This is a genomic window from Pelagimonas phthalicica (genome assembly GCF_004364805.1).
Classification (GTDB): Bacteria; Pseudomonadota; Alphaproteobacteria; order Rhodobacterales; family Rhodobacteraceae; genus Pelagimonas; species Pelagimonas phthalicica.
The window spans coordinates 1975622-2031707 of record NZ_SOAP01000001.1 but is presented as its reverse complement, the minus strand read 5'-3'; the positions used below and the strand labels follow the sequence as shown (position 1 = coordinate 2031707).

62 protein-coding genes (2 of these 62 cut by a window edge) are annotated in these 56086 nt (G+C 56.9%); 15 read left to right on the top strand and 47 right to left on the bottom strand.

Annotation, left to right across the window (positions count from 1 at the left end; genetic code table 11):
- The 17 genes from CLV87_RS09865 to CLV87_RS09785 all read right to left on the bottom strand — a co-directional run.
- On the bottom strand, positions 1-1564 hold the 5' portion of the coding sequence (locus CLV87_RS09865) for a GMC family oxidoreductase (RefSeq protein ID WP_099241511.1). Its footprint begins 56 nt before the window's first position; 1564 of the gene's 1620 nt are visible here — the first part of the coding sequence; it begins with the start codon at positions 1562-1564; its stop codon lies beyond the left edge, outside the window.
- Positions 1565-1753: 189 nt separating this feature from the next.
- A complete protein-coding gene (locus CLV87_RS09860; protein WP_099241513.1) occupies positions 1754-2614 on the bottom strand; it encodes an acyl-homoserine-lactone synthase in 861 nt (286 codons plus the stop codon).
- Between the two features lie 82 nt (positions 2615-2696).
- Entirely contained in the window at positions 2697-3398 is a 702-nt protein-coding gene (locus CLV87_RS09855; RefSeq protein ID WP_099241515.1) for an autoinducer binding domain-containing protein, read from the bottom strand.
- A 45-nt stretch (positions 3399-3443) separates the two neighbouring features.
- The gene (locus CLV87_RS09850) at positions 3444-3812 is read right to left on the bottom strand and encodes a helix-turn-helix domain-containing protein (protein ID WP_133840744.1); all 369 of its coding nucleotides are present in this window, start codon (positions 3810-3812) and stop codon (positions 3444-3446) included.
- 225 nt (positions 3813-4037) lie between these two features.
- The gene (locus CLV87_RS09845; protein WP_099241519.1) at positions 4038-4439 is read right to left on the bottom strand and encodes a RidA family protein; all 402 of its coding nucleotides are present in this window, start codon (positions 4437-4439) and stop codon (positions 4038-4040) included.
- On the bottom strand, positions 4436-4843 hold the full coding sequence (locus tag CLV87_RS09840; RefSeq protein ID WP_099241520.1) for an acyl-CoA thioesterase: 408 nt from the start codon (positions 4841-4843) through the stop codon (positions 4436-4438). The genes CLV87_RS09845 and CLV87_RS09840 overlap by 4 nt, the downstream gene beginning before the upstream one ends.
- Before the next feature lie 3 nt (positions 4844-4846).
- Positions 4847-5083, bottom strand: a complete 237-nt coding sequence (locus CLV87_RS09835; RefSeq protein ID WP_099241522.1) for an Lrp/AsnC ligand binding domain-containing protein — start codon at positions 5081-5083, stop codon at positions 4847-4849.
- Between the two features lie 11 nt (positions 5084-5094).
- Positions 5095-6279: a kynureninase gene (gene kynU, locus CLV87_RS09830; protein WP_099241524.1), complete on the bottom strand. Its 1185-nt coding sequence runs from the start codon at positions 6277-6279 to the stop codon at positions 5095-5097.
- A gap of 31 nt (positions 6280-6310) precedes the next feature.
- Positions 6311-6691, bottom strand: a complete 381-nt coding sequence (locus CLV87_RS09825; protein ID WP_099241526.1) for a cupin domain-containing protein — start codon at positions 6689-6691, stop codon at positions 6311-6313.
- A 22-nt stretch (positions 6692-6713) separates the two neighbouring features.
- Positions 6714-7553, bottom strand: coding sequence for a tryptophan 2,3-dioxygenase (locus CLV87_RS09820; RefSeq protein WP_099241528.1), 840 nt, complete (start codon positions 7551-7553; stop codon positions 6714-6716).
- A gap of 2 nt (positions 7554-7555) precedes the next feature.
- Entirely contained in the window at positions 7556-9172 is a 1617-nt protein-coding gene (locus CLV87_RS09815) for an AMP-binding protein (protein ID WP_099241530.1), read from the bottom strand.
- Positions 9173-9176: 4 nt separating this feature from the next.
- Positions 9177-10328, bottom strand: a complete 1152-nt coding sequence (locus CLV87_RS09810; protein WP_099241532.1) for an acyl-CoA dehydrogenase family protein — start codon at positions 10326-10328, stop codon at positions 9177-9179.
- Positions 10328-11128, bottom strand: coding sequence for an enoyl-CoA hydratase family protein (locus CLV87_RS09805; protein ID WP_099241534.1), 801 nt, complete (start codon positions 11126-11128; stop codon positions 10328-10330). Before CLV87_RS09805 ends, CLV87_RS09810 begins: the two co-directional genes overlap by 1 nt.
- 6 nt (positions 11129-11134) lie before the next feature.
- Positions 11135-11602 (bottom strand): MarR family winged helix-turn-helix transcriptional regulator, encoded by a 468-nt coding sequence (locus CLV87_RS09800; protein WP_099241536.1) that lies wholly within the window; start codon positions 11600-11602, stop codon positions 11135-11137.
- Positions 11602-12360, bottom strand: a complete 759-nt coding sequence (locus CLV87_RS09795) for an SDR family NAD(P)-dependent oxidoreductase (RefSeq protein WP_099241537.1) — start codon at positions 12358-12360, stop codon at positions 11602-11604. The genes CLV87_RS09800 and CLV87_RS09795 overlap by 1 nt, the downstream gene beginning before the upstream one ends.
- Positions 12357-14651 carry a bifunctional salicylyl-CoA 5-hydroxylase/oxidoreductase gene (locus tag CLV87_RS09790; RefSeq protein ID WP_099241539.1) on the bottom strand — a complete coding sequence of 765 codons (2295 nt, stop codon included), beginning with the start codon at positions 14649-14651 and terminating at the stop codon, positions 12357-12359. Before CLV87_RS09790 ends, CLV87_RS09795 begins: the two co-directional genes overlap by 4 nt.
- Before the next feature lie 213 nt (positions 14652-14864).
- On the bottom strand, positions 14865-15752 hold the full coding sequence (locus tag CLV87_RS09785; protein WP_166652712.1) for a LysR family transcriptional regulator: 888 nt from the start codon (positions 15750-15752) through the stop codon (positions 14865-14867).
- Between the two features lie 119 nt (positions 15753-15871).
- Here CLV87_RS09785 and CLV87_RS09780 point away from each other — a divergent pair, with 119 nt between their 5' ends.
- The 5 genes from CLV87_RS09780 to CLV87_RS09760 all read left to right on the top strand — a co-directional run bounded on the left by CLV87_RS09780 (position 15872) and on the right by CLV87_RS09760 (position 21092).
- Positions 15872-17005 (top strand): ABC transporter ATP-binding protein, encoded by a 1134-nt coding sequence (locus tag CLV87_RS09780; RefSeq protein WP_099241543.1) that lies wholly within the window; start codon positions 15872-15874, stop codon positions 17003-17005.
- The gene (locus CLV87_RS09775; RefSeq protein ID WP_176556000.1) at positions 17005-17925 is read left to right on the top strand and encodes a carbohydrate ABC transporter permease; all 921 of its coding nucleotides are present in this window, start codon (positions 17005-17007) and stop codon (positions 17923-17925) included. The genes CLV87_RS09780 and CLV87_RS09775 overlap by 1 nt, the downstream gene beginning before the upstream one ends.
- Positions 17918-18841, top strand: coding sequence for a carbohydrate ABC transporter permease (locus CLV87_RS09770; RefSeq protein WP_099241546.1), 924 nt, complete (start codon positions 17918-17920; stop codon positions 18839-18841). Before CLV87_RS09775 ends, CLV87_RS09770 begins: the two co-directional genes overlap by 8 nt.
- Before the next feature lie 100 nt (positions 18842-18941).
- Positions 18942-20198 carry an extracellular solute-binding protein gene (locus tag CLV87_RS09765; protein ID WP_099241548.1) on the top strand — a complete coding sequence of 419 codons (1257 nt, stop codon included), beginning with the start codon at positions 18942-18944 and terminating at the stop codon, positions 20196-20198.
- Between the two features lie 69 nt (positions 20199-20267).
- Positions 20268-21092 carry a phosphodiesterase gene (locus CLV87_RS09760; protein ID WP_099241550.1) on the top strand — a complete coding sequence of 275 codons (825 nt, stop codon included), beginning with the start codon at positions 20268-20270 and terminating at the stop codon, positions 21090-21092.
- A gap of 15 nt (positions 21093-21107) precedes the next feature.
- On the opposite strand, the gene CLV87_RS09755 is transcribed toward CLV87_RS09760, so the two are convergent.
- The 4 genes from CLV87_RS09755 to CLV87_RS09740 form a co-directional block, all read right to left on the bottom strand.
- Positions 21108-21347, bottom strand: coding sequence for a hypothetical protein (locus CLV87_RS09755; RefSeq protein ID WP_099241552.1), 240 nt, complete (start codon positions 21345-21347; stop codon positions 21108-21110).
- Between the two features lie 2 nt (positions 21348-21349).
- The gene (locus CLV87_RS09750; RefSeq protein ID WP_099241553.1) at positions 21350-22801 is read right to left on the bottom strand and encodes an aldehyde dehydrogenase family protein; all 1452 of its coding nucleotides are present in this window, start codon (positions 22799-22801) and stop codon (positions 21350-21352) included.
- Entirely contained in the window at positions 22798-23952 is a 1155-nt protein-coding gene (locus CLV87_RS09745) for an aromatic ring-hydroxylating oxygenase subunit alpha (RefSeq protein ID WP_099244522.1), read from the bottom strand. Before CLV87_RS09745 ends, CLV87_RS09750 begins: the two co-directional genes overlap by 4 nt.
- Before the next feature lie 91 nt (positions 23953-24043).
- The gene (locus CLV87_RS09740; RefSeq protein WP_306438007.1) at positions 24044-25075 is read right to left on the bottom strand and encodes a LysR substrate-binding domain-containing protein; all 1032 of its coding nucleotides are present in this window, start codon (positions 25073-25075) and stop codon (positions 24044-24046) included.
- Between CLV87_RS09740 and CLV87_RS09735 the strand changes: the two genes are divergently transcribed.
- On the top strand, positions 25074-26018 hold the full coding sequence (locus tag CLV87_RS09735; protein WP_099244524.1) for a PDR/VanB family oxidoreductase: 945 nt from the start codon (positions 25074-25076) through the stop codon (positions 26016-26018). The genes CLV87_RS09740 and CLV87_RS09735 overlap by 2 nt on opposite strands.
- Before the next feature lie 96 nt (positions 26019-26114).
- On the opposite strand, the gene CLV87_RS09730 is transcribed toward CLV87_RS09735, so the two are convergent.
- Together CLV87_RS09730 and CLV87_RS09725 are read right to left on the bottom strand one after the other, a co-directional pair.
- Positions 26115-26630 carry a hypothetical protein gene (locus tag CLV87_RS09730; protein WP_099241557.1) on the bottom strand — a complete coding sequence of 172 codons (516 nt, stop codon included), beginning with the start codon at positions 26628-26630 and terminating at the stop codon, positions 26115-26117.
- A 22-nt stretch (positions 26631-26652) separates the two neighbouring features.
- Positions 26653-27282 (bottom strand): acyl-homoserine-lactone synthase, encoded by a 630-nt coding sequence (locus tag CLV87_RS09725; protein ID WP_208293331.1) that lies wholly within the window; start codon positions 27280-27282, stop codon positions 26653-26655.
- 270 nt (positions 27283-27552) lie between these two features.
- Between CLV87_RS09725 and CLV87_RS09720 the strand changes: the two genes are divergently transcribed.
- Positions 27553-28257, top strand: coding sequence for a helix-turn-helix transcriptional regulator (locus CLV87_RS09720; protein ID WP_166652711.1), 705 nt, complete (start codon positions 27553-27555; stop codon positions 28255-28257).
- Positions 28258-28286: 29 nt separating this feature from the next.
- On the opposite strand, the gene CLV87_RS09715 is transcribed toward CLV87_RS09720, so the two are convergent.
- From CLV87_RS09715 to CLV87_RS09615, 21 genes are read right to left on the bottom strand one after another with little or no spacing between them, the layout of a single operon-like run.
- The gene (locus CLV87_RS09715) at positions 28287-29009 is read right to left on the bottom strand and encodes a 4'-phosphopantetheinyl transferase family protein (RefSeq protein WP_099241561.1); all 723 of its coding nucleotides are present in this window, start codon (positions 29007-29009) and stop codon (positions 28287-28289) included.
- Positions 29010-29011: 2 nt separating this feature from the next.
- Positions 29012-30262 (bottom strand): hypothetical protein, encoded by a 1251-nt coding sequence (locus CLV87_RS09710; RefSeq protein WP_133840743.1) that lies wholly within the window; start codon positions 30260-30262, stop codon positions 29012-29014.
- 49 nt (positions 30263-30311) lie between these two features.
- A complete protein-coding gene (locus CLV87_RS09705; RefSeq protein WP_099241565.1) occupies positions 30312-31022 on the bottom strand; it encodes an outer membrane lipoprotein-sorting protein in 711 nt (236 codons plus the stop codon).
- Positions 31016-32245: an ABC transporter permease gene (locus CLV87_RS09700; protein ID WP_166652710.1), complete on the bottom strand. Its 1230-nt coding sequence runs from the start codon at positions 32243-32245 to the stop codon at positions 31016-31018. Before CLV87_RS09700 ends, CLV87_RS09705 begins: the two co-directional genes overlap by 7 nt.
- The gene (locus CLV87_RS09695) at positions 32238-32948 is read right to left on the bottom strand and encodes an ABC transporter ATP-binding protein (RefSeq protein ID WP_099241569.1); all 711 of its coding nucleotides are present in this window, start codon (positions 32946-32948) and stop codon (positions 32238-32240) included. Before CLV87_RS09695 ends, CLV87_RS09700 begins: the two co-directional genes overlap by 8 nt.
- A gap of 2 nt (positions 32949-32950) precedes the next feature.
- Positions 32951-33544 (bottom strand): hypothetical protein, encoded by a 594-nt coding sequence (locus CLV87_RS09690; RefSeq protein WP_099241571.1) that lies wholly within the window; start codon positions 33542-33544, stop codon positions 32951-32953.
- Between the two features lies 1 nt (position 33545).
- Positions 33546-34013 carry a 3-hydroxyacyl-ACP dehydratase FabZ gene (gene fabZ, locus CLV87_RS09685; RefSeq protein WP_099241573.1) on the bottom strand — a complete coding sequence of 156 codons (468 nt, stop codon included), beginning with the start codon at positions 34011-34013 and terminating at the stop codon, positions 33546-33548.
- A gap of 17 nt (positions 34014-34030) precedes the next feature.
- Positions 34031-35248: a beta-ketoacyl-[acyl-carrier-protein] synthase family protein gene (locus CLV87_RS09680; protein ID WP_099241574.1), complete on the bottom strand. Its 1218-nt coding sequence runs from the start codon at positions 35246-35248 to the stop codon at positions 34031-34033.
- Complete coding sequence (locus tag CLV87_RS09675; protein WP_166652709.1) at positions 35245-36189, bottom strand: ACP S-malonyltransferase; 945 nt, start codon at positions 36187-36189, stop codon at positions 35245-35247. The genes CLV87_RS09680 and CLV87_RS09675 overlap by 4 nt, the downstream gene beginning before the upstream one ends.
- Positions 36186-37343, bottom strand: coding sequence for a beta-ketoacyl synthase N-terminal-like domain-containing protein (locus CLV87_RS09670; RefSeq protein WP_099241578.1), 1158 nt, complete (start codon positions 37341-37343; stop codon positions 36186-36188). Before CLV87_RS09670 ends, CLV87_RS09675 begins: the two co-directional genes overlap by 4 nt.
- Positions 37343-38074 carry a tetratricopeptide repeat protein gene (locus CLV87_RS09665; RefSeq protein ID WP_133840742.1) on the bottom strand — a complete coding sequence of 244 codons (732 nt, stop codon included), beginning with the start codon at positions 38072-38074 and terminating at the stop codon, positions 37343-37345. The genes CLV87_RS09670 and CLV87_RS09665 overlap by 1 nt, the downstream gene beginning before the upstream one ends.
- Positions 38075-38117: 43 nt before the next feature.
- Positions 38118-39440 (bottom strand): hypothetical protein, encoded by a 1323-nt coding sequence (locus CLV87_RS09660; protein WP_099241582.1) that lies wholly within the window; start codon positions 39438-39440, stop codon positions 38118-38120.
- A 2-nt stretch (positions 39441-39442) separates the two neighbouring features.
- The gene (locus tag CLV87_RS09655; protein WP_099241584.1) at positions 39443-40423 is read right to left on the bottom strand and encodes a glycine cleavage T C-terminal barrel domain-containing protein; all 981 of its coding nucleotides are present in this window, start codon (positions 40421-40423) and stop codon (positions 39443-39445) included.
- Positions 40424-40732, bottom strand: coding sequence for an acyl carrier protein (locus CLV87_RS09650; RefSeq protein ID WP_099241586.1), 309 nt, complete (start codon positions 40730-40732; stop codon positions 40424-40426).
- Positions 40729-41475 (bottom strand): 3-oxoacyl-ACP reductase family protein, encoded by a 747-nt coding sequence (locus CLV87_RS09645; protein WP_099241588.1) that lies wholly within the window; start codon positions 41473-41475, stop codon positions 40729-40731. Before CLV87_RS09645 ends, CLV87_RS09650 begins: the two co-directional genes overlap by 4 nt.
- The gene (locus tag CLV87_RS09640; protein WP_099241589.1) at positions 41472-41930 is read right to left on the bottom strand and encodes a YbgC/FadM family acyl-CoA thioesterase; all 459 of its coding nucleotides are present in this window, start codon (positions 41928-41930) and stop codon (positions 41472-41474) included. Before CLV87_RS09640 ends, CLV87_RS09645 begins: the two co-directional genes overlap by 4 nt.
- Positions 41927-44239 carry a beta-ketoacyl-[acyl-carrier-protein] synthase family protein gene (locus CLV87_RS09635; protein ID WP_099241591.1) on the bottom strand — a complete coding sequence of 771 codons (2313 nt, stop codon included), beginning with the start codon at positions 44237-44239 and terminating at the stop codon, positions 41927-41929. The genes CLV87_RS09640 and CLV87_RS09635 overlap by 4 nt, the downstream gene beginning before the upstream one ends.
- Positions 44240-44248: 9 nt before the next feature.
- The gene (locus tag CLV87_RS09630) at positions 44249-45001 is read right to left on the bottom strand and encodes an SDR family NAD(P)-dependent oxidoreductase (protein ID WP_099241593.1); all 753 of its coding nucleotides are present in this window, start codon (positions 44999-45001) and stop codon (positions 44249-44251) included.
- Positions 44998-45651 (bottom strand): hypothetical protein, encoded by a 654-nt coding sequence (locus CLV87_RS09625; protein WP_099241595.1) that lies wholly within the window; start codon positions 45649-45651, stop codon positions 44998-45000. The genes CLV87_RS09630 and CLV87_RS09625 overlap by 4 nt, the downstream gene beginning before the upstream one ends.
- A gap of 35 nt (positions 45652-45686) precedes the next feature.
- Positions 45687-45992 (bottom strand): acyl carrier protein, encoded by a 306-nt coding sequence (locus tag CLV87_RS09620; RefSeq protein WP_099241596.1) that lies wholly within the window; start codon positions 45990-45992, stop codon positions 45687-45689.
- A 12-nt stretch (positions 45993-46004) separates the two neighbouring features.
- Entirely contained in the window at positions 46005-46829 is an 825-nt protein-coding gene (locus tag CLV87_RS09615; protein WP_099241598.1) for a hypothetical protein, read from the bottom strand.
- 839 nt (positions 46830-47668) lie between these two features.
- Between CLV87_RS09615 and CLV87_RS09610 the strand changes: the two genes are divergently transcribed.
- The 8 genes from CLV87_RS09610 (at position 47669) to CLV87_RS09575 (ending at position 54248) form a co-directional block, all read left to right on the top strand.
- Positions 47669-48667 (top strand): PilN domain-containing protein, encoded by a 999-nt coding sequence (locus CLV87_RS09610; protein WP_133840740.1) that lies wholly within the window; start codon positions 47669-47671, stop codon positions 48665-48667.
- The gene (gspM, locus tag CLV87_RS09605) at positions 48664-49233 is read left to right on the top strand and encodes a type II secretion system protein GspM (protein WP_099241602.1); all 570 of its coding nucleotides are present in this window, start codon (positions 48664-48666) and stop codon (positions 49231-49233) included. The genes CLV87_RS09610 and gspM overlap by 4 nt, the downstream gene beginning before the upstream one ends.
- A complete protein-coding gene (locus CLV87_RS09600; protein WP_133840739.1) occupies positions 49230-49739 on the top strand; it encodes a hypothetical protein in 510 nt (169 codons plus the stop codon). The genes gspM and CLV87_RS09600 overlap by 4 nt, the downstream gene beginning before the upstream one ends.
- A 173-nt stretch (positions 49740-49912) precedes the next feature.
- Positions 49913-51745, top strand: a complete 1833-nt coding sequence (gene gspD, locus CLV87_RS09595; RefSeq protein WP_166652708.1) for a type II secretion system secretin GspD — start codon at positions 49913-49915, stop codon at positions 51743-51745.
- 173 nt (positions 51746-51918) lie between these two features.
- A complete protein-coding gene (locus CLV87_RS09590; protein WP_176556001.1) occupies positions 51919-53004 on the top strand; it encodes a type II secretion system F family protein in 1086 nt (361 codons plus the stop codon).
- Positions 52991-53356, top strand: a complete 366-nt coding sequence (locus tag CLV87_RS09585; protein ID WP_099241608.1) for a pilus assembly FimT family protein — start codon at positions 52991-52993, stop codon at positions 53354-53356. The genes CLV87_RS09590 and CLV87_RS09585 overlap by 14 nt, the downstream gene beginning before the upstream one ends.
- On the top strand, positions 53353-53709 hold the full coding sequence (locus tag CLV87_RS09580; protein ID WP_099241609.1) for a type IV pilus modification PilV family protein: 357 nt from the start codon (positions 53353-53355) through the stop codon (positions 53707-53709). The genes CLV87_RS09585 and CLV87_RS09580 overlap by 4 nt, the downstream gene beginning before the upstream one ends.
- Positions 53706-54248, top strand: coding sequence for a prepilin-type N-terminal cleavage/methylation domain-containing protein (locus CLV87_RS09575; protein WP_099241611.1), 543 nt, complete (start codon positions 53706-53708; stop codon positions 54246-54248). Before CLV87_RS09580 ends, CLV87_RS09575 begins: the two co-directional genes overlap by 4 nt.
- A 76-nt stretch (positions 54249-54324) precedes the next feature.
- On the opposite strand, the gene CLV87_RS09570 is transcribed toward CLV87_RS09575, so the two are convergent.
- The 3 genes from CLV87_RS09570 to CLV87_RS09560 all read right to left on the bottom strand — a co-directional run.
- Entirely contained in the window at positions 54325-54555 is a 231-nt protein-coding gene (locus CLV87_RS09570) for a hypothetical protein (protein WP_133840738.1), read from the bottom strand.
- A gap of 217 nt (positions 54556-54772) precedes the next feature.
- The gene (locus CLV87_RS09565) at positions 54773-55201 is read right to left on the bottom strand and encodes a hypothetical protein (protein ID WP_133840737.1); all 429 of its coding nucleotides are present in this window, start codon (positions 55199-55201) and stop codon (positions 54773-54775) included.
- 623 nt (positions 55202-55824) lie between these two features.
- Positions 55825-56086, bottom strand: the 3' portion of a protein-coding gene (locus CLV87_RS09560) for an RHS repeat domain-containing protein (protein ID WP_176556002.1). The gene runs 1274 nt beyond the window's last position; only the last 262 of its 1536 coding nucleotides appear in the window; its start codon lies beyond the right edge, outside the window; it ends in the stop codon at positions 55825-55827.

The following is a 56086-nucleotide window of genomic DNA, read 5'->3' as shown; positions in this document are numbered from 1 at the left end:
CAGGCGAGGCGGTGTTGCCCGACGTGATGCGCGGCATGATAGACGCATCGACAATGCGCAGCCCCGCCATCCCGCGTACACGCAGTTCGGGGTCCACAACTGCCCCGTCATCCACCCCCATGCGGCACGTGCTGACCGGGTGGAAAATCGTCGTACCGATATCACCAATTGCCTCTAGCAGGTCAGCATCTGAGGCAACCTCAGGTCCTGGCAAAATCTCTTTGGGTTCATATTGCGCCAGCGCCTTGGCTGTCATGATCTCGCGCGCTTGTTTGACCGAGGCAAGAGCGACCGTTTTATCCGCTTCTGCTGAAAGGTAATTCAACCGTATATGGGGTTGCTGCTCCAAATCCCGGCTTTGGATATGGCAATCCCCCCGGCTTTCAGGGCGCAAATTGCAAACTGACATTGTGATCGCCGGGAAAGGGTGCAGAGGGTCGCCCAACCTGTCCGTCGACAGGGGTTGGACGTGATATTCCAGATCCGGCGTGTCTTTGGACGGGTCGGATTTGGTGAACATGCCAAATTGGCTTGGGGCCATGGACATGGGGCCGGATTGGCTCAGCGCGTATTGCAACCCGATCCTGGCCTTGCCCAACAGGCTGTTGGCCATGGTATTGAGGGTTTTGGCGTTCTTGACCTTAAAGACTGTGCGGATTTGCAGGTGATCTTGCAGGTTCTCGCCAACTTCGCGCAGCTCATGCCGGGTTTCGATGCCGAAATGCGACAGCACATCGGGATTGCCGATGCCCGACAGTTCCAACAGTTTCGGTGTGTTGATCGCACCAGCTGCCAACAACACTTCACCCTTTGCACGTGCCTCAATCCGCTGGCCTTTGTGGTGATAGACCACACCACTCACGCGTTTGCCCTCGATCATCAGGGTTTCGGTATGCGCCTCGGTCACCACCCGCAGGTTTGACCGTTTCATCGCCGGGCGCAAAAAGGCTTTGGAGGTGTTCCAGCGCACCCCGGCCTTTTGATTGACCTCAAAAAAGCCGGAACCTTCGTTATTGCCGTCATTGAAATCAGCGCGGGGCTGAATGCCAAACTCCTTGGCCCCTTCCTGAACCGCGCGCAAAATGTCCCATTCCAGCCGTTGCGTGCTGACTTTCCATTCGCCGCCACCGCGATGCATATCACTGTCGCCGCCGTGGTGATCTTCGGATTTGAGGAAATAGGGTAGCACATCATCCCAGCCCCAGCCGGTATTGCCCAGCTGCCGCCACTGGTCATAATCCGCCGCTTGGCCGCGCATATAGATCATACCATTGACCGAGGTGCAGCCACCCAGAACCTTGCCACGTGGATAGACCAGCGCCCGCCCGTTTAGCCCCGGTTCCGGTGCAGTTTTCATCATCCAATCCGTACGGGGGTTGCCAATGCAGTAGAGGTAACCGACCGGGATATGCACCCAATGGTAATTGTCGGATTTCCCCGCCTCGAGCAGCAGGACACGGGTTTTGGGATCTTGCGTCAACCGATTGGCCAGAACGCAGCCTGCTGTCCCGGCACCAACGATGATGTAATCGTATTCCCCGTCCAAGCGGTTGTTTTCACTCATAGCCTCTGGCCCTCCCGCCGAAGATAGAAGGCGCATTTGCCGTCAAGGTCAACCGAGACAAATCACCTCGGAGCGAAAGTTGAGCCAGGTTTACCAACCAAGGTAAAAGGGGCTCTGGTCACCCAGAGCCCCTTTGATCCGCTTACTCTAAAGCGAAAGATTTTCGAGAAAATCGGGTGTCAAACCCCATTAACAAACAAAGAACTTGGGTTTGCGGCGATTGATCATCCCTGCCTCGAACAGCACCCCGGCCAAGCGATTGGCCGCGTGTAGTTCATCCCGCGATTGCGCTGCCGAAGCTTGGTCATGGCAATATTGTTCGAGCATATTGCGCGTTTCCGCATCCGGCTGCGGGCCAGCGGACATAATGGCGTCAAACAGGCTATGATCGATTTCGGGCGCGACCGGATCTGCCAAGGCAGCCGCCGCGTCCTCATCCATAAAAACATTGCCCTCGATGCCTGCGAAATTGCGGATTTTCTCGATCCGTTCATCGCTGCAATCCAAGAGGGCCGCCATGGCTGGCACTTTGCCCATCGGAGTTGTCTTGCCAACATAGCCATAAGGGGCGCAGTCAGAGCGTTTCAGCACGCGATCCATGATCGGATCGATCACGGTGACAATGTCAGAAATCCCAGACTCTTGTGCATATTCCAATGAGGCCGCCATTAGCTCGCAGGTGGCATAGCTGACCGAATTGCGGGTCTTGCCGCGATCCAAAGCCTCTGTATCCACACAAAACCGTGTCGATTCCCAGATTGTCGGGCTGCGCAGCGGCTGATCCCCGTCCAAAATCGCAGAAAACACATCTGACAACATATGCGGTCCGGTGGTTTGCAAGGCACGCACACAAGACACGACCTTGCCATTGTCATTCACCCCGATGACATAAGCCGGATCAAGCGCATCGAACTGGTCGATTTCCTTGCCATCCTTGATGTCGACTTCCCAGCCCAAACGTTTACCAAACACGCGTGCACGCAAAGCAAACATCTCATCGAGAAGCCGGCCGTACCGGTCCCGGTTTAACCCATCAACTACTATGATCATGGTTCTTCTCCACTACCCTATCCGTGGAAAAGTTGACCATGATTTGAGATATACCTTCTATTAGGGAAATCCCGTAGAAAGGTTAATTTGGGTGAATAAGGCCTAGTCCGATGGCACGCCCGACAGCCTGCGATGTGGTCAGCGCCCCCAGTTTTGAGCGGCTGGATCGCAGATGCACCTCAACCGTGCGGTTGGAGATGTTCAGAATGTCAGCGACATCCTGCTGAGTTTTGCCCGCAGCCACCCATTGCAGAATTTCGGTTTCTCTGGCGGAAAGAGACGGGCTTGTCAATGCGCGTGTAAGCGCATGGCTGCGCACAACGTTATCGTGCAAGTGAACGGCCAGATGCTGCATCTCGCCCAAGATCTTCTTTTTGAGCAAACCCCATTCCTTGTCAGAACAGTTGCGGGTGACACTGAACAAACCGATATCGCCATATGGCCCGCGCACAGGAATTGTCAGCCCCTGTTCCGCAATGCCAAAATCATGGGCCGCGCGAAAGAGCGTGCGGAAACTATCCTCTTGGCGCAGCCGCACCCAATCGACGGGGGCAATGCTGCGTGCCGCCGTCAACAGAGTTGGATCACGGTGCTGAAACCCTTGTTCGACATAGAGTTTTTGCCATTCATCCGGGTAATTCACAAACCCATGAACTGTCTGAGCAATCGGATTGACCCCGGCATAAGCTGCAAAATCCAGCTCATGCGTTTCACAGACCGTGTCCAGGAATAATCTGAGATCACTGTCTGCATTGGGCTGTTTGCTCAGGTCAATAACCGTCACTGCGAACCTTTCTGCCAACAAGATTGGCACAAATGGGTAGGGCTCTTAGCAAGGGCGTTCCTTGTTCTGTGTCTGAGAAGCCACCAGGAATGCATAGACAGCCGAGCGATGCCCAAATGAAAGCGCTTCATACTGGTGGAGAAGTGTATCCGCCTCTTGCCCAAAAGGCGAGGCCAGCTTTGGCATTTCAAACGGCTCATCTGATACACCGGTGAACAAAACCGGAATATCTATTCCCAAAATGTCGGCGATTTGAAACAGTTGTTTGGCATCTGCCCGGCGCTGGCCCTCTTCCAGGGCCGAGACGGTTTGTTCCGAAACATGAAGCTTGCGGGCCAGTTCAGCCCGAGACAGCCCCAATAGACGCCTCTGATCTGCGATCCCTCTCCCCAGAAGAACATCAATATTGGTCATATCTGACTTCTCTGCCCGGCCCACACTGTGCTGTCGCGCATCTAAAGCCCAACAATGCGACTCGGAGTCGGAGGCGTTTTGCGCTTGGTTTACTTAACTTCATGTCACGTCACGGCGCAACTAAAAGTAGTTAACCCCGCCCAATCTTGTCGCCAGAGTCGACCCGGTTGGGCAGGATTTCGACCAGGTGGTCCTGATTTTCTAGGCAGATTAATGGGTCCCGCCCTATGACTTCGCGATATAGGCGGTGGCTTCGATCTCGATCAGGGCCTGATCTTCGACGAGATCCTTAACGATCAACATCGACATGGCCGGAAAATGTTTACCGAACACGCGCCGATAAGCCTGCCCAACTTCGCGCTGATGGGCGGCGTATTCGTCTTTGTCTTTGACGAACCAGGTCAGGCGACCAATATCGGCCACATCCCCACCCGCTGCGCGCACGATGTCCGCGATATTGTTCAGGGCCTGTTCCATTTGTGGGATAAAGCCACCCGGGACAAAGACTTTGTCCTTGTCCCAACCAATCTGACCGCCGATATGCAGGGTGCCGTCGGGCATCAGCATACCATTTGCATAGCCCAGCGCCGGGGCCCATCCTTCGGGGTGAATTGTCACTGGTTTCATGTGCGGCCCTCCATCAAGCCGGTTATCTTGTGCCGCATATCATCAGGCCAGGCAGTGGGTCGCCCATCCGCCCCAACACAGACCAAGGTGTGATCTGCCTCGAACCGAAGCTGATCTTGCGCGGTTGCGCGTGTTCTCAGAGTCAAGCTGGACGTGCCAATCGCTTTGATCTCGACCGCCAGGACCAGCTGATCGCCGTGGCGACAAGGGGCTTTGAACTGGACCGAGATAGACGCCGTTGGCACGCCTTGATCCGGGTGGATCTCTTCAAAAGGCCAGCGCAGGGCATCACTGAACATCGCCTCGACCGCATCATTGATCATTTCGAAAAAGCGCGGATAGAAAACGATCCCCGCCGGGTCGCAATGTTTGAACAGCACTTTTTGAGGGAAGTGAAAATGCATGGGTCAAAAGGCTTTGTAGGTCTGGGTGGTATAGGTGCGTTCGATCCCGTCGATATCCAACAGGTTTTCATTGATGTAACGACCAATATCCTGACCCTCTGGCACATAGAGTTTGAGCAGCAGGTCATATTCGCCGCTGGTGGAATAAAGCTCGGAATGGATTTCACGCAGCCCGATCTGGTCGGCCACCGCATAGGCGGTGCCGGGGCGACAGCGGATTTGGACAAAGAGACAGGTCATGGTCGTCGCCCTCAGGTCACGCGGGATTTGGTCTGATATTTGGGATCGTCCCAAAGGTCATTCCCGATCACATCGGCAATCACCTCGGCGGCGGCGATAATGTCATCCTTATCCAGGTACAGTGGAGTGAAGCCAAAGCGCATGATGTCAGGGGCCCGGAAATCGCCGATCACGCCGCGATCAATCAAGGCCTGCATCGCCGCATAGCCATGGTCAAAGGCAAAGGAGACCTGCGAGCCGCGCGTTTCTGGGTCGCAAGGTGAGGCGAGTTTCAACTGCGGGCAGCGGCTCTCGACCTCTTTTATGAACAGCTCGGACAGCTCAATCGAAGCTGCGCGCAGCTCCGCCATGTCAACGCCCTCCCAGGCGTCCAGTGCCGCGTCCAAAAGGGACAATTGCACGATTGGCGGCGTGCCAACGCGCAGGCGCTCGGTGGACATGGCCGGGCGATAGCCCAACTCCATGGCAAAGGGCGCGTCATGGCCCAGCCACCCGGCCAAAGCCGGTTCGATCTGGTTCACGATGTCGGGGCGCGCATAGATGAACGCAGGTGAACCCGGCCCGCCGTTGAGGTATTTATAGGTGCAGCCCACCGCGAACTCTGCGTTTGATCCGGTCATATCGACCGGAACCGCACCCGCGCTATGGGCAAGATCCCAGATCATCACGGCACCGGCGGCCTGCGCGGCCTTGGTGATCGCCTGCATGTCATGCATCCGACCTGTGCGGTAATCGACCTGGGTCAGCATGACGACAGCCACGTCATCACTGATTGCCGCCAGAACGTCCTCGGGCGCAGGTGTGCGCAGCTCATAGCCTTTGTCGATGGTGTCGATCAGCCCCTGCGCCATGTAGAGGTCAGTGGGAAAATTGCCATTATCAGACAGGATAACTCGACGATCCGGCCGCATACGCAGCGCGGCTGCGACCGCCTGATAGACCTTAATCGACAGGGTATCGCCGGTGGCCACAGAACCCGCCGGGGCCCCGATCAAACCGGCGATCCGATCACCAACCTTTTGCGGCAAGGCCATCCAATCTGCCGTGTTCCAGGCCTTGATCAGCTCTTTGCCCCATTCCTGTGTGATCACCTGACTGGCGCGGGCCTGCGCCGCCTTGGGCATGGCCCCTAAGGAATTGCCATCAAGATAGATCACCCCCTCGGGGATATCGAACAGGTCTTTGCGCGGTAGCATTTTGAAGGGATCTCCTTGCTCGCAAGCTGGCCTAGTTGGCCATTTGTGTCAGAGGTTCGCCAATGCGAACGACATGGGTGGTGATGGCGACCATGGGCACGTCGCCGATATTTGTGAGCCCGCCATGGACCTGCCCTTCGGGGAAATACAGGGTCGCGCCAACCGGGAATTCAATCACCTGACCATTTGGGGCCTGCGCTTTGGCGGCGGTGATCACGACCGCATGTTCATCACCCGGATGAGTGTGCATGGGGATGGTCGCGCCGGGTGCAACGGAGAGCTTGCTGACGACAACCTCCATACTGTCCGATCCTGGAACCGGAGCGCGGCGGATCTCTTCGCGCGACAAATCCTGTGCAAAAGCGGTTGTTGCTGTGAGAGCAAGCATGCCGAGTATTGTGAGAAATTTCATAATGTCCTCCCTGAATTTGGACTCAAAGTTCACCCCTAAGGTGCCAGAGTTCGGGGAAGAGTTCGACTTCCAACATGCGGCGCAGATATTGCACGCCCGATGTGCCGCCGGTGCCGCGTTTGAAACCGATGACCCGCTCTACCGTTGTCACATGGTTAAAGCGCCAGCGGCGGAAATAATCCTCAAGGTCGACCAGTTTTTCTGCCAGTTCATACAGGGTCCAATATTCGTCGATATTCTCGTAAACGGTTTTCCAACGCGCCTGCACCTCTGGAATGGCCTCATGCGGTGCATTTAGTTGCGGAGTCGGAACATTTTCTTCGTGCCCATCAACCGTGCGGAACAACAGCGTGATCACCTCATCATAAAAACTGGGCCGCGCCAGTTCATCGCTCAGCGCTTTATGCACCTCGGGCAGGTGTTCATGCGGTTTCAACATGTTGGGATTTCGGTTGCCCAGCACATATTCGATCATGCGGTACTGATAAGACTGAAACCCAGAAGACGGCCCCAGTGCCTCGCGAAAAGCGGTGTAATCGGCGGGGGTCATGGTGCGCAGCACGTCCCAGGCATTGTTGAGCTGTTCGAAGATCCGGCTCACCCGGGCCAACATTTTGAACATCTGCGCCGTGTCACCCGCCAAGAGAGCCTCGCGCGCCGCTGCCATTTCGTGAATGACAAGCTTCATCCAAAGTTCGCTGGTCTGGTGCTGGATCACGAACAGCATCTCATCATGCGCCGTGCTTTGCGGATGCTGATGGGCCAGAATATCCTCAAGATGCAGGTAGTCTCCGTAAGACATCGCATCCTTGAAGGTCATTTTTGCGCCGTCAGAGCCGGGATCATAGGCTTGCGTGCTCATCGTCATTCCTCGCGCAATTTGAAACGTTGGATTTTGCCGCTTTCGGTTTTTGGCAAGGCCGCAGTGAAGACAACCGAACGCGGGTATTTAAAGGGGGCAATGGTGGCTTTGACGTGGTCTTGTAGCAGCTTGATCATGGCCTCGGAGGCCTCGGCACCGCTGCCCAGAACCACATGCGCCTGAACGATGCTGCCGCGATCCACGTCCGGTATGCCGATCACGGCGCATTCAGCGACGGCTTCATGGGCCAGCAGAGCGGCTTCGACCTCGGGGCCGGCGATGTTGTAGCCGGAGCTGACAATGATGTCGTCATTGCGCGCCGCAAAGTGGAAGTAGCCGTCTTTGTCGCGGGAAAAGGCATCGCCGGAGATGTTCCAACCGTTCTGGACATACTCGCCCTGGCGTTCGCCACGCAAATACCGGCACCCGGTTGGGCCGCGCACGGCAAGGCGACCGATTTCACCCGGCGCGACTTCGTTGCCGTCTGGATCGACAACCTTGGCCTCGTAACCGGTCACAGGCTTGCCGGTGCAGGCCGGGCGGTGATCCTGAAAACGGTTGGTGACAAAAATATGCAAAAGCTCGGTCGCGCCGATTCCGTCCAGCATTGGCTTGCCCGTCTTTTCCATCCATTCGTCATAGACCGGGCCAGGCAATGTTTCCCCCGCCGAGACCGCCGCGCGGAGTGAGGAAAGATCAGCGCCGTCATCCATCGCCCGCATCATGGCGCGATAGGCGGTGGGCGCGGTGAAACAAACGGTGGCTTTGTACTTTTCGATGATCTCGATCATGTTGGGTGGCGTGGCCGTTTCCAGCAAAGTCGCCGCCGCGCCAAACCGCAAGGGAAAGATCGCCAGTCCACCCAGCCCAAAGGTAAAAGCCAAGGGGGGCGAGCCGACAAAGACATCCTCGGGCTGCACGTTCAGCACTTCGCGCGCATAGCCATCGGCGATGATCAACAGATCGCGGTGAAAATGCATCGTACCCTTGGGTTCACCAGTTGAGCCCGAGGTAAACCCGATCAGAGCAACATCATCCTGACTGGTTTGAACGGTGTCAAAGCTCACAGGTTTTTCCAGGGCCAAACGGTCCAGCTCGGCGTCATGGTTGGCCGTGCCGTCAAAGCCAACAACGGTCTTCAATGTCTCGCTGCCCTTGGCGCAGGCGATCATTTCGTCCATCAGGCGCGTGTCGCATAGGGCGTGGGTGATCTCGGCCTTGTCGACATATTTCTTCAGCTCAGCGGCGCGCAGCATCGGCATGGTGTTCACCACCACCGCGCCCACTTTGGTCGCGGCCAGCCAGCAGGCCACCATGGCCGGGTTGTTGGCAGAGCGGATCAGAACGCGATTGCCCGGTTTCACCTTGAGATCATCCACCAGCACATGGGCCAGCCGGTTGGTCCAATCGGTCAGTTCTTTGTAGGTGCGTCGCCGCCCATTGCCGATCAACGCCGTGTGGTCTCCGAAACCCTTGGTGACCATCGCATCGGTCAGCTCATAGGCGGCGTTCAACCGGTCGGGGTAGTGGAACCCCTCCAGCAGCAGGTCGGGCCATTGCTCCTGCGGCGGCAGATTATCGCGGGAAAACGTATCGGTATGCGCAGTTGGTCCTAGCATGAGATTATCCCTGATGGTTGCTCAAAGCTTGCCGTGCAATCACCACGCGCTGGACGTCTGACGCGCCCTCATAGATGCGCAAGGCTCGGATTTCACGGTAGAGTTTTTCGACAGTCTCGCCGGATTTCACCCCGTCGCCGCCATGCAATTGCACGGCCTTGTCGATGATCTTTTGGGCTTGGTCGGTGGCGAACAGCTTGGCCATGGCGGCCTCGCGGGTCACGCGGGGGGCACCGCTATCCTTGGTCCAGGCAGCGCGGTAGACCAGCAAAGCGGCGGCATCCACATCCAGCGCCATATCGGCGATATGGCCTTGTACCATTTGAAGGTCGAACAAAGGCGCGCCTTGTACCTTGCGCGCCGTGACGCGGGTCAGCGCTTCGTCCAAAGCGCGGCGGGCAAAGCCCAGCGCAGCGGCAGCCACGGTGGACCGAAACACATCCAGCACCGACATAGCGATCTTGAACCCCTGCCCCGGCTCGCCGATCAAAGTGCTGGCGGGAATGCGGCAGTCAGAGAAGCGTAGGGTCGCAAGCGGGTGCGGCGCGATGGTTTCCAGGCGTTCGACCACGTCAAACCCTGTGGCATTGGCAGGCACGATAAAGGCTGACATGCCCTTGGCCCCCAGTGCTTCGCCGGTGCGGGCAAAGACCGTGTAAACATCTGCGAGGCCACCGTTCGAAATCCAGGTCTTTTCACCGTTGAGGATGTAATCATTGCCATCCCGAATGGCGGTCATGGTGTTGCTGGCCACATCCGAACCTGACCCCGGTTCGGTTAGGGCAAAGGCTGAAATCGCCTTGCCTGTGCGGGTCAGGGGCAGCCATTCCGCCTTTTGCTCTGGCGAGCCCAAGAGCGAAATCGCCCCAGTTCCCAGCCCCTGCATGGCAAAGGCAAAATCCGCCAACCCATCGTAACGGGCCAGAGTTTCGCGGATCAGGCAGAGGCTGCGCACATCCAGTTTGCCATCCTCGGCCCCGGAATAGGCGGCAAATCCCGACGCGCCCAACATGCGGACCAGGTCACGGCAGGCCGCATCGGTGTCTGAATGGTCAATCCCGCCAAGATTGGCAGCGGCCCACTGCTCTAACGCGGCGGCAAGGTCGCGATGGTGGTCTTCGAAAAATGGCCAGGTGAGAAAGCTTTGATCCGCCATCAGTCGCCCTCAAACACTGGTTTTTCTTTGGCGACAAAGGCGTGATAGGCACGATGGAAATCCTGGCCTTGCATACAGATGGCTTGCGCCTGCGCCTCGGCTTCGATGGCTTGCTCGATGGACATGCACCATTCCTGCGCCAGCATGGTTTTGGTCATCATATTCGCAAAATTCGGCCCGTCCGCGATACGTCGCGCAAGGGCGCGCGCGCTTTCCATCAACTCATCCGCCGCGACCACCTTGTTGAAATAACCCCAGGCTTGCCCTTCCTCAGCGCTCATCGAGCGGCCTAGATAGAGCAGCTCAGCCGCGCGGCCCTGACCGATTATACGCGGCAGGATTGCGCAGGCCCCCATATCGCAGCCCGCAAGCCCTACGCGGTTGAACAAAAAGGCGGTTTTTGCCTCGGGCGTGGCGATACGCAGATCCGAGGCCATCGCAATGATCGCCCCCGCACCGGCGCAAATACCATCCACGGCGGCAATGATCGGCTTGCCGCAATTCACCATCGCCTTGACCAGATCGCCAGTCATGCGGGTAAAGGTCAGCAGCTCTTTCATGTTCATCTTGGTCAGCGGGCCGATGATGTCATGCACATCCCCGCCCGAACTGAAATTGCCGCCATTGGGGGCAAACACCACCGCCTTGACGTCATCCGCGTAATGCAGATCGCGAAACCAGTCGCGCAGCTCGGCATAGCTGTCAAAGGTCAGCGGGTTCTTGCGGTCAGGCCGGTCCAGCGACACCGTGGCGATGCCGTTCTCGATCTCGCAATTGAAATGGGTCACATCACTGCGCATGTTTGCTCATCCCTCCAATGACTTTGTCAGATGATCCAGACGCAGGATCATTCCGTCGATATCGTCCGCATTCAGACCGCCGAGCATCTCATCGACCCAGGCTTCGTGCACGCCGGCATGTTCCGCAAAGATCGTCTGACCTTGCGGGGTCAACTGGACCAGCTGCGCGCGGCGGTCATCTGGCACGGCAACGCGCAGCGCCAAACCTTCTTTGACAAGCTTGTCGACGATCACCGTAACATTGCCGTTTGAGACGCGCAGTTGTTTGGAAATCTCGCTCATCCGCAGGCCATCGGGTGTGCGGGCCAGGGCGGACATCACGTCAAACCGCGGCAGCGTCCAATCAAAATCCGCGCGCAGGCGGCGGCGCAGCTCGTCTTCGATCAGGCTGCTGGCCTTTAGCAGTTTCAACCACAGGCGCAGGCGTTCTTTGGACAGCGGTTCGGCGGGTGCATCTGATTTGCGCTGTTCCATCAGACCTCGCCTCCGGACAGGGCCAAGGCATGGCCATTCACGCCGCGCGCCGCGTCAGTACAAAGCCAAAGCGCGGTTCCCGCGACCTCATCGGTCTGAATGAACCGCTTTTGCGGATTGCCAGAGGAGAGAGAAGCGCGGGCCTGTTCCTCGCTCATCCCGGTTTTCTCAACGATATTGGCGATTGAGCGGTCCAGCATGGGGGTTTCGATGAAACCCGGACAAATCGCATTGGCCGTGACGCCAGTACTGGCCAGTTCGAGCGCCAGGGCTTTGGTCAGGCCGACGACGCCATGTTTCGCAGCGCAATAAGCCGAGACGTAAGGATAGCCCTTAAGCCCGGCAGTGGAGGCCACGGCAATCATGCGCCCCCAACCTTGGGATTTCATATCGCCCAAAGCTGCCTGCCAGACATTGGCGACACCGACCAGGTTGACCGACAACATGGCCTGCAATTGCGCCGCCGACATCTTGGCGAAAGGCACGCTTTCCGCCGCGCCCGCATTGGCGACCACAACGTCAATGGGTCCATTCAAGCCGCGCGCCTGTTGGAACGCCTCTTTGACCGCATCCGGATCGGTCACGTCACAGGTCACCCAGCCGATGAATTTGTGCTGTTTGGCAACCTCGCGCAGCGGAGCCTCTGAGCGGCCCATGATCGTCACCTTGGCCCCGGCATGGGCCATGGATTCGGCGATGTCTGCGCCGACACCGGTTCCGCCACCGGTTACGATGACATGTTTGTCCTGAACGCTCATACCCGGATCATCTCTGCTTCGCGGTCTGCCAGACGCCAGGCCTGATCACGCCCGGCCTCATAGGGTTGCGGCCAGAATTCATGGCGGTCGCCGATGCGGGCAGCTTCGTGCAATGTCCAATAAGGATCGGCCAAATGCGGACGCCCGACAACGACCAGATCGGCGCGCCGTGCCATCAGGATCGAATTGGCGTGATCGGCCTCATAGATGTTGCCCACGGCCATGGTCGCAATGCCGGTTTCGTTGCGGATGCGGTCAGAGAACGGGGTTTGGAACATGCGACCATAAACCGGTTTCGCGTCGACCGAAGTTTGCCCGGCAGAGACATCGATAATATCGGCACCCGCCGCTTCGAACATGGCCGCGATCTTGACCGCCTCTTCGGGGGTAACACCCTCTTCACCCACCCAGTCATTGGCCGAAATACGCACCGACATAGGTTTGTCAGCCGGCCAAACCGCGCGCATTGCCTCGAACACTTCGAGCGGATAGCGCATGCGGTTTTCCAGGCTTCCTCCATATTCATCTTGGCGGATATTGGATTTGGGCGAGATAAAGGACGAGATGAGATAGCCATGGGCGGCGTGCAGCTCGATCATGTCAAACCCGGCGCGATGGGCCATTTGCGCAGAGGCAACAAATTGATCGCGCACCTCGTCCATGTCCTGACGCGAGATTTCGCGCGGGGTGGCGTTGTTATCAGACCAAGGAATGGCCGAGGCTGAAACGAGATCCCAATTGCCGTCTTTCAGCGGGGCATCCATGACCTCCCACCCCAATTGCGTCGACCCTTTGCGGCCCGAATGGCCGATCTGGCAGCAAATCTTGGCTTGGGTTTCGGCATGTACGAAATCGGTCAACCGCTTCCAGGCGGCCTCATGTTCGGGCGCATAGAGACCGGGGCAGCCCGGCGTGATCCGCCCCTCAGCCGAGACACAGGTCATTTCTGTGTAAACCAGCCCGGCACCGCCCTTGGCGCGCTCACCGTAATGGATGAGATGCCAATCGGTTGGACAGCCCTCAACCGCCTTGTATTGCGCCATAGGCGAGACAACGATGCGGTTTTTGAGGTCCATTTCGCGCAGTTTATAGGGGGCAAACATCGGCGCACGGGTTGGGGCATCAGCCTTGGCACCCGCCTGATCCTGAAACCACTTTTCTGCCGATTCCAGCCAGTTTGCATCCCGCAATCTCAGGTTCTCATGGCTGATGCGCTGACTGCGGGTCAGCAGCGAGTAATTGAACTGAACCGGGTCCAGATCAAGATAACGCTCGACCTCTTCGAACCACTCCAAGGAATTGCGCGCCGCCGATTGTAGGCGCAAGACATCCAGCCGCCGCTCCTCCTGATACCGCTCAAAGGCGGCCTCCATTGACGGTTCGGAATGCAGGAACTCTGCTAGGGCAATGGCACTGTCAAAGGCCAATCGCGACCCCGAGCCAATCGAAAAATGCGCCGTGGCCGAGGCATCGCCCAGCAACACGACATTCTCGTGATGCCATTTTTCGCACAACACGCGAGGGAAGTTCATAAAGACCGCCGAACCGCGCAGATGTGCGGCGTTGCTCATCAGATCATGACCGCCGAGGTGGTCGGCAAAGACGGCGCGGCAGGTCTCGACAATCTCTTCTTTGGACATGTTTTCGAACCCGAAATTGTCCCAGGTCTCTTGCCCGCATTCCACGATAAACGTCGCGGTGTCCGCATCGAATTGATAGACATGCGCCCAGATCCAACCATGCTCGGTCTTTTCAAAGATGAAGGTAAAGGCGTCATCAAATTTCTGATGCGTGCCGAGCCAGACAAATTTGCAAGCGCGTAGGTCGATTTCGGGTTTGAAGTGGTCAGCGTATGCTTCGCGCACACGGCTGTTCAGCCCGTCGCAACCCACAACCAGATCATATTCTGCACGGATCGCCTCGATATCGTCAAACTCGGTCTCGAAACGCAGTTCGACACCCAATTCGCGCGCGCGTTCCTGCAACAGGATCAGCATTTGCTTGCGTCCAATCCCGGCAAAGCCGTGGCCTCCAGACACCGTGCGCACACCGTCATGCACCACGGCAATATCATCCCAATAGGCAAAATGATCGCGAATGGAGGCTGCGCTTTTGGGGTCGTTTTTCTGCAGGTTTTCCAGCGCATCATCCGAAAGCACCACACCCCAGCCAAAAGTATCATTGGCGCGGTTGCGTTCAAATACGACGACCTCATGCGCTGGATCTCGCAACTTCATGGAGATCGCAAAGTAGAGACCGGCGGGTCCGCCACCCAAACAAGCTACGCGCATTTGTTCCTCCTGACTCTGTGCTGAGGATCAGGTTGGCCTGACCCTTTGCGCCAAACCGTATGGCAGCGCTTTATTTATTTCAAGCTTAAACATTTTGAATTTGAAGGTTGATGGTATGCGCTCACTGGAGAGGATTGACAGCCATTGCCTTCTCAAGGATCAAGCCATTGTGAAATCGAAATATTCTAGCGATTACACATAGAGCTGGTGCACCTATCGCACTCCAATTTTCCCAACGAAATCATCCACAACATGCAGAAAGCTGTTTGTGATGCGCAGGCCCATCTTGTGTTTGGGGACAGTCAGGCAGGTGGCGTATTCTTGCGAAAGTTCCTGCACAGGGATCTCGACCAAACGATCCTCGGGCACGGAACTGGAATCCAAAAAAAACCCAATTCCAATACCTTGCAGGATGGCTTCTTTCATCACCGGAAAGGTTGTCATGGTGATCAGGCGGCGAGGTTGAACCCCGTGGTCCTGAAAGGCTTGAGACAAAACACGTTGGGTCAGTGACCCCCTTTCCGGGAGAATGACCGTTTGCGAAGCCACTTCCTTTAGACTCGCGGTCGTGAGCTTGGCCAGCGGGGAATCGTGGCGGGCATAAAGGACGTAACGCGCGTTCTTGAGCGGTTTGATGAACAGCGATTCGCTGGGGGTGGGGGCCGTCACGATGGCGATATCGACCTTACTATCGTTAAGCCGCTGCATCGCCGACGCCCAATCGTAAAGCGTAAAATCCACAGATATCTTTGGGTATCGCTCACTGAAACTGGCAATCAACGACAAGGCAGGCTGCGGCGCATTGGCGATTACCGTCAGATGCCCGCGCTCAAGAGCCGCGTGGCCACGAAGCCGTTCTTCGATCTGCTGGTCAAGCGCTGCATATTGATCTGCCAGCTGAAACAACTCTTGTCCGACAGGCGTCAGCACAATCCCATCCCGGTGGCGGATCAGCACCTGGGCCCCGACATGAGTCTCAAGCTTGGCGATGTGTTGACTGACGGCAGATTGCGACACCCCAAGGCGACGCGCCGCGCCCGAAATTGACCCTTCGCGCACCACATGCGCCAGTGATTTCACCTGATGTGCCCCAGCCGACATGGCGGTCTCCTTTTCAGCCCCCGCGGCTTTAGCACCCATAAGTCTCGCTAATATGACGTCACAGAATCGAGACGACAGTAAGCCAAGGTGCCGACACGAACGCGGTAAGGACCCTGGCGATGTCGAAAATCAGCTTACAAAGTATCGAAAAGAGCTTTGGAGAAACGCCCGTTCTCAAACAGGTTTCACTGGACATCGAAGAGGGTGAGTTTGTCACGCTGGTCGGTCCATCAGGATGCGGCAAATCCACATTGCTAAGGATCCTGTCTGGTCTGGAACAGGCCGATGCGGGTCGCGTTTCAATTGGCGGCATGAATGTCACGGATGTGCGCCCGGCAGAGCGTAATCTGGCAATGGTGTTTCAAAGCTATGCGTTGTACCCGCATCTGAGTGTCGCTGATAATATGATGACGCCGCTGCGTATGCGCGATTTGCCCATGTGGGGGCGGCTGCCCATGATTGGCCCATTGCTCGCGCGCGACACCTATCGGGTGATGCAGGGGCAGGTGCGCGAGGTTGCGGAGACCCTGAAAATCACCCCGCTGCTGGATCGCAAACCCGGCCAGCTTTCGGGCGGACAACGCCAACGTGTCGCCCTGGGGCGCGCCATGGTCCGCCAGCCTGTCGCCTTTTTGATGGACGAACCGCTGTCAAATCTGGATGCCGCGTTGCGTGTTCATATGCGCGCCGAACTGTCCGAATTGCATCGCCGTCTGAAAACCACCTTTGTCTATGTCACCCATGATCAGGCCGAAGCGCTGACAATGTCGGACCGCATGGCCGTCATGATGCATGGCAATATCCTGCAGGTCGGGCCGCCCGATGAAATCTACGCGAACCCAAATTGCCTTGAGGTGGCGCGGTTTATCGGCTCGCCAGCGATCAATACATTTGCGGCAGAGATCCAGTCGGATGGCCATCTCGCGCTTATCGGCACGACCCTATCCCTGGTGCAACCACTGACCCGCGCCCCGGTCACAGTGGGCATTCGGCCGGAGCACCTGTTCCTTTCACCCACTGGTCGGTTCCAAGGGCATGTTCGGTACCGAGAAAACCTCGGCTCTGATGTTTTTCTGCATTTGGATGTGGAAGGGGCGCAGCAACCGGTCGTTTTGCGGGCCAACCCGGCGCAGGCTGCGCAGGTCACGCTGCGGAACCGGGTCTGCTTTGACCTAGAACCAGACAAAGTCTTGCTCTTTCAATCCACGGGCGAGCGTCTGCCATGCGCCCTTGCAACGCGCGAGGTGGCGTAATGCAGCAAAGCCGCGCGCATCTTTGGTTCATTGGGCCTGCCCTGGCTCTAATGGTGGTCATCCTGTTGATCCCAATCGCCATCGCCGCCGGGCTAAGCCTGACCGATTATTCCCTTGGCAATTCCGGGGCAGAGTTTGTCGGGCTGGAGAATTACGAAAAGATCTTTACCCGGTCGACCTATGAGAAAATGTTCGGCGCGACGTTTCGCTATGTCTTTGTCGTGGTTCCGCTGACCGTCGGGCTCGGCCTTGGCGCGGCGATGATGATCCATTCCCTTGGTCGGATCGGGGACATCTACAAGACGATCTACTTTCTGCCGGTCATGGCCGCTTTGATCGCTATGGCGATCGTCTGGGAATTTGCCTTTCACCCGACCATTGGTGTGGTCAACGCAACGCTGGAGCGCGGCTGTGGCACAATCTTGGAAAACTGGGCCTGGTACGCAAAAGGCTGCGAACGCACTTTCCCGCTCTGGCTGAATGATCGTGACTACGCGATCTGGACCGTCAGTTTCATCGGCATATGGCAGGGGTTCGGTTTTAACATGGTGCTTTACCTGGCCGGCCTGACCTCCATCCCTCCGTCCCTTTATGACGCAGCAGAAATGGACGGTGCGCAAAGCGGCTGGGATCGGTTTCGTCTGGTCACTTGGCCCATGCTCGGCCCCACCACCGTCTTTGTCATCACCATCAGCTTTATTCGAACCTTTCAGGTCTTTGACATGGTTGAGGCCTTTTACCCGCAGGGCGGCGGACCATCGAAAAGCGTCTACGTCATGATGTTTGCGATCTACGAAAAAGGCATCCAGCAGAACCTGATGGGGATAGGGGCCGCGATCACCGTCGTATTCCTGGCATTCGTAATGATCCTGACCCTGATCCAGCGTTGGTTTGTCGAGCGGAGAACACATTATGTCTGAAGCAATCCAAGACATCCGCGCCACGGCGTTCCGGTTCAGCACCCGCGCGGCGCTCACCCATATTGTGCTGACACTTGGCGCGCTGATTGTGCTGCTGCCCTTTTACACGATGATCAGCCTGTCGCTAAAAGCACCGCATGAAATCATGCAGCAAACCGGCGGCTTTATGGGGGCACAAGAGCTGTTCCGCGACGATTTCTGCGTCAAACTGGGCAATGCCGTTCAGGACTGCATGGTCAACCCAATCATCTACAACTACACGACCGCCTTCGAAAAAGCGCCGCTGCTGCGGTATTTGTTGAATGGCATCGTCGTCACTGTCTCGATCTTTGTGATCCAAGTGATTGTCGCCTTGCCTTGCGCTTATGCGCTGGCCAAATTGCGGTTTTGGGGGCGTGAGGCCGTGTTCGCCCTGGTCCTGTTCTGCCTGTTGATCCCGGTGCATGCCATCGCACTGCCCTTGTACATCATGCTGGCCAAACTGGGCTTGACCAACACCTATGCGGCGCTGGTCATCCCGTGGACGATCTCCGTCTTTGGCATCTTCTTGATGCGCCAGTTCTTTATGACCGTTCCAGATGATCTGATCGACGCGGCCCGCATGGACGGGATGAGCGAATATGGCATCATCTGGCAAGTCATGCTGCCCACGGCGATCCCGGCCTTGATGGCCTTTGGCATCTTTAGCATCGTTGCCCATTGGAATGACTATTTCTGGCCTCGGATCGTGATCACCGGCAACCGCGACCTCTTTACCCCGCCATTGGGCCTGCGCGAGTTCAAGGGCGATGCCGATGGCGACAATTTCGGCCCGATGATGGCAACAGCCTGCATCATCGTTACCCCGCTCATCGTGTGTTTCTTGCTGGCGCAACGCCGGTTCATCGAAGGGATCACACTGTCTGGAATGAAGTAAGGCGGGATCGCTCCCGCCCTACCCATACTATCCCGTCCGGGATCATCACTAGGGCCTGCCAATCGCCAAACCACCAGGCCCTGCAACAGGAGATAGAGTAATGCAACGCACTCTGACTGCAATGGCCCTCGTTCTGGCCGCCACCGCGACCACTGCCACAGCAGAAGACAAGATCGTCGTCGAATTTGGCTATCCTTATAGCCACCTGTTTGACGTGACCTATGAGGCGATCCTGCCCAAATTCTACGAGGCGCATCCAAATATCGAAATCAAGATGCGCGCCACCTACGAATCCTACGAGGATGGCACCAACACAATCCTGCGCGAAGCGGTCGCTGGCACATTGCCAGATGTCACCATGCAGGGCCTGAACCGTCAGGCGATCCTGGTCGAGAAAGGCATCGCCAAATCCCTGGAGCCTTTCATTGCGGCTGAGACTGATTTTGCCAAAGAAGGCTATCACAAAGCCATGCTGGATCTGGGGACCTTTAATGACCAAGTATACGGCCTGCCTTTCTCGATCTCTCTTCCGGTTGGCTATTACAACATGGAAGTGATGGCCAAGGCTGGCTACACCGAAACCAACCTGCCCAAAACCTGGGAGGACGTGGTGCAGGCCTGTGTCAAGCTGCGCGAGGCCGGTGTCGACAACCCAATGTTCTGGGGCTGGAACATCACCGGCAACTGGTTCTTGCAGGCGCTGATGTGGTCGCAGGACAAGCCCACCGTCATGGGCGCGGATTTCCAGCTGGACACGCCTGAGGGGCTCAAGACACTGGAAACCATGCAATCTATCTTTACCGGATGCGAAATGCAGAACCTGGAATGGAAGGCCGCGCTGGCGTCATTCTCGGCCGGTGATCTGGGTATGATGTATTGGTCAACTTCTGCTGTGGGTGCCGTGGAACGCGCCATGGGTGATTTCACGCTGGTTACTGCGGAATACCCTGGCATCGAAGCATCAGGGCCTCTTGGCCTGCCTGCCGGTGGCAACTCTGCCCTGCTGACATCGCAGTCTGACGATCCCGAACAGCTTGCTGCGGCTTGGGCATGGCTCAAGTTCATCACGTCTGGCGAAGGTGCCGCAGATGTGGCCCGCACCACGGGCTACATGCCTCCCAACCAGGCCGCGAACGAGATCATTCTGGCCGATTTCTACGCCGAGAACCCTGCCAAGGCGACAGCTGTACGCCAACTGCCTCTGCTGCGTGAATGGCAGGCCTATCCGGGCGATAACGGCCTGGCTGCGACGCAGGTGATCTATGACGGGCTCGAAGGCATCGTGACCGGCGAATTTGCCGACATGTCGAAACTGCAAGAAGAGCTGACCGAAGAAGTTCAGGATCTGCTGGACTGATCCCCGCCACTTTTTAGTTGTAACAGCTTCGGGCATTGGTTTGCCCGAGGCCTTTTAAGGCACGCAACCATGAAAATCCTGCAATTCACCGACATCCATTTGACCCGCCAAGGTGACACCATTGGCGGTCGTGATCCAAATGCCAATTTTGCCAAAGCTCTGGCCCATGCCTTAGACCTGCATGGCGATGCCGAGGCATTGTTCATCACGGGTGACCTGTCGGATTGGGGCGATGAAGACGATTATGCACGCCTTAAATCCATCATCGCGGATATCCCAATGCCCGTGCATCTGATGATCGGCAATCATGATGATCGCCAGCTCTTTACCTCGGTTTTTCCTGAGCTGGGCAACGAGGATGGATTTGTTCAATATGCCGTCCAAATGTCTCTGGGCACGGCCTTATGTCTGGACACATGGGGCCCTGACACCCATGCCGGGCATTTCTGTGAAGATCGGGCGCGATGGTTGACGACCCAGCTAGAGCAGATCGATGGACCGGTCTGGCTGTTCATGCACCACAATCCGGTGCCCATCCACGTGGCCCCCATGGACAAGATCATGCTGCTGGATGCAGAGCGTTTTGGCGCAACAATTGCGCCCTTTGCCCAGAAAATTCGCCATATTTTCCACGGTCATTGCCATATGCCCCTGTCCGGGTCCCTGCATGGTATTCCCTTCTCTGCGCCACGGGGCACGAACCACGCCGGCTGGCCTGACTTCAGCGCCACACGATTGCTGGCATCGGCTGAGCTGCCGGAATCCTATGCGGTCATTTTCGCAACGCCAAACAGCGTGATGACCCATATGGTCGAATTCGGCTATGCTGGCGAAATCAAAGGCGAAGGAACACCAGATTATGCCGACTGGGATCGCATGACCATGGTGCGCTAACGTGTGGCGTGATTGTCAGAAAATCAGGCGTTTGGCGCGGCCGTAATCAGCCAAACGCCGATTTAGGTCATCCGCCTCAACAGCCCCGCTTTCCAATGCGAAAACAAAGGCATGGGTGAGGTAGAAACAGGCCGCGTCAATGTCACCGCGCGTTTCAGCCCTGTCGCCCGCCAGCGTATACAGCCGCACCAGCGCATCGGTATCCTGACGATCGTGAGCAATGAGAAGCTCTTGGTTCAACCGGGTCTGATCCATGACTATTCTTTCAATGAGATCGCGATGTTTTTGGTGCGCACATAGTTGAACAGCGCCTCGAGCCCTTTTTCGCGCCCAAAGCCGGATTTCCCGACGCCACCAAACGGTGTCGATATCCCGCCCGCGAACCATTCATTCACAAAGACCTGCCCAGCCCGTAATTTGCGCGCAACGCGATGCGACCGCGCCAGATCTCGGGTAAAAATACCGGCGACCAGGCCGAATTCTGTCCCATTTGCGATGGCGATGGCCTCGGCCTCAGTGTCGAACGGTGTGAAACAGGTCACCGGGCCAAAGATCTCTTCCTGCGCCACCCGGCTGATAGGGGCCACATCCGCCAGAATCGTCGGCGCCATAAAATGACCCGTCCGCTCCAACCGCGCGCCACCTGCGGCTATGCGCGCGCCATCCTGATGCGCAGAAGATGTCAGCTCTTCCACGCGATCCAATTGCAGGGCCGAGGCAACGGGCGTGTGATCCGGGTTGTCCAACCCGTGCCCAATGCTAAGACCGTTGGCCATCTCCGCCGCCCGCGCGACCGCCTCGTCATAGATCGAGCGATGCACAAGCACCCGCGCCATGGCTGAACACACCTGCCCCGCATTGTAGAAAATCCCGCTTTGCAGGCTGGAAATGACCGTATCAAGATTGGCATCTTCAAAGACAACAGCAGCGGATTTACCGCCCAACTCCATCAGTGACGGAGTCACGGTATCAGCCGCCGCGCGCAGGATCGCCTGCCCGGTCGGAACCGACCCTGTAAAGACGATCTGATCAATCTCGGAACTGGCCACCAGACGCGCGCCCAGATCGCCGCCGATACCGTTCAGGATCGAAACCGCACCTTTGGGAACCTCTGCCCGTTCCAGCGCAACCCCCAACATGGCCAGCGCCATGGGATCAAGTTCGGGGGATTTGATAATGGTGGAATTACCTGCCGCCATAGAAGGCGCCAAGGAACGGGCTGCAATCGAGACGGGGAAGTTCCACGGAACGATCTGGGCAGAAACGCCAAAAGGTTCATAGACGGTGTAATCGGCGTAATCCGGCCCCAGCGGGATGGATTTGCCTTCGATCTTATCGGCGACGCCGCCGTAATATTCGAAATACTGCGCCGCCTCTTCAAACTCTTCCCCGGCGGCTGAAAGCGTCTTGCCGCTCTCACGGCAAAGCAGCTCTGCGCCTTCGTCAGCAATGGCTCTAATCTCATTCGCGACGCGCTGCATCAGACGGCTAAGCGCAGCCGGGGCCATGTCCGCCAGATCGCCGCGCTCGAACGATTTTCGTGCGCCTTCCAACGCTTTGGCCAGGCTCGCCTCACCCGCTAGGGCACAATCGCCGACAGGGGTCTCTAGCCCCGGATCTTCGACTGAAATTCGGGCACCTTCATCCCCGTCGACCCAATCGCCTGCCACATAGTTCCGTGCCAGACCGTCCTTAAAGAATTCACTCACGCCGAGCGCCCCTTTTCGATCTGGCTGGCCACCCAATGATGGAAATTATGCGTTGGCCCATCCATCGCCGGAGAGAAACGCCCACCATCAAACAGCTCACCATGGCGGCCTTTTTGCATGCCTTCAACGACAAAGATGTCTTCTTCGAAAACTGTTTTCCAAAGCTTGGCATTGGCTTCGCGCAGATCCGCCAAATCCGGTGTCTCTTCCACGGACTGAGCGTAATAGAGCTCGATATGCTCGGTCGTCCGCCCGCACTCCTTGGGCTCTAACACGATGGCAAAGGCGTGGTCACGCTGAACACCCAAAAGAACATTTGGATAAAGCGCGATATATTCCGCTCCCTCATCCCACTGGCTGCCCAAACCTTCGAAATCCGGGAACGACAAGCCGTTGTCGTCTTTGAGCTGGCGATAGACCAGGGTGCCCTGCCCGGAGTAATGGCCGCGTTTTTCGATATTGTAGTGATCCTCAAGACGCGAATAGCTGTTCAGGCCGGGATGGACCCAAGGCAAATGATAGCTTTCGCAATAATTCTCGACGGCGAGCTTCCAATTGGTGGCCACCTCGAGTTTGAACGAAGACACGGCACCGCCATGATGGACGGGTTGTTCAAACTCGGACCAGCGTTCCAGCAGTTCCCCATGGACCTCTTCGAAATCCGCTGCCTGGCCATCGACATTTACAAAAATCACGTCGCGCCACACATAAGAGCGGATGCGCAGCAGGCCGAGGTCGTCCATATTGACGTCTTCATGCGTGTTGTGACCCGGTCCGCCAACATGCGGCGTGGTGCGCAGCGCGCCATCAAGACCATAACACCAGCTGTGATAGGGGCAGCGAATGGCCCCGCGGATCTTTTGCGGTTTGTCGACCAGGATCATGCCGCGATGCCGGCAGGTGTTTTGAAAGACACCGATATCGCCATTCCGGTCACGCACCAGCAGGATTGGCATGCCGAGAAAATCGACCGGTTTGGCATCACCCGCCTCGGGAATGTCTTTGCCAAAGCCGATGCCCGACCAATTCGCAAACAGGACCGAGCGTTTTTCCTCGTCAAAGATCGCGGGATCAATGTAATGCGCGTTCGGCAGGCCATTGGCGGTGTTGACGTCGGTGAGGACGGAGGACAGGGGGGCATGCGTGTTCATCGAACTCTCCTTGGTGCAAGTCTTGGCACTCATTGGAGGCGATCACGGGATTCTCTCAATATCGGAAATTCTAAATCTGGGTTGAGCCTGCCTAAATCGATACCTTGTCGAACCCAGACATCAGCCACTGTTTGAGCGCTTTGGCATTCTCCGAAAGAGCCTCATCAGGTGGACCAACAAGATAGAATTGGTGCGGGGCCGTTACTGAAAACGGCTCTATGATTGCCAGCTTGCCACTGTCCAACATAGGCTGCACAAGGCGACGCCAGCCAAGGGCGACACCTGCCCCTTTACGGGCAATCTGCAGCGCGACCGAATAGCTGGTGACGCTCGCCCCCTGACCAAGTGTACCTTTGAAATCAAGGCGCTGAAACCATTCCTCCCACTGTGTCCAAGAAGGGTTGTGCGCCTTGAGATGGATCAACCGCTGGTTTGCAAGGTCATCTAAGCTGCAAGAGGCAAGTTGGTGAGCAAGTTCGGGCGCAGCGACTGGAACAAGGTCATCACGGTAGATCGGGGTATGCGTGTCGGGCCGATTTGATAAACGCCCGTAACTTATTATAAAATCAAACCCTTGCACGGACATAAAAGGCGTGTCTTGGGTCACTTGATTGACGTTGATTTCGGGATATTCTCTCCAAAAATCAATGATCGTCGGAGACAACCATAGCGCGGCGACCGCAGTGGTGGACCCGACGGTTACAGTCTCACTGCCGCCAACCTGACGGATGCGCGCCAATTGTCGCGAGATTTGCCCGAAACTCGCTGCCAAGGTTTCATACAGCGCCTCGCCTTCTTGTGTCAGCTCAACACCACGGTGCTGGCGGCGAAACAGAGGCGTGCCCAGCTCTCCCTCCAGCGCTTTGATTTGATGGCTCACCGCACCGGGCGTCACCGATAGATCCTGTGCCGCATTCTTAAAGCTCAGATGCCGCGCGGCGGCTTCGAATGCCGCTAAGGTCGTGAATGGCGGAAGATCGTAGTGACGTCGCGACATGGGCTGCCTTTTGGTTGCACGGGTGAGTTCATCTAAACTCTGTTTGAGTATTTTCCGAATTGCGCGCAAAGGGCAACTGGTGTTTGCCTCTCTGAAATTCCTGCACCAGAAATTGGGGGCTCCCATGCAAACCATGCCCGCTCGTTTGATCTCAAAAACCGCGCTGAGCCCGGACACGTCGGATTTTGCTTTCGCGCTTTTGAACGGGCGATGCGACGGGTTGGAACCCGGAGCGCATGTCGATGTGCATCTGGGCGAGGGTTTGACCCGCCAATATTCCCTGTGGGATTGGTCAGATGATCAAAGCGTGCTGCATGTCGCGGTCAAACGCGAGGATGAGGGCCGTGGCGGATCGCGCGCCATGCACGGGCTTGAGGTTGGGGCCGAGGTTCAACTGGGCGGGCCACGCAATCACTTTGCCCTGAAACCCGGCAAAACCTTTGTCACCCTGATCGCAGGCGGTATCGGTGCCACGCCCCTGGTGGCAATGGCCCGCGCCTTGCGGGATGAGGGGCGCGCATTTCAGGTCTATTATTTGGCGCGAAGCATGGATTTGGCCGCTATGGACCAAGAATTTCACCAACTCGATCTGGGCGACAAATATCACCCGCATTGCGATGACCGGGATGGCATGTTTGACCTGCAATCGGTCCTGAGCGACCTGCCCGAAGGCAGCGACGTCTATACCTGCGGCCCCGAACCAATGCTAAACGCCGTTCTTGACGGCTCTTCGTTGCTCAAAGGCGGTCAGGTGCATTTCGAACGTTTTGCCGCGGTTGAAAACGCATCGGAAGACGAGAATGAGAGTTTCGAAGTCGAGCTTCGTTCAACCGGCGCAGTCTATGACGTCGGTCCGGAAGACAGCATTCTCAGTGTGCTACAAGCCAATGATATTTCGGTCGATTTCGGATGCTCTGAGGGGCTGTGTGGGTCATGCATAGTGGATGTCATCAATGGAGAGGTCGACCACCGAGACGGAATTTTGTCCTCCGAAGAACAAGCGACAAACAGTTTCATGTGCACCTGTGTGTCGCGTGCAAAATCGGCGCGGCTTGTCCTTGATCTTTGAAGAGATGTGCGCCAAGGCCCCGTAGGCCAGCGCTCATTATTAGCGCCCGTCCATGAGTTCGGCCAACTTTGGCTAGGTCGCCCGTTGAACACAGGCTCAAACCGGCCTGAGCCGACTCAAGGCTTGTTCCAATAGCGCAGGATCGGTTTCCTTTGCTTTGGTCAGGAACGCGGTGCTCTGGTTTGAGGGATCTTCAGCTTCAATCATCTTCGCAGCAACGCAGAGCAGACCAACCTTTTCAAAAGGCGACAAGTCGTTGAAGCCGGGATTGTCAATTGCGGCCTGGATCCTTTGTTTCAACAAGGCCTGTGTTGAGTCCGCTAGCTCCAAAGTCAGGACCGACATTGAGGCGACAAAAACAAGCTCTGAAAACCACGGTTTGCTGGCATCCGCATTTTCAAGAGCTTCGGTCACCAAACTCTGCCCGCTGTTGCGGTAGATTCGTTGCTTGGGGGGGTGCAACCCTTGTGCCATCAGTACCAGTAGGCTGCCCTTATAGGCTTTGGCGCGGGGGTCATCGGGCGACTTGGCCAATAACCGCTCCGCTTTGCCAAGTGCGGCGGGGATCAAATCCCCGCCCTGCTCGATTGCGTTTCTGTAGCTTTGCTTCATTTTTCTTCTTACTTAACTTGAATCAGGCCGCATTGCGCATTGGGGCACCCGAATTGTCAGGCGAGACCAAACGGATTGCGGTGGCTGGCGCTCGGTACAGGGGAAGATCCACACCAAGCTTGGTGCGCATTTCTTCGAGCACGGTTTCGTTCACAGCGAAGGAGGCGCAGCAAACAGGACGCTTGCCATAGCCATCTGCCTTGCCGTGCATGTCGTATTTCAGACCAGCGCGGCGGTAGACACGGCTCATGCAAGGTTCAAAGTTGGACACCAAACGATTGATCCCGTGGAACAGCCCCACCTCGCACAGACCCAACAAGAGCAGCGAGAAGGCGCGCCCTGGATCCATATCCGGGAAGTCGCGGGAAATGGCGTCTTCGTCCACGCACATCCGTGTGCCTTCCCATACGTCATGCTGTTTCAGGTCGTCGCTGAACTCATGGGTGCGCCCAAAGACATCATGCAACAGGGTCGGACCGGCAGTCGTCATGAGGCGAACACAACCATAAAGTGTCTTGCCGTCATCGCTGCACCAAACGAAGTAGCTGGCGTTCTCAGCGTCATAGGCATCGATTTCCAGATCGCCGTTGACTGGAACCTCCCAGTTGAGTTGATCTGCGAACACTTTCTTGCGCAACTTAAACACTTCCATAACAAGTTCGATTTTGTTAGCAACTTCATGTGGTTGGATGGTAGTGAACATTTTCTCAAGTCCCTTGCAGCTTGAGAAAAACCTACCGTCGCGCTGCTTTTACCAATATCCGCCCGCCTGATGGTACCACCTTCGCCACACACAATTGGGGGGGTTGCCTGCAACAAAAAATTTGAAAAAATAGTCGCCTGTAGATTGCATCTTTTGTCATGATCCTGTCGGATGTACTTGGTAACTGTACCGAGAGATTCGTTAAGGAGTGGCTGTGCCATGCCATTTGACTATGAGAGCGTACTGAACGACCTGTTGCTGTCTAACAGCGTGGCGGATGCGATAGCGGTGTTACAGGGCTGTTGCGAAATCGACTTTGTCACATTCCACCTGATGAACAGCGTGTCCGCGCAGATGGACAACCCCTTTGTCAGAACCACTTATCCGCCGGAATGGGTCACCTTCTATTTACTGAACAACCTTGTGGCGAGTGACCCCGTCTTGAAGGCGGCCACCGTCGCCAAAAAGGCGTTCCTCTGGTCCGATCTGGATCTGGCAGGCCCGGAACTTGATTTTCTGTCCAAATCCAAAGACTTCAAGATCGGACAGAGCGGGTATTCAATCCCCTACGAGGATGAGATTGGTCGGCGAAGCGTCCTGTCCCTCAACTCTCACCTCGATGACGAAGCCTTTCGTGACTTTATCGCGGTGAAAGGTGGCCAATTGCAGTTATTGGCGCATGATCTCCATATGAAAGGGGTCTCTGAGGCCTTTGCCGAGGCAGGGGATGTGCCACATCTGTCACCGCGCGAATATGAATGTCTGAAGTGGACGTCCCTTGGGAAATCCTATTCCGAGATCGCTATCATCCTTTCCTTGTCCGAACACACGGTGCGCTCTTATCTCAAGATGGCGCGGGTCAAACTGGACAGCGTGACCCTTGCTCAGGCTGTCACCAAGGCGACTCAGATGGGTTTGATCTGAGCCTATCCCATCTGTGGTCGCCATCCGGCCTAGACATGACGCAAGCTTAGTGGCCCGGCCTCTGGACCGCTCAGGCAAACGGATGCCGAGACGCCAACGCCCATGCGAAAGTCTAGAAAGTGGCACGGAATGGGGGCTGCGCTTGGGTCCATGGCGATCTTGAACAGTTTCTGCATACCGTATCCCAACCCCTCGCCCTGCATTTTGCCATAGGCCTCCATACGCGTCCAAAGCTCTTGCGGAATGAAATGCGTTTGCGCGCGGCGGGCCTGACGGCTGCCAAAGAGCTTGTCAAAACTGTCGGCCTGTTTGGGGCTGAAGCGTTCGATATCCAACCCAACGCGGCGCCCTGCGGTAATGCAGACCGCAAAGCCAAATGCCCCGTAACTGATGGAAAAATCCAACGCGTCGCGCGGTACGCCATAGCGTGGATGCAGACCGGGCCGCCCTTCGCTGTCATTGACCAGCTCGATCTCAGGCCCAGGCATATCCAGAACCGCCCCCAGCATCCGGCGCAACTCGACCCGCGCGGCCAGGGCCCGGTGGGTTTTGTCTGGCCGCGGAGACCGCTCGAGCCTTTGCCTGTCACGTTTGGTCAATTGATCCAGCATATGAGACGGCAGCCGGTAATTCGACAGCAAGCGCTGCATATGCAGCTGGGCTGGGCCGCCTGGCCAGTTCAGCCTTTTGCGCTGCTGCTCGCGGATGGAAAGGACTTTGGTTCCGGCGGTCGGTGTCGCAATCAGGGTCATGATCAGAACTTCATTGTTGTATAGATGGCAAGGGCATCACCCTCGGGGCGCAGGGTGAACTCGCTGTTCTCCCCGCCATATTTATGTGTGGCCGACAGGCCGAGCGTCGCTTGTTCACCCAATGGCATTTCCAAGCGCAGCCCCAAACTGCCAGAGCCGTCATCCAATCCGTGCAGAACCGTCAATTCGCCGCTAACAGGTTTGCCAAAAAGGGAGTCATGGCTGACCCGCAGAAATCCGTAATTCTGCCGCAGCGTGTAATGGTTCAACAAACCGTTGAGCTGGTTCAAAGATTGGCCATGCACGGCGGATTGGGTTGGGGTGATCGTGTCAAGCGCGCTGACGATCCGGTCCCATTCGCTGTCCGAATAGCCGCCGGCGTCACGGGTATATTCCGCATTCAAAGATACGCCATTTTCAAAGGTGTAGCCAAACCCCAAGGTAACAAATGGATGGACCTTGTCGGTATCCCGCGTGTCCAACAACAAATGCCCCAGGGGCGACGTGCCCGAAATAGCCTGTTTATCGCGCCCCTTACGGAACGTGGCATCCATATAGATGACCGATGCATCGCCAATTCCCCAGCTGAACGACAGTGCCGCACCGGGCCGATTTCCGTCTATCAATGCCACAGAATAATCGCCCGCCCCGCCCGCCATCAGGCCGGAAAAGCGCAACATGGCAAAGTCTTCTTCGATGCCCAGCCGCGGGTCTTCGCTATCCGGGGCGTAAATCAGGGACAGGCTGGATCCGTTGTCAAACAACAGATCCGCACCGATCATCTCGGTTCCTTCCACGTCGCTTCGGGCCTGACCAGAGGGGAAAATCCTGTTTTCCGACAGGGGATCGTGCAGAACGTCTGCCGGGTTCAGCCCATAGGCCTGCCCGTATGACAAAATGCGACGCCCCCCGAAAACGAACAGTGATTCACCCAAAAGCAACTCGGCAAAAGCTTCATCCGTGAAAGTCTCGACTTGTCCGTCACGTGCCTCGGCGCGAAACTGCGCGGCCAGGCTTAAACGCCCATAGCTCAGCTTTGCGCCCATCACACCTGACATCCCGGCCAGCGCATCCTGATAGCCCGAGGCATCGGGATCTGGCACAAGGTCTGTTGCGGCCAAACTTGCGCGTTTGCCATACAGGCTGACCCGCCCCGTCAGATCAAATTCGAGATCCGTAGCCCAGGCTGGGCCCGTGGCAAGCAAGGCCAGACTTACCGTCAAAGCTGTTGCTGACTGTCGAAACATCGTCATGTCTACTCTCCGAAATTGGGTCTTTGGGGCGGGGTTGTTTGGCGTTGGGTTACAGGCGGTTCAGGTTGTTGGGCTGATACCAGGCGGCCGGGGTCTTGGCCTTTTTGAAGCTGCTATAGGTCATGGTGGTCACCTTGCCGCCTTCGAGGTGATCAACCACCTTGAGCTGGGTGGGGCGGCTGGCCCCCAAAACCGACTTGTAGCCACCAAAATGCATCGTCTTCAGTTTGCGACCACCGCCCGCATAAAATACCGCCTGTTTGGGCGCGCCGGAGCTGGCCACTGTCAGATCAATCCGGGCATAGGCTGCGGATTTGGTCTTGGGGGCCAGTTGCAACACGATGGCATTGCCGCTGCCGGATGTGCTGACAACCTTGTAATCGCTGGAATAAACCGTGCGCGCGACGTCGGCAGAGGACACACCGCCCAGCACGCGCTGTTGCGGTGAAATGCGCAGGGCGCGGCGGGTTCCGGGAACAAAGACCCACATGTTCTTGTCGACAAACAGAATAGAGCGACCAGCCATTTTGGTCGGCTTGGTGTAGCGCACAAGCCCCTTTGTGGAGTTTTGAACCGACACTTCCAGCTGTTCAGTCTTGCCACCGGAATTCAGTGTCAGGTCAAAGGTGAAGTTCGCTCCGGGTGCGCGGATATCGTCCACTTTGCGCAGCAGGGCGGCCCCATCTGCAGCCCAGGCACCAGCGGCGGCAACAGACATGGAAAGAGCGATGAGGGCGGGTTTGATGATGGATTTCAGCATGGTTTTTGCAAAGCCTCTACAATATTGACACGGGACGCAGCCCAGGCAGGGTAAATGGAAGACACCAGCGCAGCGGCGACCGAGACGACAAAGCCTTTTGCCAGCACGGCGGGTGTCATGAGGAAGAAGGCCTGATAGCCTTGCGACATGGAGGGTGGAGGCGGCATTGGAATGCCTCCGATCATCTCGATCCCCCAGGAAATGAGCAGTGACAGGATCACCCCAACCGTGCCGCCCAGCAGCCCGATGAAAAGACCCTCGTTGAGGAACATCTGCATGGTGGTGCCTTGGGTGGCCCCGATGGCGCGCAGCGCGCCGCTTTCGCCCATGCGTTCAAAGACCGCCATAGTCATGGTGTTCGCGACCGAGAACATCACAACCACCGCAACGATGCCGGAAAAGATGCGAAACAGCCCGTTATAGAGCGACACCACCGCCTCGTAGAACCCAGCCAACTCGTCCCATTGGCGGGTTTCATAGGCTTCGGGCAGCGCAGCAATCGTGGCCTCGATCTCTGGGCGCAGAGCCGGCAGATCAGCGGTGTTGTCAAGCATCACCACGACCCGTTCCACGGCTGTGGTATCCATGACGGTTTGCACCAGATCGCTGGGTACCTTGGCAAAGACACTGTCATATTCGGTCGATCCGGTGCGCACGATGCCCACGATCTCAAAATCAACCGCGTTCAACATGCCGTCCAGTGAGGTCGTCATCACAGTGACCCAATCGCCGATCTCGGCCCCCAGCCCTTTGGCCAATTCATCGCCAATCACACCGACCTGCGTATCACCGGGCAGCAGATTGCGCCCTTTGACGACGATCTCGAAATCAGCAAAATCCATTTCACGCAGCGGGTCGACACCCGTGACCGACATGTTGACCGAGGCCTGCCCAGTTGTGCCAATCCCTGAGAAACTGACACGATGGGTGACGGTTGAAACACCCTCTATGCCTTCCAAAGCCTGTTCCAAGGCATCGACTTCGTGGATCATGACCGAGGCCGGATCGGAAACGTGTTTCTCCCAATAACCCTCGGCATAGATCTGCATATGACCCAGCTGAGTCCGGATGGTGGTTTCGCGCAGACCCTCAAAGGTAAAGTTGATAAAGGCACCAAAGCAGGTCAGCGCACAGCAACCCACTGCGATGGAGAGAATGGTGATGGTTGAGCGGCGGGCATTACGAAAGATGTTCAACGCCGCGATGTAGAACAGATCAAGCATGTCGGGCCACCTCATTCAGGGTTGGAACCACCTGCATGTGCAACTTGCCTTCGCTCAGGGAGATGATTTGGCGCGCATGTTCGACCACCAGATTGTCATGCGTGGCGCAGAGAAAGCTGACCCCGTGATGAGCGTTCAGATCGCTCATCAGGTCCAGCACCCCTTGGGCTGTTTTGCGGTCCAGATTGGCGGTAGGTTCGTCGGCAAGAATAATGCGCGGGTTGCAGACCAGCGCACGGGCAATGGCGACGCGCTGACGCTGACCGCCAGACAATTTGCCCGGCAGTTTGTTGGCATGGTCAGAAAGGCCGACCAAAGCCAACTTTTCGCGCGCAATCTCCATACGCTCGCGCCGTTTCACCCCTTGGAAATAGAGCGGCCAGGCGACGTTTTCCGCCGCTGTCAGAACCGGCAACAGGTGAAAGCTTTGGAAAACAAAGCCAATGGTTTCATTGCGGAACTTTGCCAGCTGCTTTTCATTCAGCGTGGCAATATCTGTGCCCGCTATGGTGATCGTGCCGCCATCGGGGCGATCCAGCGCACCGATCATGTTCAACAGCGTGGATTTGCCCGACCCGGACGGGCCGCAAATCACAGCAAAGGCGCTGTCAGGGATTTCCAGATCGGCCTGATCCAGCACCGTCAGCGAAAAGGCTTCGCTGGCATAGGTGCGGCAGACCGATCTGAGCGAGATCTGACCCATGATCAAGACCCCGCCAATTTGCGCGCAGCGGCAGCTTTGCCAACCCAATCGCCCTGATCCGCGGCCTGATCAGCCAGCATGTCATAAATGCCGACCATATGCGAGGCCATGCTCGGGGCTTGCGCAGCGCTAAAGATCTTGTCCAGCGCCAGCCCATCCTCAATCGCAGTCTCGCTGCGACCAAACATGGCAGGCAGATTTCCGGCAACGCTGGCGCGGATCAGCCGCACGGTAAAGTCATCCGGGGCCATGTTGACGGCCTGATCCAAAAAGCGCAGCCCACGATTGGTAAAGCGCACCTTGTCAGTTACAGACCGGCTGTCGCGCGCCGTAATAGCATAGCTCGAGCCCAGATAGGCGACCGCCATGGCATTGCCTGGCTCGGCCTTCATCAGATCAAGGAACGCTTCAACCGCCTGTTCAGTGGCCGCCTTATCCCCGGCGCGGCCCGCATCATGCAGGGCAATCGCGCTTTCCAATGCGGTCTGCGCCGCAATGACCGGAGTGGCCGGGAGCACTGCCATAGCCACCACCGGCCCGTAGGCGGCAAAGGAGGCGAGGCAAAGCGCGCGGGAAAATGTGCTAATCTTGCTCATATCAGTCTTCCTTGGGGGCTGTGGCCAGGTTCATGTCGCCAGAGGCGACTTGGCCATTCTCAGTGGAAATGCGGGCTTTGACCTTGGTCATCTGGCCCATACGTTTGACCAGGCGCACCTCGATGCGCAGCTGATCACCCGGTTGCACGGTGCCGGAAAACTTCATGTTGAAGCCGACACAAAAGAACCGGGTGGTCGACGCATCCGGTGCATCGCCGGTTTCGTCACCGGTTGGTCCCATAAAGGCCGAGGCCTGGAGCGCCGCTTCGGTGATCAGTGCGCCGGGCATGATCGGGTAATCGGGGAAATGGCCCTGAAAGTAGGGCTCATTGATCGAGACATTCTTGATCGCCACTGCATAGCCCGGCCCGTTCTCATCGATCTTGTCGATCATCAGGAACGGGTAGCGGTGCGGCAGACGGGCCATGATGGCCTGAATGTCATAGGAGGTGGTTGCCATGTCTTTCATGTCATCAAGTCCTTGTGTCAGGCCAGTTCCATCAGAACCGAGCAGTTAGAGCCGCCAAATCCGAGCGTGTTGGACAAAACCAATGAGGGCTGACCAGTGCGGGCCTCTGGCGCGCAGGACAGCGGGTTATTGGCTTCGGCTTCGCGGAAATTCACGGTGGGCGGGATGATGTTCTTGGCCCGGGCCGCCATGGCCGCGACCGCGTTCATGGTGCCTGCCGCGCCCAACGTGTGCCCGACCATGGATTTGATCGAGGCCGCGGGCACTTCAGCGGCGCGTTCACCCAAGACGCCATGCAGGGCCTTGGCCTCGATCGCGTCATTATGCAGGGTGCCGGTGCCATGGGCGCAGATGAAATCCACCTGCGCTGCATCGGCCCCACCCATTTCCAGCGCCTTGCGCATGGCGGCCATTGGCCCCTGCGCGGTAACATCCGGCGCGGTCATGTGATGGGCATCTGATGACAGCCCGTAACCGCGCAGCTTGGCCATGACCGGAGCCCCTCGTTTGGCGGCGAAATCCTCGGCCTCGACAATCATCAGCGCGCTGCCTTCGCCCAGAACCAGCCCCTGACGATCCTTGTCAAAGGGGCGGCACAGCTCGGGCGACACATTGCGCATCACCGAGAACCCAGCGGCAGAGACTTCGGACATCGGGTCAAACCCGGCGACCAGCACAACATCAGCCTTGCCCGCGCGGATCAGATCCTGTGCCGTAGCCAGAGCCAGATTGGACGAGGTACAAGCGGTCGAATACACCAGATTGGGGCCCATGAACCCGGTTTCGATGCACAAACGATAACCCGGTGAGTGCAGTGAATAGTCCCGCAGCGTGCTAGGGCGGCGTTTGCCAGCCCGCTGACCGCGATAGTAGCCCATCCCGGTGCGCGCGCCGCCAAGGGTGGAGCCGGACAGAACCGCGCCGCGCCGTGGATTGACGGTGGCGGGGTCGAGCTGCGCCATCTCCATCGCCTGATCAAAAGCGGCCAGCGTCAGGGCCGAGCTACGATCCATACGCTTGTCGCCCCGCTTGATGCGGATGGCCTCGGCGTCAAAACCGCTGGCTTCACAGGCGCGCGGATTACGCAATCCATCAGCGGGAAAGCTGTTGATATCGCCCAACCCGCTTTGGGCCTGGGCCATAGCGCTGCCAAACCCGTCGAAATCTGTGGCAATGGCGTTGATGACACCGCATCCGGTGACAACGGCGCCGCGATTGGACATATGCGGGATCATGCTGCGACCTCTTGCATTTGGGGAGTGTGGGCGGTGATGGCGCGATCCATCAGCGCAGGAACGCCGGTGCTGGCAGGTTTCAGGGCGGGGTTGAACCTCAGCATCAAGCCAGTCAGCACCTTGCCCGGGCCGACCTCGATCAGGCTGTCGGGGGCTTGGTCGGCAATCCGCGACATCACCGCAGTCCAGTTCACCTGACCCGTCATATGGGTCAGCAGATCATCCTGGATGTCGCGCCCCGAGCGCATAGGTGATCCGTCTTTGTTGGACAGAACCGGACAAATCGGGGTGGAAAATGCGGTTTCCTTGATGCGATCCGCAAAGGCGCGCGCTTCATTCGCCAAAAGCGGGGAATGAAAGGCACCGGACACGTTAAGAGGCACCCATTTGCCACCTTTGGCCGTCAACACGGCGCGCGCCGGGTCGAGATCTTCGACCGCTCCGGAAACCACAATTTGCTCGGGCAGGTTCAGGTTAGCGGGCCAGATCTTTAGCTTGGCCTCTTTCAGGGTTTCCGACACGGCATCTGCGCTCAGCCCCTGGACGACCCCCATACCGCCGGCGACACGTTCGCCGGAAAACAGCATCAGCTGCCCGCGCTCGACCACCAGCTGCGTGGCATCTTCGAGTGACAGCGCACCCGACGCGGCCAGCGCGGAAAAATGCCCCAGCGAATGGCCTGCAACAAATGCTGGGCTTAGCCCCTCTTCGCGCAAACAGGCTGCGATGGCGCTGGACATGGCAAAGATCGCCAATTGCGCCCGGTCGGTACGTTTGAGATCCGGATCAGCCATTTTGGTGGTGAAGTCGCGAACGGGTTTGCCCGAGATGTCTTCGATCGTGTCCAACACGGTTTCAAAGGTTCCGCGACCGATGAACTTGGCGGCCATTCGCGCCGATTGAGCCCCTTGGCCCGGGAAAATCCAACCTGTCTGGGTCATGCGGCTGCTCCTTTGATCAGAGTTGCGCCAAACTGACCGTTGAGGCCGATGGCATTGCATAAAACGGCGTCGATCTTGGGGGTGTCCCCGGCGACCGAAGCCGGGGTGGCATTGCGGTTGATCGCGGCCACAGCCAGCGCGATTTCCACCAAAGCGGCGGTGCCCATGGCAAAGCCGGTGGAGCGTTTGGAGCTGCCCTGTGCCGGGCTTTGCGCGCCAAAAACCGTTGTGATGGCAGCGCTTTCCAACTGGTCTTCGATCTTGGTCGCGGCAGAGCCGGTTAGGATCATGTCGACCGTGTCGGCCTGTGCCTGCGCATCTTCCAGCGCGGTTTCCATCGCAGCGACAAGACCACGACCATCCTTGGCCGGGCGGCCCAGCGCGGCGGCATCATTGGCCAGGCCAACACCGGCCAACTCTGCCAAAACCTCTGCTCCGCGCGCCTCGGCATGGCTGGCGCGCTCAAGGATCATCGCCACGGCGCCCTCACCCGCAACGGCGCCGTCGGTAAGGCTACCCTGCCCGTCATAATCCGCGTGCCATTTCAGATCGCGCAGACCTTTCTGGATCGCGTCGCACATTTCGTCGGAACACAAAGCAATCACCGCTTCGATCCCCGGCTGTGCCAGCATCATCTGCGCCTGATACAGGACAGCCGTGCCAGAACAGCCAGCGGCGGGCACCACCTGAATAGGACCGGCAAAGCCGAAATGGATGCTGACCAGCGATGCCGGCGCGTTGAACACGCTTTCCTGAAAGACCCGTGGTTTGACGCCAGTGGGGCCGGTGTCGATCAAGTCGTCATAGATTTGCTGGGTCGCCGCACCGGGCCCGTTCGAGGTGCCGAACACAATCCCGACACCGCCATTCTTCGAACCACGTTCGGGCAGCATATTGGCCTGCGTCACTGCGAGATGCGTGGCCGCAACAGCATATTGCGACACCAGCGGCGCGCGGGACAGTTGCCCCGATTTCAACATGCGACGCAGATCAAGCTTTTGCGCCTCAGCAGCCGGAAGGCCGTTATCGTAGCGCGAACAGGGGGTGAAATCGGCATCCCCATCTGTCTGCGCGTCCCATAGACCGTCCAAACCGGTCCCCCAAGGGCCAACAAGGCCAAGCCCGGTAATGGCAATTCTGTTATCCGTCGTCATTATCCGAACTCCTTCCGGAAAGCGGTCAGTTTTTGTTGATAGGTGGCGGCCTGCTCGGTCTTGCCTTGCTCGGTCAGCACGTCGGCATAGGCGCTATAGAAATCTCCGCGCCATTTGGCCGAGCGCAGAACATCCGCGTGTTTCGGGTTCAGGTCGGGATTGGCTTCCCACTTGGCCAATTGATAGAAATCGGCCAGAGCCAGATCATGATCCGCCAGCACAGCGGGCATATTGATCACCGTCGCGGCCCGGATCAGCCGGGCAACCGGATCGGTCGGATCAATGGCGACGGCCTCGGACAGCAGAGCTTCGGCCCGCTCCACATGATAGATACGCACAAACCCGGGTCCGGGCAGCGCCTGCCATGCGCCTTGCATTGGAAAATCGCGTGCCATCAGTGAATGCGCCGAACCAAGATAGGCTGTGGCCGATGGAAAGTTTGGCATGTCGCTGCGCGCCACTTCCAACTGGCTGATCGCTTCGCGGGCCCATTTGGGGTCGTGGGTCAGTTGCGCGATGTCATAGGCGGCCTTTCCGGCTGTATATGGGTCGCCGAACTCGCCATGTTCTTCGGACCACAGCGCGCGGGCCTCAGTTAGGCGGGGTTGATCCACCATGGTGGTCTTGATGATCGGGGTGCCATCGGCATCCGCAACCGGGCTGCATCCGGTGACGGTCAGCCCATAGACCACCGCCAAAACGCCCATGCTGATCCAGGTACGAGAAGTCATCTTTAATACGCGTCCTATGGTCCAGGGTTTGGTTGGATTTGAGTTATTCGGCTGCATGAACCACCTCATGCGCATAGGGTTTTGGCTGCGGCTCGGCCGGGCGTAGATGTAAAATCTCCTGCACGGCCAACAGCTTGAAAAAGCGCTCGATCACATAGTCGTTCAGCATGTCGCGCACTTCGCTGCCTGTGGTGTTTTGCTGATCGAGCCGAACCATACGGGCAAGATCCAGGGCGAGAGGCTGTGCCGACAGGCCATACCCGGTTGAGCTGTCTTCGCAGGCGTAAGGGGCATCGGTGATCGGCGCGAAACCGATTTTGGAATAGAGCTTGATCTGCCAGGTAAAGCTGTCGTTGAGGATCGTGTGCACACGCTGTTCTGCGGCGGCCTCGATCACGCATTTGAACAGACCGGTCAGCAACCCACGCTCCAGACGGTAGCGCTGCATCACACCCAAACGCCCCATCTCGACCACGCCACCGCGTTTGCGGTAATCATCAGCGCTGAACTGGGCCTCGTGTTCCACCGGCAGGCCTAGGGATTTGTGATCCAGGAACATACAGATCCCGCCCACCGCATTGTCGCCGTCAAAGACCAGGAACGGAATAGAATGTCCGTCGCGCTTGGCATCCGAAGCACGGTGCTCTGCCTCAATCTGGGCTTTGTCGATCTTGCGGCGCGGCCCGGCGGCGCGTTGCAGATCGGCGCGATAAGCTTCAGCGATGGTGGCGTAGAACAGATCGTGATCTGCGGGTGTCTGCACCTGACGAAAGGTGAATTTGCCCATTTGGTGGGTTTTCTGACGACCATGCGCCGGACCCATGGTGACAAAGTTCAACAGCAGCGTGCCAACCGCCCCAGCAATCATCAGCACCATCGGTACAATCAGAAAGGCCAGATTGGGCATCAGGAAGAACGCTGCGCAACCGGCCAGCACATGCAGGCTGCCCCACATGATCGACATATAGTTGTGCAGCGGCGCATAGCCGACGCCCCGGCTGTAAACCATGGTAAAGGGGCGTTTCGCCAACAGCAGGCCCCAGACCAAGGCCGCCAGCAGGAAATACACCGCCGGGGCCGCGTAGGCAGACCAGGCGATATCGGGCGCATAAAGGCGCGCGCCCGACAGGATGGCGTAAAAGCCGGTCATCAGAGCCGTGACGGGGGACAGAACCCCGTGGCGACGCTCCAACAGAAAAAGCATGGCATACAGGCCCAACGATACGAAGGGTGCCAGCTCCATCGGAGCGAAATACAGGCTCATCAGAGCCAGCACCATAACGGCGAGGCCAATCAGCATCAGCCTTGTGGCGGCCCGCAGAAACGGGCCGTCGTTGAATGTGGTATCGTCGGAAACCTGCGTCATGATCAGGCCGCCTGACCCAATGCGTTGGTGACCGATTTCGACAAGAAGGCCGGGGCCGACACAGTTTCCGCCACGCCGAACGAGCTGCCCAGAACCAGACCAGGCACCGCAAGGTCCGCGTCGATATAGGCCAGTGCGACGGTCTTGCCTAGCGTCTCAGAGGCATAGGCAGACCGGATCTCGCCGACAGTTTCTCCGTCAACGTCCAAGGCACCCGTGGCGGCATCGCCGTCAACAACCATCAGCACGCAACTGCGGCTGGCTTCGTCACGACGCGCATTCAAAGCATCCGCCCCGCGCAGATTGTCCTTTTGGAAATCGATCATCCATTGCAGGCCAGCGTCAAAGACCGAAGCTTCGTCGGCGATGTCGCGTGCGCGATTCAGGATTCGCATTTCGGCCATCATGACCGGAAAGGCGCTTTGATCGGTGATGATTTCCTCGCCACCTTCAGCGGTCAGGGCCGCCATCGTCTCGGCCTTGGCCTCGCTTGCGCCAAACAGGTGCAATTCATATTCGCCAAAGAACCCGATCCGCGCCGCTGTCACACCAGAAGGCAAATCAAAAGCGTTCAGGAAAGCGATGGACGGGATGTCATCACCCAGCGCCGCTTCGGCCATGGCCTCGGCTTCGGGGCCGGTCAAAACCATGTGGAACTGAGTGTCAGCCTGATTGGTGACGGCGATGTCAAAGCTCTCTGCCAGTTCGCCCAGCACCTCAGCCACTGGCGCGGCCTCTTCTGGTTCTGCGACCACCAGGAAACCGGTTTCAGTCGCAATCAGCCAAAGGATCGCCTGCACGCCGCCATCCAGCGACGGGATCAGAGTGTTCATGGCCTTGCCTTCGAACAGGTCCAGCACATTGCCGCCGACAACACTGTCCAGCGCATCCACAGCGTCAGAGCCGGTCACTTCGAAACGCACCCAGTTTTCCAGGTCGACCAGACCAGCACGGTTACGGATTTTATCATAAGCTACGGACATTTACGCCACCTCTGCTTGCAGTTCACCGCCCGAGATCACCAGATCGACGATGGAGTTGATGGAACGGATTTCCTTCATGTGTTCGTCTTCGACCCGCAGGCCGAATTCGCTTTCGATAGCCACAACGATTTCCAGTGCATCGACGCTGTCCAAACCCAGACCGACGCCAAACAGCAGGCAATCATCGGGGATATCCGCCGGTTCTTTTTCCAGCGCGAGACAGTCAATCAGCGCCTCTTTGAGTTTCAGGGTGGTTTCCTGACGCGCGGATGCTTGCGCGCGCGCCTGTTCAAGGGTCAAGGGGGTCATACATAGCCTCCGCCAGAGATGTTGATGGTTGTGCCGTTCACGAATGTGGACAGGTCCGAGCCGAGGAAGACGCAGGGACCTGCGACTTCTTCCGGTGTGCCAACACGGCCCAAGGGAATATTGGCCGTGATGGTTTTCTTTGCCGCTGCGGGCATTTTCTTGGTCAAATCGGTGTCGATCACGCCGACATAAAGCGCGTTGACCAGAACGTTGAATTTGCCCAATTCACGCGCCAGGGATTTGGTAAAGCCGACCAGCGCGGATTTGGAAGCTGCATAGTTGCACTGCCCCGGACGCCCGGACAGGGCCGAGATCGAGCTGACCTGAATGATGCGGCCCGAGCGTTGCTTCATCATCTGCCGCGCCGCTTCGCGGGAACATTGATACGTGCCGCGCAGGTTGACCGAGATGACGTCGTCGAAATCCTCTTCCTTCATCATCATCAAGGGTTTGTCGCGGGTGATGCCAGCGTTGTTGACCAGAATGTCGAGACTGCCAAAAGTCTCGACCGCGGCCCCCACCATGGCGCGGGCACTCTCTTCTTGATCGACGGACCCGATTGAGGTGATGACCTGCGCACCAGCGTCTTTGATCAGCTCAACCGTTTCATCCATTTCCGCCGACGCGCGCGAGGCGTTCACGACCAGATTTGCCCCTTGTTTGGCAAACTCGACCGCGACCGCGCGACCAATTCCGCGCGACGCCCCGGTCACCAGGGCGGTTTTTCCTTCCAGCAATTTCATGATGTCACCTCTGCGACGGGGTTGGTTTTGATGGTGTCAGCCGCCTGAAAGGCAGCCATGACATGGGCAGGGAACAAAGCGGGCTGATGCCTGATCCGATCCATGCAGATGATTTCGGCGGTGACGGTGCAGATCTCGACCGGGCCTCGTTTGATCTTGGTGATCCAGGTCGAGCTGGCGGCCTTCAGCTTGCCCAGGCTCGATTGGATGGTCAGCAGATCGTCAAACAGCGCCGGCGTGTGGAACTTCATCTCACAACTGCGCAGGGCGAGACCGTAGTTTTCCTTGGCAAAGAGATGCCCGACATCCAGCCCCAAATGGCGCATGATCTCGTTCCGGCCCCGTTCGGCCAGCTCCAGGTAGCGGGGATGATAAACAATCCCCCCCGCATCCGTATCGCCGAAAATCACGCGATATTGGGTGACCGGAAAGGCGTTGCGTGCAACGATCGTCATGCGGCACCGCCTTCCAGAACAAAGGCAAAGGCCTCGCCGATCACATCATAGCCCGTGGCCAGAGTGACGCCCTTTTCAGGCAAGAGACCGGCGATGACGGTCATCAGTGGCCCGGATGACGGCGCATAGCCAAAGACATCCGCCGGGCGGATCGCCGGGGGCACGTCAGCGCCAAAGGTCGCTTTCAAGGCATTCGCCGTTGCACGGGCCGTCGGAGCCAACCCCTTGTCCAGCAGCACGATGCGGGTGATTTGGTCAGCCGATTTGCCCGCCTGTTCCAATGCTGCCTTTTGTGCGCGGATCAGCGCTTCACCAGATTTTTCGACCGACAAGTCGACTGGATCCTGGCGGGTCGCCCACCCTTTCAGGCGTGCAAGAACCTGAGCGCCACGTGCCTCGGCCGCCCCGCGCCGTTCCAAAGTGATGGCCCCGCCAAATTCACCCAACGCGTCAGCGCGACCTGCGCGCGGAGCCTCTGGATGCGACACAACGCCGGTGCGGTGATAGATGCGCTCCAACCGCTCGGTCATTTCATCACCGGCGACAACAGCCACCCGATCCTGACGATCCACAGCCGCCAGATCCGCCGCATAGGCCAAAGCCGCCGCCGATCCGCACACGGTCGTGGTATAGCCTTTGATCTGATAAGCCAGAGAGGTCGCACCGCCCGTGGCATTCATGGTGATCATCGGGAAATAGTGGGCGTTGGCCAAAGCCGGATCGCCCTGAAACACCGATTCCATGAATTTCTCGGTTGGTTTCTGCGCCCCGAAAACCGCACCACCGATCAGGCCAGAGCGCTGGTTTTCTGCATAGATCTCAGCGTCGTCACCCATCGCCTCTTTCAACGCGACCAAGGCGTGCTTGGTTGTGGGCGAGGTGCGGGCAAATGGTTTCAGATCCGGGGTTTTGAATTTGAGCGGCCCGACCTTGGCCGTTGCAAACCCGCTGGCACCAGTTTCGGCAATTGGCTCATTGGTCAGCAAGGTTCTTTCAAACACCTCACGGCCCAAACCGGCAGCGCTACAGGCTCCGGCACCGGTGATCACGATCTCGTCGACATTGGACGCGGGCAGCACGCTTTCGGCAGCCTCATGGCCGACCCGGACCAAGAGCGAAGAGTTATTGCCACCAAAGCCAAAATTGTTCACCAGCAGGGTCGTATCCGGCCCGGCGGCGCTGTCCGATTTGGCAAAATTCAGCGGCTCGACACCATCGCGCAGTGTTTCGATACGCAGATTGGCCGGGGCCTTGCCGTGTTTGGCCATCAGGATCGAGGAAATCGTTTCGATCACACCGGAAGCACCCAGCGTGTGCCCGTAATACCCCTTGGTCGAGCTGACTGGCACGCTGTCCCCGAAGAGCTTGGCAATGGCGCGGCTTTCAGCACCATCATTGGCCTCAGTCCCGGTGCCATGGGCGTTGACATAGCCGACCTCGGCAGCCTCGACCGCGGCATCCTTCAGAGCAGCAACAATGGCATTTGCCGCCCCTGCACCGTCTTGATCGGGGGCTGTCGCGTGGTGTGCATCACCTGACAACCCATATCCCAGGATGCGACCGTGATCTTGTGCGCCCGGCATGTCGCCCCGCGTCAGGATCACAATCCCGGCCCCTTCGCCAATGGACAGGCCGATATCTTGCCCAAAGGGAGCGGATTTTTCCGCGGCCAGCGCCCGCAAGGCGTTGAAACCCGCCATGACCGACAGCGAAACCGTATCAGCCCCGCCAGCAATCACTACATCAGCCTCGCCTTTGCGGATCATATCCGCTGCAACGCCGATGGCTGAATTCGAGCTGGCGCAGGCCGAGGAGATTGTCAGCACCCGACCCCGTGCACCGGACAGGCGTTTGATCACTGCGGTGCAGTGGGATACCAGCGTGGCCGAGATGACCTTGGGGTCCATTGTGTCGATGGCATCGTCGATCACGCCGCGCGCCACGTCTTCGGTGCGCACCAGGCCCGAATGCGAAGAGCCAAGGCAGACCGCGATCCGGCCCGGATCAACCTCGCTCAGGTTCAGACCGGATTGTTCCAACGCTTCACGATAGGCGGCGATGGTGAACAGGGTCGCCCGGTCCATCCAATCCGCTTCGCCTGCCTCCAGATCAATCTCGACATCCTTGCCAAAGGCCGAGGCCTGATCTGACAAAAAGCGTGACGCGTCAAAGCTGGTCACTGTTCCAATACTGTCGCGCTGTTCCAGCAGCGCCGTTTCCAATTCGGTGCAATTGGTCCCCAGCGGGCAATAGACACCCATGCCGCGCACCACGGGCGCAGCCTCATAAGCCGTAGAAATGTGTTTCATGATAACCCTTTAGCGCAGGAACCCGCCGTCAATCCGTTGGATGACGCCATTCAGGTAAGAAGAGTTGGAAGAGCCCAGGAACCACGCGGCATCCGCCACTTCATACGGTTCACCCATGCGCGGAGAGGCCGAGGCAGACAGCACATGCTCGTACATTTTTGGTTCGAGGATTTCGACCATTTCGGTGCGGATAAAGCCCGGAGCCAGGGCGTTCACACGCACACCCTCAGGCCCCAATTCGCGGGCCAGCAAACGGGTCGCCCCCATCAATCCGCCCTTGGTGGTGGAATAGGGCACCTGCCCCTCTTTGCCGGTGACACCTGCCATCGACGCCATCATCACGACTTCACCGCCACGTCCAGCCTTGGCCGAGGCGATCAGCTCGTCTTTGGCGGCGATGGTCAACAACATCGGAGCAACCAGATTGCACTGAATCAGACCGGCATATTCCTCAGGGTTCATCGCCGCAAAGGCACCGTCATAGGCTCCGCCAGCATTGTTGATCAGCGTATCAATCCCACCGAACCGGTCCTTGGCCGCAGCAACGACACGGGCGCAGGCCTCGGCATCAGACAGATCCGCCTGCAGCATCAAGACTTCGGCACCTTTTGCCTCAAGCTCGGCCTTGGTTTCATCAGCGGTTTGCTGGTTCGAGCGATAGACCACCACAAGGCGGCACCCCTCATCAGCATATTTATGGGCGATGGCACGGCCAATGCCGCGGGTCGCCCCAGTGATCAAAGCGATCTTTGAATAGCTCATGCCGCCATCTCCATCACACCTTTGCCCAGGCACAGCAGACCACCATTCAGCGGCAGCGACCCTTGCACGGCCTGCGCGCAGAAATCGGCATATTCGCGGGTCTCATTGGGGGAGAAACGCATCGTATAGACCTTGAGCTGGTCGCGTTGGCTACGCCATGTTTTCGGATCAACCGTTTCCTTGGACGGCTGGGACAGGATGGCGTTGTATTTGATGCCCATGCGGCCATATTCCTTGGCCAAGGATTTCAAGGCCGACACCCGCAACTGATTGGCAATCGGGTTTTCCGGCAGGCCAACCAGCCGCGCAGCCACATCATCAATGCCCAGGAACAAGACGTGACCCGTTTTTTCCGTCATCATGGCCTGCGTGGCCAGACGACAGTTGATCAGGAACTGCATCGCATCTGCATGAACCTGTTTTCCGAATTCCAGCGCCTTGGCTGGGTCGTAAAAAGCGTCGCGCATGGCTTGGGCTTCGCAGCGCTCTGGGGGAGTGAGAACCAGAGCACGCGGAGCGCCATTGGCGGCGATGGCTTCGGACAAGCCACCGCTGCTGGCCGAGACATCAAAGATGTCGTCGCCTTGCGCGGCGCAAGCATCTGCCACGCTTCGCGCCAGGGGATGGTTGAGGTTTTCAAAGAAGATCATTCACTATGTCCCGTGATTGAAGGTGGCAAATTGCGTTAGGCGGCGGCGCTTGCTTCGAGATGCAGAGACACGGTTGTCGCCAGTTGGCGGACGGTCGACGCATTGGAGGCAATGAAATCGCTGTCGATTTCCGGGAAGGTCACGCCAAATTCGCGCTGCACACCGGCCAGAACCTCGAGCGCATCCACCGAATCCAGATCCAGCCCGGTTTCTTCGAACAGCATCGTGTCCAGTTCGATTTCTTCCAGTTCAATGCCAAGCTCTTCGAGTTCGAGGCCTTCAAAGATCACGACGTTGCGGATCTTTTCGGCAACTTCAGGAGCAAATGCAGAGGTGTTCATGGTTGGGTTTCCTTATGAAGAAATGAGGTCAGAGGAGAGGGAAGAAGCGGCGGCTGGCACGTGATCGAGTTCCAGTTTTGCGCGAGCCAGCCTTTTCCCACCGCGCAACAGCGTGGCGGAAAAGCGATTGGGGGCGTGCTCTTTGAGCTTCAGCTCGGCAACATCCCCCGGAAGAAGCGGAGATTTAAAGACAAGGTCGTTCAGGCGACGCAGCCCCATGCCCGGACGGTTATGGCTGGCCGCCTCAAGCATCATTTCGGCAATCAGAACGCCGGGGGTCAAAGGAGCGTCTGGAAAGTGGCCTGCATAGACAGGGCAGTCACACCGCATGGAAACCGACATCATGATCTGGTCGCCATCTCGCTGGTAGTCGGTGACGTCATAGATTGGCGCGTCTTCGGGCACGTCGACATGCACCGGTGTGCGATGGCCGTCCCCCGGTGACAAATGCACAAACCCGGCCATTTGGGCACAAACGATGCCATTTCTGTTCAGAAATTCAGCCTTGAAGTCATGAAATGCCCCACGCGTTCCACTGTGCCGCAATTCAACACTCTGAAGACTTTCGGCCATGAAATCCCAAGCAAATTCGGTGATGCCTGCCAAAACGCCGCTGGCAGATGTGTCACCCAATCGGCTCCGGATCAGCACCCCCATGACCTGGGCAGCATATTCCACGGGAAGCACGCTCAACTCTGGGCAGGCGGCCCATTTGGTGGCGGGCGGGTTCGCTGGAACCAGCGCCATAGCCCGATTTTCTGATGTCAAAATCACCTGTTCAACAAATCGGAACGGCGGTTTGTGGCGCAGGATGTCGGCGGCGTTGATCGTCTGCATTGCGTCACTCCTCATCTCGGTTATGTGGCTCGTTCTGCCAGCGTTGTGTCGATGAGACTGTTTTAGAAAATGACCGCTATTGCCGATATCCACCCGAATGGCGGTACCGTTCCGGGCACATACAATTGAGGGTATTGGGATTGGGTGCCGGGACCATGGCCAATCGGCTCGCGTCGCAGACATGCCTATGAGACCTACATCTATCAGGCGGTTTCGGGTGGAATTACTGTTCAGGAAAAGGCCCTTAGACAGGACTTTGTAGCTTGGAAGTTGTTAGAAGCATTAGGCAGCATGCTCAAAAGTTAGAGGGCATGCATTCATCATGAAGCGCCTTCTTGAGCAACTTGCATGCATCACACCAATCAAAGCAGAATAGGTATACGAAAGAGCGTTGATGTTAGACAAATATGGCAACTTATAATAGGGACTCAACGGTTTCCGGCAAAGCCGGGCCGTTTCATTCTGATGTCCCGCTGAAGAAAAACGCTTGCGGGCCGTAGGAAACCGACCGGAAATGACAGACTTGAGGCCAAAGTCACGCCGAAGTCTGCTGCCTGTAGAATTGTTTATCGCAAGAATTTCGCAAACTCGGCAAACAGCTCGTACTCAGCAGTCAAGCCAAATTTTAGCAAGGTCTTCTCAAGAGGCGTGCTGTTCTACGCGCTGCCGAGCCGCTGCGCCAACCCTTCCTGCTATTTCAAAATGATTTAGAAAGTCTTTGCTGTTCATTTCACACACCTTGCAGCCAATTCAAACCGCATGCACTTCACCTCTATCATTGAAAAGTCAATTCGCTTAGGTTGTGAGAAAATCGGAGAAACATCCGATAGGGCAGGATTATGAACGGGCGAACACCCTCACGCATCGGCGCAGCTTTGGCTGCACGGCTCTCCGTGCTGGCACCGGATTGGCTTGCCGCCATGTTCTGGGGTTTGCCCCTTGCAACAAAGATCGTAGCTGTTGAAGGCAAAGCAGGAAAGCGACAGGTTTCCATTGCTTTGTTAAATGGTCAAGAAGCCCCGCCTTCCCGCCCACATAAGATGGTCGTTGACCTACATGTTCCAATCTCGCTTGTTCTGGAAAGAAAAATTTCTGCCCCGCGAACGGCATGGCGACGCCTTCATGCACTTTCAATGCTTGATCTGAGGCAGCGCACGCCATTCGGCCCCACGGATGTTTATGCGCAGCTCGCCCCCCCTCAAATCGAGGATGAGCAACTGACCGCGTCTCAGTGGGTTGTCCTGCGCCACGAGGCAGAAACCTGGCGCAAGGCCTTGCTGGCCAATGGCATGAAATTACGGCGTTTGTTCGTGTTAGGGAATTCATCACCCATCGCTGATTTTACCAACGAAATAGCCCCGTCATCGAACCGCATCCGTACGGTCAACGCAGCACTTTTTATCTGCATTTTAGGCGCAGGTTTCATTGGTTGGTTATATCCAGCCTGGCATGCCCAACAGCAAACTGAAGCGCTGAAACATCGGCGCGATCTTCTACGCCAAGAGGCGATAAGTTTGCGGGTTAAGGTGGAAGGCCTGCGTCAGAGAGATCAGGAACGCGCCATGTTCCTTGATACGATTCTGAAACGACCTCTACTGGTCGACAACCTGCGACATGTGACCGTTTCCTTGCCCGATGAAGTCTGGATAAGCTCGTTACAGTTCCAGCCTGAGCGCATCATATTGAATGGTGAGAGCAGCGGATCAGCGGCTCAACTGGTTCTTGATTTGGGCGAAAGGCGCGGCTTGTCTAACCCTCGTTTGTCCGGTCCGGTTTCAAAGACACCCTCGGGGGCAGAACGATTTCAAATCACGTTGGATTTGGGGGCAGGGAAATGAATATCCTTTCTCGCCTCTCATCCCTTTTACTTGCATTGGCGCTGTTGGTCGGGTTTTTCGCCCTGATTTGGCTTTCAGTTGGCCAAGGGTTGTACAATTGGCGCGACACAGCTTTGTCAAAGCGTGAGGAAATGCGCTCTGAATTGCAAAAGCTCGAGGGGTCGCTGGCCGCCTTGAAAAGAGATCACTCCCAATTTGGCGAAACGGGTGAGTTAACACTAATTTGGGCGGCAAAAGAAGCCGGAGCCGTCACGGCCCTAATCCAAAGCGAGATCTCTAAACTCGCAAAGGATCACGGTGTTAGTCTACGAGCTGTGACGCCAGCAAAAGAAAGCGGTCTGTCTTTGCAGGAAGCCACGGGGTTTCGGATCGAGTTCGAAGCATCATTGGACCAATTAACCGGCTTTCTCCAAGACATCGAGTATAGCTCCCCCGCACTTGTTGTGGATCGTGCTGTGCTCCGCCGACTGAACAAGCCTGGCCACAAGCATCCCCAGCCATTGGTCTTTGCTCAGATCGATCTCGCCGCGCCGATAAGACTCGACAACCGGGAGAGCGACAAATGATGTCGCGTCTACTCTCTCTTTGCGGCACCTGCGCCCTAGCTTCGACCGCAGCGGGCGTCGCTGTCTGGGCGAATGGTGTGGTGCAATCGCAACCTGATTTGGGACCACTGTCTGTTGAGACAGATGTATTTCCGGCTGCAGCGCAGCAAACCAAACCCGAGAACCGGCCGCAAAAATCCGACGTTTTCTATTCTGCAGTCACTCAAAGACCGATCTTCGCCCCCACGCGGAGAGCGGTAAGTCTGGATACCGTCAAAACGGCCGAACCTGCACCAACATCCGCACCAGCCCCCAAACCCATTTTGGCCACGCCGCCAGAGGTCCGACTGTTGGGTGTCATGGGGACAGCGCAAGGAAATACGGCGCTTATTTCACATGCGGGCGGAAACCCGATTTGGGTGACACAAAAAGAAACCTTAGGCGGTTGGCAGATATCAGACATTTTTGCTGATGCTCTAGAGCTCCGCCTCAAAACGCAAACCATTCGCATAGAGATGTATCAGTGATGTCTTTCCAATCCATTTTTCGCATTGTTTTGAAGTTGGCTGTCGCAATCGCATTTCTGAACCTTGCAGCTTGTGATGACCAAGAGGTCACACGGCGAGACGCCCCCCTACTCGCCAATCAAGACAATCCTAATGGGGCAAGGGGATCTTATGCGCACGACTTACGAACCGCGTTGGGTGGGCCAGCCCCCGAACGGCGGGTTTTGGGGGATGACAAGTTTCTGTCTTATCCCACGGGTAAGCCCAAGGACCTTGTCGAAGTTTCAGAAGACGGGGCGTTTACGCTCAACCTGATTGATGTCCCCATTGCGCAAGCGGCCAAGGCTGTTTTGGGCGATGCTTTGCAAAAAAACTATACGATCAAGCCGAATGTTGATGGCACTGTCACCCTGCAAACCACCCGTCCTTTGTCGGAAAAGGACCTGTTCAGCACCTTTCGAACGATCCTTGAACTGAACGGAGCGGCATTGCAGGTGTCCGGGGATCTGATCACCATTGTGCCCCGCGAAGGGGCGGCAAAACGGATTTCGCGGGTTGGTGACCCCCAGGGTGTCGGTTCCCGCGTGGTGGCTGTTCCGTTACGCTATATCGGAACAACCGAAATGTTGCGCTTGTTGGAACCCATTGTCGGCCAGACCGTGCGCCTGCAACCCATACCCAAACGGGGCATCGTCCTGATTTCCGGCACCCGGGAAGAAATCAACGCCGCGATCGAAGCTGTGAACCTGTTTGACGTGGACGTCCTCAAGGGTAAATCGGTCGGCCTGTTCCGCCTCAAAGCCGCCGAACCCGAGGCGGTGGTCGAAGAGCTCAACCTGATCTTTGAGACCGGCGATGGCGGCAGCCTGCAAAACTTGGTGACGTTTATTCCATCTAAACGGCTCTCAGCAGTTATCGTGGTCAGCGCCCGTCAGAAATACCTCGGGGATGCCGAACGTTGGATCCGAGATCTGGACCGCACCGCTGGTGGGGCCAAACGCAGACCGGCAGTCTACAACCTTCAGCATCGCAGCGCCGAAGATCTTGCCCCCATCCTGAGCCAGATGCTGGATAATATTGCGTCGGAGGAAGACAGCCCTGTCGAGGGCACACCTCGTATCGTCGCCGATGACACAAAGAATGCCATCATCGTTTGGGGAAATGACCCTGAACAAGAAAGCTTTTCTCGGTTGATCCAGACTTTGGACACCGTTCCGGTTCAGGTTTTGCTTGAGGCGACGATTGCCGAAGTATCCTTGAACGACGAATTGAACTTCGGCCTGCGCTGGTTTTTTGAAAACGGCAATTTCAAAACCACTTTCTCAGATGCAGCCAACGGCGCTGTCGCCTCAACCTTCCCTGGCCTCTCCTTGCTTTTCCAAGGACCATCAGCCGGGGTTGCGCTGAATGCACTGGCTTCGGTCACCGACGTGAATGTCGTGTCATCGCCATCGCTTTTGGTGCTCGACAACCAAGAGGCCAAGCTGCAAATCGGCGACGAAGTCCCGATTGCCACCCAGCAGGTCCGCGAGACGTCGGATGCAAATGCACCTGTGGTCAACACGATCTCTTTCCGCGATACGGGCATCATCCTGTCCGTCAAACCACGCGTCTCAAGTTCTGGCCAGGTGATCCTTGATATCGAACAAGAGGTGTCCAGCGTTTCAAACACAACCACGTCAGGCATTGACAGTCCCACAATCTCGACCCGCAAAATCGAAACCAATGTGGTGGTGTTGGATGGGCAAACTATTGCCCTTGGCGGGTTGATCGAAGAGAGCCGGAACAAGACCAATAGCAAGGTGCCCGGCCTCGGGGACACGCCCGGAATCGGGGCCCTGTTCCGGTCGCGCAAGGATACGGTGGGCAAGACCGAGCTTTTGGTCCTGATCACGCCGCGCGTGATCCGAGACGGGACAGAAAGCAATTCTATCACGGCAGAATTGCGGGGGCGAATTTCAGGGGCCGACGGTCTGGTTCAAAGCGGTATTGCCGCGCCCAGCACCGGCCACCGGATCATTGACTAAAGGCAAATGCGACGGCAACTTATCCTAGGTTTTTGATCATGGTTTTCTAGATGCCTCGTTTCGCCTACAGCGCTTATGACAGTTCCGGGTCTTTGACGACCGGCGAAGTGCAGGCCGCAAATGATCTCGCCGCGCTTGACCAATTATCTGCCAAGGGATTGTCCCCAATTTCCTTGACCGAAGGAGGGCAAGCTCTGCCTTGGTGGCAACGTGAGTTTTCACTGTCTGGTAACATCCGCCTCAAACCCCAAGCCCAGGTATCGTTCTTCCAAACGCTGGCATCCTTACTAGAGGCTGGTTTTTCCCTGCCAAAAGCATTGCGGTTTTGCGCAGACACCATGAGAGACCGCGCTATGCAACGCCATCTGGAACAAGCTCTGGAAGATATCCAAGACGGCCGCCCCTTGGCCCAAGCCTTGTCTGACAGCGGCATCACGCCGCGTTTTCTGATCATGATCGAAACGGGTGAAGCAGCGAATAAACTGACGGATATCGTAGCCCGTATCGCAGAGACACTGGAGGCCGAAGCCAAACGTAAAAAGGAGTTACAAGCTGCTCTGCTTTATCCCGCAATTCTCATCACCATGTCGTTCATGGTGATGATCTTGCTGGTCTTTTACCTGGCACCAACTCTGACCCCTGTTTTTGCCACCAACGCAGCTGAACCACCCGCAATCTTGCAGGGAATGATCAAGTTGCGCGGTGCCCTCATTACGCAATGGTCGCTTTTCTTATCGGCAGGTTTGGCTCTGGTCGTTCTGGCCAAAATCAGCGCAGCGCCGCTTAAAAAGGTGCTGTCTCCGCTTGTCCTGCACCTCCCCCTAATTGGTCCATTTATTCGGCAATCGGAAACGCTAAACGCCTGCCGCACCCTCGCACTTATGGTGAACAGCGCAAGCCCTCTGCCCCAAGCTTTGGCCATGGCCAGCCAATCCGCAAGCCATCCGTCGTACCGTCAGTTGTTAACTAGCACAGAACAGGCGGTGGTCGCCGGTCAATCCCTGTCATCGACGCTGGCACAAAGCCCATTGATTGATCCTATGGCAGCGGCGATGATTGAGGTCGCAGAGGAATCTGACCGCCTAGGCCCCATGTTGGATAAGCTGGTTCGTGAAATGACAGAACGCAGCAGCAGAACACTGGATCAGGCGATCAAATTGGTAACGCCCGTCTTGACCCTCGTGATCGGTCTTTCTGTGGGCGGCGTTATCTTGTCGACGATCTCGGCCATTTTGACGTTGAACGATGTTGCCTTCTAATCCCTCCCCGCAAAGCGGGTTCACATTGCTGGAAATGCTGGTTTCTTTGGCAATCCTGGCGGCGATCCTTGGGATCACGGTCACGGCTTTGCGCCCGCCCTCCCCGAAACTGCGCCTGGACCAGGCCAGTGCGCAACTGGCAAACGACGCGGCCCTGGCCCGGACGCGCGCTATTCACGATGTCAAAACAGTTACATTCGCACTCCCACAATGCGACGGATCAGACGCCATGACCCGGTTTTATCCGGATGGAACAGCCCTGCCCGCCACGGCCTGCCTTCGCATCAAAAACCTAGTGCAACACATTGAAATCAAACCACTCACTGGGCTTTTGCAGGTGATCCAGCCATGAGCGGGCGTGGCGGATACTCCTTGTTCGAGGTGCTGGTGGCCTTTGCGATCATGTCGCTTGTTCTTGCAAGCCTGTTGCCGCAACAGACTGATCTGCTTTCCCGGACCCAACAAGTTGATCAAAGATTTGCAGCAACGGATGCGGCCCTCTCCCATCTTGCTGAAATGGGGTTGAAGGAGCCTCTTGAAATCGGCACACGCCTTGTACCGCACGGGGATTGGCAGATCGAGGAGGTCATTCAACCCCTCCATATTTCGGGACATACTGGAAAAACCGTCCAAATTTCGCTGCGCGTTTTGAGCGCTCACGGCAAACCATTGGCAGACGTCTCTGAGCTGAGGGTTATAGAATGACCCCTCGTTCTGGACTGTCGCTATTCGAATTACTCATTTCACTTGCCTTACTCGCCCTTCTGGCAGCGGGCCTGGCGGGCGCGCTTGATCTTTCAATCCGCGTACACGACCGAAGCCAGACCAACCCCGAGCTCCAACAAGACCTCGCCCTACGCAACCGGCTGAGGAACTGGATCGCCAGCGCCGTCCCCCCCTCACACCTTGCCCAGTATCCCGTTGGCTTAGAAGGAACCGAAACATCACTGGCCTTCACCACGCGCAACACCAAAGGCTTTGCCCCCAATGCAGCGGCGCTGCGGATCGAGTTGTCAGCAGGTCCTGAGGCTTTGGATATAACCTTTATTGAAATATTGGATTCCGGGGAAACGCTCGGCACTCACAATGCAACTCTTGATGGCTTCAAAGGCGTCCGATTTTCCTACTTTTCACCTGTAGACTCTGTGTGGCGAGACGCCTGGAAAACGACAGAAGGCTTACCTCAAGCGGTTAGAGCACTTCGTCTTTCCAACCCTTTCTTTGTGGATCTTGCCAGGTTCTGATTCACCGGTTGAATTTAACTTCTCTGCACTCAAGTGATTTGATTCCCCCACCTCGGTCGCAACACTGTCTAGGCGGTCACAGACACACGTAAACCCACCACCTTCGAACAACTATTTGTGATCGTTTGGAAAAAAGAGGCAGAGAGGTGCGGTTGCCCTCTTCGTCATAGGCGTAATCCTCAACCGGGATCGGGACACCGCCGTCAATGACAGGCACACCCTCGGCCACCTGAACAAGGCGATTGAGGTGATCGTAAGAGAGGGTCTTGGACTTACTCGGGTCAAGCTGATCGCGGATCTCGATCAAACTTTTAAGCTTGCCATACTTGAGCTTTCAGGTTCTGGGGCAGCACTCCGGAAGCACTTTACAACTCTTGAAGGCTTTGAAACTGTCCCGTGTTTGTTTTCTCTTCCGCAGCCTCCATGTAGTTCAAAAGGTTGCACCAACCAAACGAAAAACCAAGGTCGGTCAGAGTAAAGTCGTTTGAGTTTTTCTTTCCAATAAACTTGGCGATGTATTGCCCCTATGAATCGGGCACCTCGGTCAATATTGATAAAGTTGCATTATGGCTAGCGAGAAAACTAGACAACTTATTTCCAAACTGAAGTACTGGCGTCTCATCAGTACAACTTATCTTCAGTACGATCTCAAACTCACAACCCGCGTCAAAACGTAACTCTCTAAGAATTTCCTGGCAATTCTCAAATTGAGAAAAAAATTCACATTCGTAGTCGACATTTACATCTTCAGAAAGATTTTTTTCATTCCAACTAGAAGTAAATCTGACGCTCCCAGACTGAGGTATTCCAAATTCCGGATTGAGCCCTCCAACAGCGTGCCTTTCACCTCTATTCACAACTCTAGAGTTTGTGGAGGGGAGGAGTTTTGCAATTTCATATGCGTCCTTCCCGTGAGTGAAAATATTCAACTCCATTTCCAGCACCCAAGACATTTCCTAGATCACCTCAACTTCGGCACTAGTACATTTTTTCGATAACTCGCACCACACCCTCTCCTCCCTTACGAAGTAAATAAGTGACATCATTTTTTCTTTAATAGTACATATCAAAATGAGCCACCTCCTTCTCACCGACATACGAATTTTTTCAAATCATGAACATCATCATAACCGAGCCTTTCCGCATGTACATTTGCTCGCTATAAACTTAGGGTCAGTCCCCACAAGGAATTTTGTTCACGAAATTCCTATATTCTCTTGTTCCACACCCGAAGTGTGAGTCAATTTTGCTGCGAATCTGTACACGTTTCACCTTCAAGCTTATATACTCCTCAATCACTTCTTGGGAAAAATTCAGCTCGTTCTTACTGAAGTCACATTCCATATTCCATAGCTTAGCATTCACGGATTGCAACGCGCATTCCAAATCATTTGGAAAATCAAAGCCCTTTATTGCCCTCTCAATATCTGCCACCTCATTCAAAAGTTTCTCTCGCCTCTCTCTTGATGAAACTGCACACAATTGGAGGCGAAACCGACGAATGATAAGTCGATCCAACAGTTCTCCAGGACACATGTCCAATTGCATAGAAAGGTTCCCCACACGGATTTTTTGCTTAGCGAGTAAGATAAACAGTCACGATACGTTCTCTTCCGATTAGTCTACTGGTTTCGTCAACGACTACGGTAACTCTGTCTCCGACAAGTTCAATGGTATTCTCTCCGCTTCCTGGCAGTTCAACGAGTGGGTCGTCTATCACCGTTTCGACTTCAAGCTCAGAAATATCTTCATCCATCATTGCTTCTATTGCATGATCAGTCCATTCGAAACGGTCATCTTGGCTCCACTCGTCATCATCCCCGCCTCCTTGATCGCCA

Coding starts and splice junctions, on each gene's coding strand:
- CLV87_RS09860 (WP_099241513.1), bottom strand. CDS start 2,614: ATGATCATAGTAGTTGATGGGTTAAACCGGGACCGGTACGGCCGGCTT.
- CLV87_RS09850 (WP_133840744.1), bottom strand. CDS start 3,812: ATGACCAATATTGATGTTCTTCTGGGGAGAGGGATCGCAGATCAGAGG.
- CLV87_RS09845 (WP_099241519.1), bottom strand. CDS start 4,439: ATGAAACCAGTGACAATTCACCCCGAAGGATGGGCCCCGGCGCTGGGC.
- CLV87_RS09840 (WP_099241520.1), bottom strand. CDS start 4,843: ATGCATTTTCACTTCCCTCAAAAAGTGCTGTTCAAACATTGCGACCCG.
- CLV87_RS09835 (WP_099241522.1), bottom strand. CDS start 5,083: ATGACCTGTCTCTTTGTCCAAATCCGCTGTCGCCCCGGCACCGCCTAT.
- kynU (WP_099241524.1), bottom strand. CDS start 6,279: ATGCTACCGCGCAAAGACCTGTTCGATATCCCCGAGGGGGTGATCTAT.
- CLV87_RS09825 (WP_099241526.1), bottom strand. CDS start 6,691: ATGAAATTTCTCACAATACTCGGCATGCTTGCTCTCACAGCAACAACC.
- CLV87_RS09820 (WP_099241528.1), bottom strand. CDS start 7,553: ATGAGCACGCAAGCCTATGATCCCGGCTCTGACGGCGCAAAAATGACC.
- CLV87_RS09815 (WP_099241530.1), bottom strand. CDS start 9,172: ATGCTAGGACCAACTGCGCATACCGATACGTTTTCCCGCGATAATCTG.
- CLV87_RS09810 (WP_099241532.1), bottom strand. CDS start 10,328: ATGGCGGATCAAAGCTTTCTCACCTGGCCATTTTTCGAAGACCACCAT.
- CLV87_RS09805 (WP_099241534.1), bottom strand. CDS start 11,128: ATGCGCAGTGATGTGACCCATTTCAATTGCGAGATCGAGAACGGCATC.
- CLV87_RS09800 (WP_099241536.1), bottom strand. CDS start 11,602: ATGGAACAGCGCAAATCAGATGCACCCGCCGAACCGCTGTCCAAAGAA.
- CLV87_RS09795 (WP_099241537.1), bottom strand. CDS start 12,360: ATGAGCGTTCAGGACAAACATGTCATCGTAACCGGTGGCGGAACCGGT.
- CLV87_RS09790 (WP_099241539.1), bottom strand. CDS start 14,651: ATGCGCGTAGCTTGTTTGGGTGGCGGACCCGCCGGTCTCTACTTTGCG.
- CLV87_RS09785 (WP_166652712.1), bottom strand. CDS start 15,752: ATGTCGGCTGGGGCACATCAGGTGAAATCACTGGCGCATGTGGTGCGC.
- CLV87_RS09780 (WP_099241543.1), top strand. CDS start 15,872: ATGTCGAAAATCAGCTTACAAAGTATCGAAAAGAGCTTTGGAGAAACG.
- CLV87_RS09775 (WP_176556000.1), top strand. CDS start 17,005: ATGCAGCAAAGCCGCGCGCATCTTTGGTTCATTGGGCCTGCCCTGGCT.
- CLV87_RS09770 (WP_099241546.1), top strand. CDS start 17,918: ATGTCTGAAGCAATCCAAGACATCCGCGCCACGGCGTTCCGGTTCAGC.
- CLV87_RS09765 (WP_099241548.1), top strand. CDS start 18,942: ATGCAACGCACTCTGACTGCAATGGCCCTCGTTCTGGCCGCCACCGCG.
- CLV87_RS09760 (WP_099241550.1), top strand. CDS start 20,268: ATGAAAATCCTGCAATTCACCGACATCCATTTGACCCGCCAAGGTGAC.
- CLV87_RS09755 (WP_099241552.1), bottom strand. CDS start 21,347: ATGGATCAGACCCGGTTGAACCAAGAGCTTCTCATTGCTCACGATCGT.
- CLV87_RS09745 (WP_099244522.1), bottom strand. CDS start 23,952: ATGAACACGCATGCCCCCCTGTCCTCCGTCCTCACCGACGTCAACACC.
- CLV87_RS09735 (WP_099244524.1), top strand. CDS start 25,074: ATGCAAACCATGCCCGCTCGTTTGATCTCAAAAACCGCGCTGAGCCCG.
- CLV87_RS09740 (WP_306438007.1), bottom strand. CDS start 25,075: ATGGGAGCCCCCAATTTCTGGTGCAGGAATTTCAGAGAGGCAAACACC.
- CLV87_RS09730 (WP_099241557.1), bottom strand. CDS start 26,630: ATGAAGCAAAGCTACAGAAACGCAATCGAGCAGGGCGGGGATTTGATC.
- CLV87_RS09725 (WP_208293331.1), bottom strand. CDS start 27,282: ATGGAAGTGTTTAAGTTGCGCAAGAAAGTGTTCGCAGATCAACTCAAC.
- CLV87_RS09720 (WP_166652711.1), top strand. CDS start 27,553: ATGCCATTTGACTATGAGAGCGTACTGAACGACCTGTTGCTGTCTAAC.
- CLV87_RS09715 (WP_099241561.1), bottom strand. CDS start 29,009: ATGACCCTGATTGCGACACCGACCGCCGGAACCAAAGTCCTTTCCATC.
- CLV87_RS09710 (WP_133840743.1), bottom strand. CDS start 30,262: ATGACGATGTTTCGACAGTCAGCAACAGCTTTGACGGTAAGTCTGGCC.
- CLV87_RS09705 (WP_099241565.1), bottom strand. CDS start 31,022: ATGCTGAAATCCATCATCAAACCCGCCCTCATCGCTCTTTCCATGTCT.
- CLV87_RS09700 (WP_166652710.1), bottom strand. CDS start 32,245: ATGCTTGATCTGTTCTACATCGCGGCGTTGAACATCTTTCGTAATGCC.
- CLV87_RS09695 (WP_099241569.1), bottom strand. CDS start 32,948: ATGGGTCAGATCTCGCTCAGATCGGTCTGCCGCACCTATGCCAGCGAA.
- CLV87_RS09690 (WP_099241571.1), bottom strand. CDS start 33,544: ATGAGCAAGATTAGCACATTTTCCCGCGCGCTTTGCCTCGCCTCCTTT.
- fabZ (WP_099241573.1), bottom strand. CDS start 34,013: ATGAAAGACATGGCAACCACCTCCTATGACATTCAGGCCATCATGGCC.
- CLV87_RS09680 (WP_099241574.1), bottom strand. CDS start 35,248: ATGATCCCGCATATGTCCAATCGCGGCGCCGTTGTCACCGGATGCGGT.
- CLV87_RS09675 (WP_166652709.1), bottom strand. CDS start 36,189: ATGACCCAGACAGGTTGGATTTTCCCGGGCCAAGGGGCTCAATCGGCG.
- CLV87_RS09670 (WP_099241578.1), bottom strand. CDS start 37,343: ATGACGACGGATAACAGAATTGCCATTACCGGGCTTGGCCTTGTTGGC.
- CLV87_RS09665 (WP_133840742.1), bottom strand. CDS start 38,074: ATGACTTCTCGTACCTGGATCAGCATGGGCGTTTTGGCGGTGGTCTAT.
- CLV87_RS09660 (WP_099241582.1), bottom strand. CDS start 39,440: ATGACGCAGGTTTCCGACGATACCACATTCAACGACGGCCCGTTTCTG.
- CLV87_RS09655 (WP_099241584.1), bottom strand. CDS start 40,423: ATGTCCGTAGCTTATGATAAAATCCGTAACCGTGCTGGTCTGGTCGAC.
- CLV87_RS09650 (WP_099241586.1), bottom strand. CDS start 40,732: ATGACCCCCTTGACCCTTGAACAGGCGCGCGCGCAAGCATCCGCGCGT.
- CLV87_RS09645 (WP_099241588.1), bottom strand. CDS start 41,475: ATGAAATTGCTGGAAGGAAAAACCGCCCTGGTGACCGGGGCGTCGCGC.
- CLV87_RS09640 (WP_099241589.1), bottom strand. CDS start 41,930: ATGACGATCGTTGCACGCAACGCCTTTCCGGTCACCCAATATCGCGTG.
- CLV87_RS09635 (WP_099241591.1), bottom strand. CDS start 44,239: ATGAAACACATTTCTACGGCTTATGAGGCTGCGCCCGTGGTGCGCGGC.
- CLV87_RS09630 (WP_099241593.1), bottom strand. CDS start 45,001: ATGAGCTATTCAAAGATCGCTTTGATCACTGGGGCGACCCGCGGCATT.
- CLV87_RS09625 (WP_099241595.1), bottom strand. CDS start 45,651: ATGATCTTCTTTGAAAACCTCAACCATCCCCTGGCGCGAAGCGTGGCA.
- CLV87_RS09620 (WP_099241596.1), bottom strand. CDS start 45,992: ATGAACACCTCTGCATTTGCTCCTGAAGTTGCCGAAAAGATCCGCAAC.
- CLV87_RS09615 (WP_099241598.1), bottom strand. CDS start 46,829: ATGCAGACGATCAACGCCGCCGACATCCTGCGCCACAAACCGCCGTTC.
- CLV87_RS09610 (WP_133840740.1), top strand. CDS start 47,669: ATGAACGGGCGAACACCCTCACGCATCGGCGCAGCTTTGGCTGCACGG.
- gspM (WP_099241602.1), top strand. CDS start 48,664: ATGAATATCCTTTCTCGCCTCTCATCCCTTTTACTTGCATTGGCGCTG.
- CLV87_RS09600 (WP_133840739.1), top strand. CDS start 49,230: ATGATGTCGCGTCTACTCTCTCTTTGCGGCACCTGCGCCCTAGCTTCG.
- CLV87_RS09585 (WP_099241608.1), top strand. CDS start 52,991: ATGTTGCCTTCTAATCCCTCCCCGCAAAGCGGGTTCACATTGCTGGAA.
- CLV87_RS09580 (WP_099241609.1), top strand. CDS start 53,353: ATGAGCGGGCGTGGCGGATACTCCTTGTTCGAGGTGCTGGTGGCCTTT.
- CLV87_RS09575 (WP_099241611.1), top strand. CDS start 53,706: ATGACCCCTCGTTCTGGACTGTCGCTATTCGAATTACTCATTTCACTT.
- CLV87_RS09565 (WP_133840737.1), bottom strand. CDS start 55,201: ATGTCTTGGGTGCTGGAAATGGAGTTGAATATTTTCACTCACGGGAAG.